At 64.6% G+C, this 57,161-nt stretch carries 51 protein-coding genes (1 of these 51 running past the window's edge); 35 read left to right on the forward strand and 16 right to left on the reverse strand.

Annotated features, from left to right (window positions below):
- The first annotated feature begins 618 nt into the window (after positions 1-618).
- From algD to EPK82_RS22535, 3 genes are read left to right on the forward strand one after another with little or no spacing between them, the layout of a single operon-like run.
- On the forward strand, positions 619-1,929 hold the full coding sequence (gene algD / locus EPK82_RS22525) for a GDP-mannose 6-dehydrogenase (RefSeq protein ID WP_037047397.1): 1,311 nt from the start codon (positions 619-621) through the stop codon (positions 1,927-1,929).
- A 48-nt stretch (positions 1,930-1,977) separates the two neighbouring features.
- Complete coding sequence (alg8, locus tag EPK82_RS22530) at positions 1,978-3,459, forward strand: mannuronan synthase (RefSeq protein WP_047587947.1); 1,482 nt, start codon at positions 1,978-1,980, stop codon at positions 3,457-3,459.
- 26 nt (positions 3,460-3,485) lie between these two features.
- Positions 3,486-4,649 carry an alginate biosynthesis protein Alg44 gene (locus tag EPK82_RS22535; RefSeq protein WP_047587949.1) on the forward strand — a complete coding sequence of 388 codons (1,164 nt, stop codon included), beginning with the start codon at positions 3,486-3,488 and terminating at the stop codon, positions 4,647-4,649.
- A gap of 75 nt (positions 4,650-4,724) precedes the next feature.
- Here EPK82_RS22535 and EPK82_RS24840 read toward each other — a convergent pair whose 3' ends face one another.
- Positions 4,725-4,934, reverse strand: a complete 210-nt coding sequence (locus EPK82_RS24840; RefSeq protein ID WP_167494395.1) for a hypothetical protein — start codon at positions 4,932-4,934, stop codon at positions 4,725-4,727.
- Between EPK82_RS24840 and algK the strand changes: the two genes are divergently transcribed.
- From algK to EPK82_RS22600, 13 genes are all read left to right on the forward strand, one after another.
- Positions 4,927-6,303, forward strand: a complete 1,377-nt coding sequence (gene algK, locus EPK82_RS22540; protein WP_134678102.1) for an alginate biosynthesis TPR repeat lipoprotein AlgK — start codon at positions 4,927-4,929, stop codon at positions 6,301-6,303. The genes EPK82_RS24840 and algK overlap by 8 nt on opposite strands.
- Before the next feature lie 14 nt (positions 6,304-6,317).
- Positions 6,318-7,763, forward strand: a complete 1,446-nt coding sequence (locus tag EPK82_RS22545; RefSeq protein WP_134678144.1) for an alginate export family protein — start codon at positions 6,318-6,320, stop codon at positions 7,761-7,763.
- An 11-nt stretch (positions 7,764-7,774) separates the two neighbouring features.
- Positions 7,775-9,307: a mannuronan 5-epimerase AlgG gene (gene algG, locus EPK82_RS22550; protein WP_134678103.1), complete on the forward strand. Its 1,533-nt coding sequence runs from the start codon at positions 7,775-7,777 to the stop codon at positions 9,305-9,307.
- 11 nt (positions 9,308-9,318) lie between these two features.
- Positions 9,319-10,749 (forward strand): alginate O-acetyltransferase, encoded by a 1,431-nt coding sequence (locus EPK82_RS22555; protein WP_134678104.1) that lies wholly within the window; start codon positions 9,319-9,321, stop codon positions 10,747-10,749.
- Between the two features lie 10 nt (positions 10,750-10,759).
- On the forward strand, positions 10,760-11,833 hold the full coding sequence (locus tag EPK82_RS22560; RefSeq protein ID WP_134678105.1) for a mannuronate-specific alginate lyase: 1,074 nt from the start codon (positions 10,760-10,762) through the stop codon (positions 11,831-11,833).
- A 128-nt stretch (positions 11,834-11,961) separates the two neighbouring features.
- Positions 11,962-13,413 (forward strand): MBOAT family O-acyltransferase, encoded by a 1,452-nt coding sequence (locus EPK82_RS22565; protein WP_134678106.1) that lies wholly within the window; start codon positions 11,962-11,964, stop codon positions 13,411-13,413.
- Positions 13,414-13,426: 13 nt separating this feature from the next.
- Positions 13,427-14,560 carry an alginate O-acetyltransferase gene (locus EPK82_RS22570; protein WP_134678107.1) on the forward strand — a complete coding sequence of 378 codons (1,134 nt, stop codon included), beginning with the start codon at positions 13,427-13,429 and terminating at the stop codon, positions 14,558-14,560.
- Positions 14,561-14,585: 25 nt separating this feature from the next.
- Positions 14,586-15,236, forward strand: coding sequence for an alginate O-acetyltransferase AlgF (locus tag EPK82_RS22575; RefSeq protein ID WP_134678108.1), 651 nt, complete (start codon positions 14,586-14,588; stop codon positions 15,234-15,236).
- A 102-nt stretch (positions 15,237-15,338) separates the two neighbouring features.
- On the forward strand, positions 15,339-16,769 hold the full coding sequence (locus tag EPK82_RS22580; protein WP_134678109.1) for a mannose-1-phosphate guanylyltransferase/mannose-6-phosphate isomerase: 1,431 nt from the start codon (positions 15,339-15,341) through the stop codon (positions 16,767-16,769).
- A gap of 124 nt (positions 16,770-16,893) precedes the next feature.
- The gene (locus EPK82_RS22585) at positions 16,894-17,358 is read left to right on the forward strand and encodes a hypothetical protein (RefSeq protein ID WP_037046803.1); all 465 of its coding nucleotides are present in this window, start codon (positions 16,894-16,896) and stop codon (positions 17,356-17,358) included.
- An 89-nt stretch (positions 17,359-17,447) separates the two neighbouring features.
- Entirely contained in the window at positions 17,448-18,278 is an 831-nt protein-coding gene (locus EPK82_RS22590) for an SDR family oxidoreductase (RefSeq protein ID WP_134678110.1), read from the forward strand.
- A complete protein-coding gene (locus tag EPK82_RS22595) occupies positions 18,275-18,646 on the forward strand; it encodes a hypothetical protein (RefSeq protein WP_037046790.1) in 372 nt (123 codons plus the stop codon). Before EPK82_RS22590 ends, EPK82_RS22595 begins: the two co-directional genes overlap by 4 nt.
- Before the next feature lie 18 nt (positions 18,647-18,664).
- Positions 18,665-19,846: an AAA family ATPase gene (locus EPK82_RS22600; RefSeq protein WP_134678111.1), complete on the forward strand. Its 1,182-nt coding sequence runs from the start codon at positions 18,665-18,667 to the stop codon at positions 19,844-19,846.
- Between the two features lie 108 nt (positions 19,847-19,954).
- On the opposite strand, the gene trxB is transcribed toward EPK82_RS22600, so the two are convergent.
- Positions 19,955-20,902, reverse strand: a complete 948-nt coding sequence (gene trxB / locus EPK82_RS22605) for a thioredoxin-disulfide reductase (protein WP_037046785.1) — start codon at positions 20,900-20,902, stop codon at positions 19,955-19,957.
- Between the two features lie 240 nt (positions 20,903-21,142).
- Here trxB and EPK82_RS22610 point away from each other — a divergent pair, with 240 nt between their 5' ends.
- Positions 21,143-23,110 carry a sensor domain-containing diguanylate cyclase gene (locus EPK82_RS22610; protein WP_134678112.1) on the forward strand — a complete coding sequence of 656 codons (1,968 nt, stop codon included), beginning with the start codon at positions 21,143-21,145 and terminating at the stop codon, positions 23,108-23,110.
- Between the two features lie 64 nt (positions 23,111-23,174).
- Entirely contained in the window at positions 23,175-23,939 is a 765-nt protein-coding gene (gene cysZ / locus EPK82_RS22615) for a sulfate transporter CysZ (RefSeq protein WP_037046781.1), read from the forward strand.
- Here cysZ and EPK82_RS22620 read toward each other — a convergent pair.
- A complete protein-coding gene (locus EPK82_RS22620) occupies positions 23,913-25,022 on the reverse strand; it encodes a sterol desaturase/SRPBCC family protein (RefSeq protein WP_134678113.1) in 1,110 nt (369 codons plus the stop codon). The genes cysZ and EPK82_RS22620 overlap by 27 nt on opposite strands.
- A 79-nt stretch (positions 25,023-25,101) precedes the next feature.
- Here EPK82_RS22620 and bsrA point away from each other — a divergent pair, with 79 nt between their 5' ends.
- Entirely contained in the window at positions 25,102-26,004 is a 903-nt protein-coding gene (gene bsrA / locus EPK82_RS22625; RefSeq protein ID WP_134678114.1) for a LysR family transcriptional regulator BsrA, read from the forward strand.
- Between the two features lie 34 nt (positions 26,005-26,038).
- Entirely contained in the window at positions 26,039-27,265 is a 1,227-nt protein-coding gene (locus tag EPK82_RS22630; protein WP_167494396.1) for a glycosyltransferase family 4 protein, read from the forward strand.
- 282 nt (positions 27,266-27,547) lie between these two features.
- On the opposite strand, the gene EPK82_RS22635 is transcribed toward EPK82_RS22630, so the two are convergent.
- The 4 genes from EPK82_RS22635 to rluD all read right to left on the reverse strand — a co-directional run bounded on the left by EPK82_RS22635 (position 27,548) and on the right by rluD (position 31,276).
- A complete protein-coding gene (locus EPK82_RS22635) occupies positions 27,548-28,657 on the reverse strand; it encodes an NADH:flavin oxidoreductase (RefSeq protein ID WP_134678116.1) in 1,110 nt (369 codons plus the stop codon).
- Positions 28,658-28,684: 27 nt separating this feature from the next.
- Positions 28,685-29,275, reverse strand: coding sequence for a TetR/AcrR family transcriptional regulator (locus EPK82_RS22640; RefSeq protein WP_231499282.1), 591 nt, complete (start codon positions 29,273-29,275; stop codon positions 28,685-28,687).
- Positions 29,276-29,573: 298 nt separating this feature from the next.
- Entirely contained in the window at positions 29,574-30,305 is a 732-nt protein-coding gene (gene pgeF / locus EPK82_RS22645; RefSeq protein WP_134678117.1) for a peptidoglycan editing factor PgeF, read from the reverse strand.
- Positions 30,302-31,276 (reverse strand): 23S rRNA pseudouridine(1911/1915/1917) synthase RluD, encoded by a 975-nt coding sequence (gene rluD, locus EPK82_RS22650; RefSeq protein WP_047590232.1) that lies wholly within the window; start codon positions 31,274-31,276, stop codon positions 30,302-30,304. The genes pgeF and rluD overlap by 4 nt, the downstream gene beginning before the upstream one ends.
- A 272-nt stretch (positions 31,277-31,548) precedes the next feature.
- Between rluD and EPK82_RS22655 the strand changes: the two genes are divergently transcribed.
- The 4 genes from EPK82_RS22655 (at position 31,549) to EPK82_RS22670 (ending at position 35,841) form a co-directional block, all read left to right on the forward strand.
- On the forward strand, positions 31,549-32,541 hold the full coding sequence (locus tag EPK82_RS22655) for an outer membrane protein assembly factor BamD (protein WP_134678118.1): 993 nt from the start codon (positions 31,549-31,551) through the stop codon (positions 32,539-32,541).
- Between the two features lie 138 nt (positions 32,542-32,679).
- Positions 32,680-32,916, forward strand: a complete 237-nt coding sequence (locus EPK82_RS22660) for a PP0621 family protein (RefSeq protein WP_037046756.1) — start codon at positions 32,680-32,682, stop codon at positions 32,914-32,916.
- 7 nt (positions 32,917-32,923) lie between these two features.
- Positions 32,924-34,498, forward strand: a complete 1,575-nt coding sequence (locus EPK82_RS22665; protein ID WP_134678119.1) for a sensor histidine kinase — start codon at positions 32,924-32,926, stop codon at positions 34,496-34,498.
- Positions 34,499-34,500: 2 nt separating this feature from the next.
- Positions 34,501-35,841, forward strand: coding sequence for a sigma-54-dependent transcriptional regulator (locus EPK82_RS22670; RefSeq protein ID WP_134678120.1), 1,341 nt, complete (start codon positions 34,501-34,503; stop codon positions 35,839-35,841).
- A gap of 36 nt (positions 35,842-35,877) precedes the next feature.
- On the opposite strand, the gene thiO is transcribed toward EPK82_RS22670, so the two are convergent.
- Complete coding sequence (gene thiO, locus EPK82_RS22675) at positions 35,878-36,978, reverse strand: glycine oxidase ThiO (protein WP_134678121.1); 1,101 nt, start codon at positions 36,976-36,978, stop codon at positions 35,878-35,880.
- A 105-nt stretch (positions 36,979-37,083) separates the two neighbouring features.
- On the opposite strand from thiO, the gene EPK82_RS22680 reads away from it, so the two are divergent.
- The 7 genes from EPK82_RS22680 (at position 37,084) to EPK82_RS22710 (ending at position 44,371) form a co-directional block, all read left to right on the forward strand.
- Positions 37,084-37,605: a GspH/FimT family pseudopilin gene (locus tag EPK82_RS22680; protein WP_134678122.1), complete on the forward strand. Its 522-nt coding sequence runs from the start codon at positions 37,084-37,086 to the stop codon at positions 37,603-37,605.
- Positions 37,606-37,701: 96 nt separating this feature from the next.
- Positions 37,702-38,172: a GspH/FimT family pseudopilin gene (locus EPK82_RS22685; RefSeq protein ID WP_134678123.1), complete on the forward strand. Its 471-nt coding sequence runs from the start codon at positions 37,702-37,704 to the stop codon at positions 38,170-38,172.
- Complete coding sequence (pilV, locus tag EPK82_RS22690) at positions 38,172-38,633, forward strand: type IV pilus modification protein PilV (protein ID WP_134678124.1); 462 nt, start codon at positions 38,172-38,174, stop codon at positions 38,631-38,633. The genes EPK82_RS22685 and pilV overlap by 1 nt, the downstream gene beginning before the upstream one ends.
- Positions 38,630-39,664: a PilW family protein gene (locus tag EPK82_RS22695; protein ID WP_134678145.1), complete on the forward strand. Its 1,035-nt coding sequence runs from the start codon at positions 38,630-38,632 to the stop codon at positions 39,662-39,664. The genes pilV and EPK82_RS22695 overlap by 4 nt, the downstream gene beginning before the upstream one ends.
- Positions 39,661-40,140, forward strand: a complete 480-nt coding sequence (locus EPK82_RS22700; RefSeq protein ID WP_134678125.1) for a pilus assembly PilX family protein — start codon at positions 39,661-39,663, stop codon at positions 40,138-40,140. Before EPK82_RS22695 ends, EPK82_RS22700 begins: the two co-directional genes overlap by 4 nt.
- Before the next feature lie 38 nt (positions 40,141-40,178).
- On the forward strand, positions 40,179-43,919 hold the full coding sequence (locus EPK82_RS25070) for a pilus assembly protein (protein WP_244230090.1): 3,741 nt from the start codon (positions 40,179-40,181) through the stop codon (positions 43,917-43,919).
- Entirely contained in the window at positions 43,919-44,371 is a 453-nt protein-coding gene (locus EPK82_RS22710; protein ID WP_134678126.1) for a type IV pilin protein, read from the forward strand. Before EPK82_RS25070 ends, EPK82_RS22710 begins: the two co-directional genes overlap by 1 nt.
- A 56-nt stretch (positions 44,372-44,427) precedes the next feature.
- Here the strand turns inward: EPK82_RS22710 and ispH are convergent, their stop codons facing one another.
- From ispH to murJ, 6 genes are all read right to left on the reverse strand, one after another.
- Complete coding sequence (ispH, locus tag EPK82_RS22715; protein ID WP_134678127.1) at positions 44,428-45,372, reverse strand: 4-hydroxy-3-methylbut-2-enyl diphosphate reductase; 945 nt, start codon at positions 45,370-45,372, stop codon at positions 44,428-44,430.
- A gap of 139 nt (positions 45,373-45,511) precedes the next feature.
- Positions 45,512-45,949, reverse strand: coding sequence for an FKBP-type peptidyl-prolyl cis-trans isomerase (locus tag EPK82_RS22720; RefSeq protein ID WP_134678128.1), 438 nt, complete (start codon positions 45,947-45,949; stop codon positions 45,512-45,514).
- Positions 45,946-46,455 (reverse strand): signal peptidase II, encoded by a 510-nt coding sequence (gene lspA / locus EPK82_RS22725; protein WP_037046727.1) that lies wholly within the window; start codon positions 46,453-46,455, stop codon positions 45,946-45,948. Before lspA ends, EPK82_RS22720 begins: the two co-directional genes overlap by 4 nt.
- On the reverse strand, positions 46,448-49,282 hold the full coding sequence (ileS, locus tag EPK82_RS22730; RefSeq protein WP_134678129.1) for an isoleucine--tRNA ligase: 2,835 nt from the start codon (positions 49,280-49,282) through the stop codon (positions 46,448-46,450). Before ileS ends, lspA begins: the two co-directional genes overlap by 8 nt.
- The gene (gene ribF / locus EPK82_RS22735) at positions 49,279-50,229 is read right to left on the reverse strand and encodes a bifunctional riboflavin kinase/FAD synthetase (RefSeq protein WP_037046723.1); all 951 of its coding nucleotides are present in this window, start codon (positions 50,227-50,229) and stop codon (positions 49,279-49,281) included. The genes ileS and ribF overlap by 4 nt, the downstream gene beginning before the upstream one ends.
- A gap of 61 nt (positions 50,230-50,290) precedes the next feature.
- The gene (murJ, locus tag EPK82_RS22740) at positions 50,291-51,826 is read right to left on the reverse strand and encodes a murein biosynthesis integral membrane protein MurJ (protein WP_037046721.1); all 1,536 of its coding nucleotides are present in this window, start codon (positions 51,824-51,826) and stop codon (positions 50,291-50,293) included.
- 190 nt (positions 51,827-52,016) lie between these two features.
- Here murJ and rpsT point away from each other — a divergent pair, with 190 nt between their 5' ends.
- Entirely contained in the window at positions 52,017-52,295 is a 279-nt protein-coding gene (gene rpsT, locus EPK82_RS22745; RefSeq protein WP_003243036.1) for a 30S ribosomal protein S20, read from the forward strand.
- A gap of 122 nt (positions 52,296-52,417) precedes the next feature.
- Here rpsT and EPK82_RS22750 read toward each other — a convergent pair whose 3' ends face one another.
- A complete protein-coding gene (locus EPK82_RS22750) occupies positions 52,418-52,705 on the reverse strand; it encodes a PA4642 family protein (RefSeq protein ID WP_037046718.1) in 288 nt (95 codons plus the stop codon).
- 172 nt (positions 52,706-52,877) lie between these two features.
- Here EPK82_RS22750 and dauA point away from each other — a divergent pair, with 172 nt between their 5' ends.
- Positions 52,878-54,608: a C4-dicarboxylic acid transporter DauA gene (dauA, locus tag EPK82_RS22755; RefSeq protein WP_134678130.1), complete on the forward strand. Its 1,731-nt coding sequence runs from the start codon at positions 52,878-52,880 to the stop codon at positions 54,606-54,608.
- Positions 54,609-54,632: 24 nt separating this feature from the next.
- Here dauA and EPK82_RS22760 read toward each other — a convergent pair whose 3' ends face one another.
- Positions 54,633-55,190 carry a hypoxanthine-guanine phosphoribosyltransferase gene (locus EPK82_RS22760; RefSeq protein ID WP_037046713.1) on the reverse strand — a complete coding sequence of 186 codons (558 nt, stop codon included), beginning with the start codon at positions 55,188-55,190 and terminating at the stop codon, positions 54,633-54,635.
- A 239-nt stretch (positions 55,191-55,429) separates the two neighbouring features.
- Between EPK82_RS22760 and upp the strand changes: the two genes are divergently transcribed.
- On the forward strand, positions 55,430-56,068 hold the full coding sequence (gene upp, locus EPK82_RS22765; protein WP_037046710.1) for a uracil phosphoribosyltransferase: 639 nt from the start codon (positions 55,430-55,432) through the stop codon (positions 56,066-56,068).
- Position 56,069: 1 nt separating this feature from the next.
- On the forward strand, positions 56,070-57,161 hold the 5' portion of the coding sequence (locus EPK82_RS22770; RefSeq protein WP_037046707.1) for a uracil-xanthine permease family protein. The gene runs 171 nt beyond the window's last position; only the first 1,092 of its 1,263 coding nucleotides appear in the window; it begins with the start codon at positions 56,070-56,072; the stop codon falls past the right edge of the window.

The following is a 57,161-nucleotide window of genomic DNA, read 5'->3' on the forward strand; positions in this document are numbered from 1 at the left end:
CCGCCATATCCCCGCCCCGATTCCCGCACGCGGCAAAGATTCCCCGGCACGGCGTTGCGCATGCAGAAACCGGCTTGGCATCACAGTTTCAGCTCATCCCAACTTTCCAGCGAACTTATCGCGCCGTTTAGTTATCGGATAGTTTCGAATTAATTAAATCGCGATGTGCCATCATGCATTTTGCAAACTTGCCACTATATTGCGATCAATTAGCCGTTCAGCTCCGGTTCAGCATCAGGACGAACGGTAGGAACTATCGGAAAGCGCCACGACTCATACAGCCCGTAACACATTTCAATACATAACTTTCTTTGTCACTGAACCTGCCTGATTGCGAATTAACTTTCGCCGGACAGATTCGCCCAAACGAAAGTTCCTGTATTCAACAGGGAGATTCACGAACCCGCCAAAGTACTGAAACAGAGGCCTCCCGCGAGGCACAAGCGACAACATCAAAGGGCCACTCTCTTATAAAGGCCCGTACTTGGCACCACTTCCGGTGCCCCACTCTACTTATGCCTGAATGAACTTGCCGCTGTAATGAACAGCAAGTTCACGGACGCGTTTTGGCCATAAGGCCAGTATTTGAAACTGCATCATACGGACGAGGTGAATACCATGCGAATCAGTATCTTCGGTTTGGGTTATGTAGGGGCCGTGTGTGCCGGCTGTTTGTCGGCTCGCGGCCATGACGTGATTGGCGTGGATATTTCCGCGCACAAGATCGACCTGATCAACAACGGCAAATCGCCCATCGTCGAACCGGGCCTGGAAGAACTGCTGCAACAGGGTCTGCGTCAGGGCCGCCTGCGCGGCACCACCGATGTCGCTGCAGCCGTACTGGAAAGCGATGTGTCGTTCATCTGCGTCGGCACGCCGAGCAAGAAGAACGGCGACCTGGAGCTGAACTACATCGAAGGCGTGTGCCGCGAGATCGGCATGGCCATGCGCGACAAGGGCGAGCGCCACACCGTGGTGGTACGCAGCACCGTACTGCCGGGCACCGCGAAGAACGTGGTGCTGCCGATCCTCGAGGACTGCTCGGGCAAGAAGGCCGGCGTCGACTTCGGCCTGGCGGTGAACCCCGAGTTCCTCCGCGAGAGCACCGCGATCAAGGACTACGACTTCCCGCCGATGACCGTCATCGGCGAGCTGGACCGCGCCTCCGGCGACCTGCTGGAAAGCATCTACAGCGAGCTGGACGCACCGGTCATCCGCAAGGACATCGAAGTCGCCGAGATGATCAAGTACACCTGCAACGTCTGGCACGCCGCCAAGGTCACCTTCGCCAACGAGATCGGCAACATCGCCAAGGCCGTCGGCGTCGATGGTCGCGAGGTGATGGACGTGGTCTGCCAGGACCACAAGCTCAACCTCTCTCGCTACTACATGAAGCCCGGCTTCGCCTTCGGCGGCTCCTGCCTGCCCAAGGATGTGCGCGCCCTGAACTACCGGGCCGGCAGCCTGGACGTGGAGGCGCCGCTGATCGGCTCGCTGATGCGCAGCAACGCCGCCCAGGTGCAGAAGGCCTTCGACATCATCTCCAGTCATGACTCGCGCAAGGTCGCCCTGCTCGGCCTGAGCTTCAAGGCCGGCACCGATGACCTGCGCGAAAGCCCGCAGGTGGAGCTGGCGGAAATGCTCATCGGCAAGGGCTTCGACCTGAGCATCTACGACCGCAACGTCGAGTACGCCCGCGTTCACGGCGCCAACAAGGACTACATCGAGTCGAAGATCCCGCACGTCTCCTCGCTGCTCAACAGCGACCTGGAAGACGTGGTGGCGAAGGCCGACATCATCGTCCTGGGCAACAGCGACGAGCGCTTCGCCAAACTGGCCGAGCAGGCGCCGAGCGGCAAGCGCGTGATCGACCTGGTGGGCTTCATGCCCCACGCCAGCAATGGCGTGGCCGAAGGGATCTGCTGGTAAGGGCCTGGCGTGCCCGCGTGCCAGGCACGCGGGCACCGAGAGACACATATGGACAAGCTCAAGAACGGCCTCAACGAAGCCAGCGGCTGGCTGCTCTATCTCAGCCTGCTGATGCTCCTGGCCCTGGCGTTGCCACGCACGGTGTTCGACCCCGAATCGCGGGACTTCCTCCTGCTCATCGGCATCGTCGGCATCTGGCGCTACTCCATGGGCGCCATGCACTTCGTGCGCGGCTGCCTGTTCCTCTATCTGGTCTACCCCTGGTATCGCCGCAAGGTGCTCAAGCTGGGCAAGGCGGCGGACCCTTCACATGTCTTCCTGATGGTCACCAGCTTTCGCATCGACGCGCTGACCACCGCCATGGTCTACCGCTCGGTGATTCGCGAAGCCATCGACTGCGGCTACCCGACCACCGTGGTGTGCTCGATCGTCGAGCTCTCCGACGAGCTGCTGATCAAGAACCTCTGGGCGCAGGCCGAGCCCCCCGAGCACGTCAAGCTGGACATCGTGCGCATCCCCGGCACCGGCAAGCGTGATGGCCTGGCCCACGGTTTCCGCGCCATCTCCCGGCAGATGCCGGACGAGCATGCGGTCGCGGCGGTGATCGACGGCGATACCGTGCTCGACCCGGGCGTGGTCAGGAAGTGCGTGCCCTGGTTCAAGCTGTTCCCCAACGTCGGCGGCCTGACCACCAACGAGTTCTGCGAGGTGCGCGGCAGCTACCTGATGAGCGAATGGCACAAGCTGCGCTTCGCCCAACGCCACCTCAACATGTGCTCGATGGCACTCTCCAAGCGCGTGCTGACCATGACCGGCCGCATGTCGGTATTCCGCGCCAGCGTGGTGACCAACCCCGAGTTCATCACCGACGTCGAGAGCGATCACCTGGAGCACTGGCGCCTGGGGCGTTTCCGCTTCCTCACCGGCGACGACAAATCCAGCTGGTTCAGCCTGATGCGCCTGGGCTACGACACCTTCTACGTGCCCGACGCCAGCATCAACACGGTCGAGCACCCGCCGGAGAAGAGCTTCATCAAGGCCAGCCGCAAGCTGATGTTCCGCTGGTACGGCAACAACCTGCGGCAGAACTCGCGCGCCCTGCGCCTGGGTGTGAAGCGCCTCGGCGCCTTCACCAGCCTGGTGCTGTTCGATCAGCGGGTATCGATGTGGACCTGCATCCTCGGCCTGTGCGTGGCGCTCATCGCCAGCATCAAGTACAGCCTGATGTACCTGCTGATCTACCTGCTGTGGATCGGCAGCACGCGCCTGATCCTGACCCTGCTGCTGATGCTCTCCGGGCATCGCATCGGCCCGGCCTACCCGGTCCTTCTCTATTACAACCAGATCGTCGGTGCGCTGGTGAAGATCTACGTGTTCTTCCGCCTCGACCAGCAGTCCTGGACCCGTCAACCGACCAAGTTGAACCGTGGCCTGTCCAGCTTCGCCAGCTGGTTCAACAGCTGGTCGTCACGCGCCATGACCTTCTCTGCCGCCTCCGTCTTCATCGCCGCGCTGCTGGCGCTGGTGTGACCGTACTCGAATAGGAATTAGCCACCATGAACTCTGTCGCCAATCTCAACGTCGTCCATGAGTCCGAAGCCCAGCGCCAGCACGCCCGCGTCAAGCTGCCCGGGCGCCTGCGCTACAGCAATGCCCAGCGCGAGCGCATCGACGCGCGCCTGCAGGATGTCTCCGCGGGTGGTTTCAGCTTCACCAGCGAGAACGCCACGCACAAGGTCGGCGACTTCCATCGCGGCCAGCTGCAGTTCCAGCTCGACAGCCTGGTCCTGGGCCTGGACATCGAGTTCCAGGTCACCTCGGTGCAGCCCGAGCACAACCGCGTCGGCTGCCAGTTCCATGGCCTCGGCGCCCGCGAGACGGCCGCCCTGCGCCACCTGATCAGCGCCCACCTGGCCGGCGAGCTGGTCAATGTCGGCGAAGTGCTGCACATTCTCCAGCGCGACAACTTCACCAAGGCGCGCAAGAACGGCTCCGGCAGCGGTATGGGCGTGTTCGGCCGTCTGCGTGCGGTCACCTTCAGTGGCGCCATCTTCCTCATCGGCCTGGCCGCCTTCGGCTACATCGGCAAGTCGATCTACGGCCTGTACTTCGTCACCCATGCCCAGTCGGCGCAGATCAGCCTGCCGGCGCTGCAGGTGACCATGCCGCGCGAGGGCAGCGTGCAGAGCCTGGCCCAGCCTGACGGGATGATCGAGAAAGGCGCGCCGATCGCCACCTTCACCACCAGCATGCTGGAGATGCTCAAGGGCCACCTGGGCGACGACCAGCTCGAGCCGAGCCAGATCGAGGCGCTGTTCGCCCGCGAGATGCAGGGCACCCTGACCAGCCCGTGCAACTGCAAGATCGCCCGTCAGCTGGTCGCGGACGGCCAGTTCGCCAGCAAGGGCGACGTGATCTTCGAGCTGGTGCCGCAGGATGGCGTGGCCACTGTCAGCGCCAGCTTTCCCTACCGCCACCTGGAGCAGGCCCGCCCGGGCACGCCGGTGACCTTCAAGGTCGCGGGTGAAGAACAGTCGCGGCGCGGCGAGATCGTCAGCAGCAGCCTGCACGACGGCGGCCTGAGCTCGGACATCCGCGTGGTGATCAAGCCGCAGGACACCCTGCCCGCCAGCCTCGCCGGACAGCCGGTGGACGTGGTCATCGACCGTGGTCCGTCGCTGAGCTGGCTGGTCGATCGCGCCGTCGCCGCAGGTCGATAGGGTCTGTTGAAGTTTATTCGCGGCCGCGCCGGAGCCAGTTTTTGCGCGGAGCAAGGCATGAGGAGAGAAGTTTGGTTATTCCAAATGAACGACGAATAACGCAGCACCGCGCAAAAACTGGCCCGGCCCTTCCGGGTTGCGCGGCAAATGTCGCCAGGCTGCGTTGCGGAGCTTGGCAAGGGAACGACCATTACCGGCGCTCCACGCCTTGCCTGGCGACATTTGGCGCAGCAACGCGACGCGCGATGAAACATCAACAGCCCCTACGGAGATCGCCGTGAGCATGCCACTTCTTCGCCCCGCCCTGCTCGGTTTGGCCGTCGGCGCCACGCTGGCCGGTTGCGCCGGCCTGCCGGACGAGCGCCTGGCCCGTGAAGCCCTGCACAGCGGCGACCAGCAGACTGCCGAATGGCATTTCCGTCAACTCGCCGAGATGGGCTACAGCGACGCGCAGATCGGTCTGGCCGATATCTACGCGGCCGGCGGCCAGGACCAGGATCTGGATCAGGCCGAGCGCATCTACCGCCAGGCCCTGGACGGTTCGCCTCGGGCCAAGGCACGCCTCGGCAAGCTGCTGGCACGCAAGCCCGGCAGCAGCCTGGCCGAGCGCCAGGAAGCCGCCGAGCTGCTGGAAAGCGCCAGCCGCGCCGGCGAGCCGAGCGCGCTGCTGCCGCTGACCGAACTCTACCTGTTCTACCCACAGGACTTTCCCGCCATGAACATCGCGCAACGTATCCAAGACTGGCGCCAGGAAGGCCGGCCGCAGGCCGAGCTGGCGCAGATTCTCCTGTACCGCACCGATGGCACCTACGACCAGCACCTGGGCGAGATCGAACGCATCTGCCAGGCCCGCCTGGCCAGCAACGACGCCTGCTATGTGGAACTGGCGACTGTGTACCAGAAGCAGAATCGCGAAGACGACCGCGAAGCGCTGCTCGAGCAACTGCTGGCCGGCTACCGCACGGGCACTGTCTCGCCCAACCAGGTCGAGTCCGTGGCCCAGGTGCTCAGCGATGCCGAGCTCGGCCAGCCGCAGCCGCAACGTGCCCAGGACCTGCTCGAAACGATCGCCCCGGACTACCCGGCGGCCTGGGTCAGCCTGGCGCGTCTGCTCTACGACTACCCGGCGCAGGGCGATACCGAGACCCTGCTCGGCTACCTGGACAAGGGCCGCGAAGCCGCCGTGCCGCGCGCCGAGCTGTTGCTGGGGCGCCTGTACTACGAAGGCAAGCTGCTGCCGAAAGAACCGCACAAGGCCGAGCAGCACCTGCGCAAGGCCGCGCCCAGCGAGCCCAGCGCCAACTACTACCTGGGACAGCTCTACCTGCGTGGCTACCTCGGCGAGGTCTACGCCCAGCAGGCCCTGGACCACCTGCTCAGCGCCGCCCGCGCCGGCCAGCTCAGCGCCGATTTCGCCCTGGCGCAGATGTTCAGCCAGGGCCGTGGCGTCAAGCCCAACCCGGTCAACGCCTACGTCTTCAGCCAGCTGGCCCTGCCGCGCAACACGCCGCCGACCTTCGAGCTGGCGCACGCGGTGGCCGAGAGCCTGACCCCGGCGCAACTGGCCGAGGGCCAGCGCCTGCTGCGCGAGGAGCGCGATGCACGCGGCATCGTCCTGCAGCAACAGGCCGCCCTGCAGGTCAGCCAGCCATGAACAAGGATGCCCGCATGCAGCTAAACCGTATCGTCAGTCAACTGGGACTGGGCGCCAGCCTGCTGGCAGCCAGCACCGCCCCAGTCTGGGCGGCGGATGCAACGAAGAACTTCGGCCTGGACGTGAAGATCACCGCGCAATCGGAAGACGACCGCGACCTGGGTACCCGCAGTGGTGGTGACGTCAACGGCCTCGGCCTCGACGTTCGGCCCTGGGTCTACGGCGAGCGTGGCAACTGGAGCGCCTTCGCCATGGGCCAGGCGGTGACCGCCACCGATACCATCGAGACCGACCCGTTGCAGGACGATGGCGAAACCAGCGAGCAAGGCAACGACGCACGTCAGCCGGACAAGAGCTACCTGGCGCTGCGCGAATTCTGGGTCGACTACGCCGGCCTCACCGCGTACCCCGGCGAGCACCTGCGCGTCGGGCGCCAGCGCCTGCGCAGTGACGAAGGCAGCTGGTGGGACACCAATATCGAGGCCGTCAACTGGCGCTTCGACACCACCCTGCTGCAAGCCACCGTCGGTGTCGCCGAGCGCTTCTCCGACTACCGCACCGACCTCGACGACCTGGCGCCCGAAGACGAGGATCGCCAGCACGTCTTCGCCGGCCTCGACTACCAGTGGACGCCCGGCCATCGCATCGGCGCCAAGCTGCACCACAGCCGCGACGACGGCCACCTGGCCAACCCCGGCGAGCGCATCGACGAGCTGAGCAAGCGCTACACCGGCGACCTCACCTGGTTCGGCGTGCACGCCGACGGCGGCTTCTTCGAGCGCAACTCGCGCAACCGCCTCAACTACTGGGCGCAGTTGACCTGGCTGCAGGGCGACACCGACCAGCTGCAACAGCAGGTGGTCGGCGACGAGCGCCTGGCCACCGGCTCGCGCAGCCAGGACGTCGACGCCTGGGCAATCGACCTGGGCCTGCGCTACAGCCTCGATGACAACTGGAAGGTCGGCGCTGCCTACGCCCGTGGCAGCGGCGGTGGCGATGACGATACCTCGCACCAGTTCATGCAGACCGGCCTGCAGAGCAACCGTGCCAACTTCACCGGCGTCGAATCGCGCCTGCACCGCTACGGCGAGGCCTTCCGCGGCGAGCTCTCCAACCTGCAGGTGGCCAGTGCATTCAGCTCCTTGCAGCTGGGCGAGGACTACGACGCCAGCGTCGTCTACCACCGTTTCTGGCGCGTCGATGACGATCAGGACGTCGGTGACAGCGGCATCACCGCGCCGCTGCAAGCCGGCGAGAAAGACATCGGCCAGGAAGTCGACCTGGTGCTGACCCGCTACTTCAAGCAGGGCCTGCTGCCGGCCGCCGTGGCCGAACAGCTGGACGAACGCTCGGCACTGGTACGTCTGCGCGCCGGCGTGTTCCTGCCCGGCGATGCCTATGGCAGCGGCACCGACTCGGTGATGCACCGCGCCTTCGTCGACTTCATCTGGCGCTTCTGAGGGATCGGACCATGCAACCCAACGGCTTAGCCCTACCCCTGCTGCTCGGCGCGCTGTGCCTCGGCGTGCCGCTGGCCCAGGCCAACCCGCAGCACCACCAGTTCGACTACCGCGTGCGCAGCGCTCCGGCCGAGGAGCTGCACATGGAAACGCCCAAGCTGCCGGACCTGTCCGGCTACACCAAGGACGCCGTGCTGGCGAAGATTCCGCGCGGGCACAAGGGCAAGGTGGTGGTGCGGCGCATGCTGCGCCAGGACGCACTGAAGGACTTCACCGGGGGCAACGAGCGCCTGCGCGAATGGATCGAGCGCCAGCAAGGCATGCCCCACGCGATCTTCATCGAAGGCGGCCTGGTCACCGCCCAGGACCTGGCCGAGGCACTGCCCGACAGCCAGTTCGCCGAGCAGGCACCGGGCGTGTACATCGCCCGCCTGCCCATCGTCGTCGCCGCGGGCGCCGCGCTGCACGTCGGCAAGGAAACCCGCGAGTTGCGCCTGTCGCAGGAACGCGGCGCGTTTCTGGTCAACGACGGCCTGATGTTCCTCACCGACACCCGCGTCACCGCCTGGCGCGAGGTGGACAACGGCCCGGCGACCTTCCGCGAGGCCAAGGAGTTTCGCCCCTTCCTGGTGTCCTGGGGCGGCAGCGAGCTGTACATCGCCAGCAGCGTGCTGACCAGCCTGGGCTACGACAACTCCAAGTCCTACGGCGTGTCGATCACCCAGTACACGCCGAACATGCACGAGCGCCTGCAGCGTGCAGAGCCGACCGGCTGGCTGATCGACTCGGAGTTCGTCGACCACTGGTACGGCTTCTACTGCTACGAAGCGCAGAACGTGGTGATCAAGGGCAACACCTACCGCGACAACATCGTCTACGGCATCGACCCGCACGACCGCTCGCACGGCCTGATCATCGCCGAGAACACCGTGTTCGGTACCAAGAAGAAGCACGGCATCATCATCTCGCGCGAGGTCAACGACAGCTGGATCATCAACAACGAGAGCTACGACAACAAGCTCTCCGGGGTGGTGATCGACCGCAGCAGCGTGCGCAACCTGATCGCCTACAACCGCGTGCACGGCAACCATTCCGACGGCATCACGCTGTACGAGAGCGGCGACAACCTGCTGTGGGGCAACCAGGTGCTGCGCAACCGGCGCCACGGCATCCGCATTCGCAACAGCGAGAACATCCGCCTCTACGACAACCTGTCGGCGATGAACCAGCTGACCGGCGTGTACGGCCACATCAAGGACCTGAGCAACACCGACCGCGACCTTGAGCTGGACCCGTTCGACACCAAGATCTCGATGATCATCGTCGGCGGCACCCTGGCCGGCAACGGCTCCAGCCCGATCAACATCGACTCGCCGCTTTCCGTCGAGATGTACCGCGTGAAGATGCTCGCGCCGAGCAAGGCCAGCGGCATCCAGCTGGCCGGGATTCTCGGCGAGAAGCAGGACGAGATTCTCGACCTCATGGTGCGCCAGCGCCTGCCCGTGCTGATCGACCCGATCGAGCCCGAGAAACTGACCAATTGATGAGGCCAAAGATGACACCATCGCCCTTCAAACTCCTCTCCCTGAGCATGGCCTGCGCCCTGGCCAGTACGGCGCTGCAAGCCGAAGAGCGGCAGGCGCCGCAGTATCAGGTCGAGGACTGCTGCTCGCTGTGCCCGGCAGCGCACGACGCCAGCCGCTACACCAGCAACTACATGAAGAACTTCGTCACCCTGCTCGATGCCGACGAAGGCTGGCTGTTCCGTAGCGTGGAAGACCTGCGCACCGAGTTCGGCACCAGCGAGGTCGGCTATCGCCGCCTCAAGGAACTGCGCGACGGCCTCAAGCAGCGCGGCGTCGAGCTGGTGGTGGTCTACCAACCGACCCGTGGCCTGGTCAATCGCGACAAGCTGCGCCCCGCCGACTACCAGCGCTTCGACTACGACAAGGCCCTGCGCAACTACCGCCAGGCCCTCAACCGTTTCGAGCAGTTGGGGATCTGGGTCCCCGACCTGAGCGGGCTCACCGACGAACACAGCGAGCAGGACTTCTACTTCCGCCGCGACCAGCACTGGACCCCCTATGGCGCCGAGCGCACTGCGCGCCTGGTGGCCGAAACGATCAAGCGCATTCCCGGCTTCGAGGACATCCCACGCAAGGAATTCGTCACCCAGCGCGTCGGCCTGATGGGCAAGACCGGCACCATGCAGAACGTCGCCAGCCAGCTGTGCGGCACCGGCTACGCGGTGCAGTACGTCGACCAGTTCATCACCGAACCCAAGGACGCCAGCGATGGCGACGCCCTGTTCGGCGACGAGAGCAGCCCGAGGATCACCCTGGTCGGTACCAGCCACAGCGGCAAGAACTACAACTTTGGTGGCTTCCTCGAGGAGTACCTGGGCACCGACGTGCTCAACGCCGCCTTTCCGGGCGGTGGCCTGGAAGGCGCGATGCTCGAATACCTGGGCAGCGAGTCGTTCCAGAACGACCCGCCGCAGATTCTCATCTGGGAGTTCTCGCCGCTGTACGACCTGGCCTCGGACAAGATCCACCGTCAGCTGATGGCCACCCTGAACAACGGCTGCGCAGGCCAGACCGAGCTGCTCAGCAGCGAGAAGCGCCTGCATCCCGGCAGCAACGAGGTGCTGGTCAACGGCCAGAACAAGCTGCTGACCCTGGCCGGCAATCGCCACCAGCTCGACCTGCGCTTCAGCGATCCGTCGGTCAAGCGCGTCGACGCCACCATCTGGTACCTCAACGGCCGCCGCGAGCAGATCAAGCTGGAGAAGCCCAACACCGTCGATACCGACGGACGTTTCGCCGTCGAACTGCGTGACGAGCCGGGCTGGGGCGACGAGAACTTCTTCGCCCTGGAAATCGAGAAACCCGCAGACAGCGACGACGACCTGAAAGTCCAGGCCAGCCTGTGTCAGCGCCCGACTGGCGCCGCCCAGCAGGTTGCCCGGCACGGCGCGGACGACTGAGGAGGCCACCATGCCCATGCGACTAGCCCCACTCACGCTCATGAGCCTGCTGCTCAGCGCCCCGGCCTTCGCCGCGCTGCAACCGCCGCCCGGCTACCACGCCGCCGTCGGCCAGCGCGGCGGCGAAGCGCCCAGCTGCCAGGCCGTGCCCCGTCCCTATACCGGCGACCTGCAGTTCACCAGCAAGTACGAAGGCTCGAACAGCGCGCGCGCCACGCTCAACCGCAAGGCCGAGAAAAACTTCCGCGAGCAGACCGCGAACATCACCCGTCTGGAGAAGGAAGCCGGACGGATGATCACCTACTACATGCGCACCGGCCAGCAGGGCCACCTGGACTGCGCCGTCGAGTGGCTCGACCAGTGGGCCAGCGCCGATGCCCTGGAGTCCGAGCAGTTCAACCACACCGGCAAGTCGATGCGCAAATGGGCGCTGGGCAGCCTCGCCGGCGCCTGGCTGCGCCTGAAGTTCTCCGAGTCGCAGCCGCTGGCGGCCTACCCGCAGCAGAGCGCGCGCATCGAGGCCTGGTTCACCCGCCTGGCCGAGCACACGGTGCGTGAATGGAGCGGCCTGCCGCTGCGCAAGATCAACAACCACAGCTACTGGGCCGCCTGGTCGGTGATGGCGGTGGCCGTCATCGCCGATCGTCGCGACCTGTTCGACTGGTCGGTGGAGCAGTTCCGCGTCGCCGCCGGCCAGGTCGATGCCGACGGCTACCTGGCCAACGAGATGCGTCGCAGCCAGCGCGCCCTGGCGTACCACAACTACGCCCTGCCGCCGCTGGCGATGATCGCCGCGTTCGCCCAGGCCAACGATGTCGACCTGCGCGACGCCAATCACGGCGCCCTGCAACGCCTGGCCGAACGGGTGCTGCAAGGTGCCCGCGACCCCGCTGCCTTTGCCCGCCGCAGCGGCGCCGAGCAGGACATGGCGGAGCTGCACAAGGACTACAAGTACGCCTGGCTGGCGCCTTACTGCAGCCTCTATGCCTGTGACGAGCAGACCCGCGAGCTGAACCAGGAGCGGGGGCCGTTCAACAGCTTCCGCCTCGGCGGCGAGGTGACGCAGGTGTTCGAAAAACCCTAGAGGCGGCTTGCCGGCGATGCTTTCAGAAGCCGATCGCCGGCAAGCCGGCTCCTACACGTAGCAAAACAAACCCTCCGCTCGCGGGGGGAAAGGGGGGCGCTGCCCCGGCTGTTCACGGAGAAGCACGGATGGTCTTTTCATCCAACGTATTTCTGTTCCTGTTCCTGCCGATCTTCCTCGGCCTGTACTACCTGTGCCCGAACCGCGGGCGCAACCTGCTGATCCTGATCGGCAGCTACACCTTCTACGCCTGGTGGCGGGTGGACTTCCTCCTGCTGTTCGCCGCCGTGACGCTGTGGAACTACCTCTTCGGCCTGCGTATCCAGGCGCATGCCGGCACCCAGGCAGCGCGCCGCTGGGTGGCCGTGGGGGTGATCGGCAACCTGGCCACCCTGGGCTATTTCAAGTACGCCAACTTCGGCGTGGCCAACATCAATGCCCTGCTGGAAGCCGCCGGCATGCAGCCGTTCGTGCTGACCCAGGTGATCCTGCCGATCGGTATTTCCTTCTACATCTTCCAGTCGATCAGCTACCTGATCGACGTGTACCGCAAGGACACCGAACCCACGCGCAACCTGATCAACTTCGCCGCGTTCATCGCCCTGTTCCCGCAGCTGATCGCCGGCCCCGTGCTGCGCTACAAGGACCTGGCTGACCAGTTCACCGACCGCACGCACAGCCTGGACAAGTTCTCCGAAGGCGCCACGCGCTTCATGCAGGGCTTCGTCAAGAAGGTATTCATCGCCGACAGCCTGGCACCGCTGGTCGACCACTGCTTCGCGCTGGACAACCCGACCACCGGCGAGGCCTGGCTGGGCATGGTCGCCTACACCGCGCAGCTGTACTTCGACTTCTCCGGCTACAGCGACATGGCCATCGGCCTGGGCCTGATGATGGGCTTCCGCTTCATGGAAAACTTCAACCAGCCCTACATCAGCCAGTCGATCACCGAATTCTGGCGACGCTGGCACATCAGCCTGTCCACCTGGCTGCGCGACTACCTGTACGTACCGCTGGGGGGCAACCGCCACGGCACCTTCAACACCTACCGCAACCTGTTCCTGACCATGCTGCTGGGCGGTTTCTGGCATGGCGCGAACTGGACCTTCCTGATCTGGGGCGCCTGGCACGGCACCTGGCTGGCCATCGAGCGCGCACTGGGCGTGAAGGCCGCGGCCACCCAGTTCAACCTGTTCAAGTGGGCCTTCACCCTGCTGCTGGTGATGCTCGGCTGGGTGATCTTCCGCGCCGAGAACCTCGAGGTCGCCGGGCGCATGTACGCCGCCCTGTTCGCCTTCGACGACTGGCACCTGAGCGAGCTGACCCTGGCGCGCATCACCGGCCTGCAGATGAGCACGCTGCTCCTGGCCTGGGTGGTGATCGCCCTGTGCGGCGCCCGGCAGTTCCTCGCCGGTCGTCGCCACGCGCCGGGGATGACCCTGGCCGGCGCCGGCGCTGCCCTGCAGGCCGTGGACATGCGCACGGTCGCCCTGCGTGGCGCGCTGCTCCTGCTGTTCTGCGCCTCGCTGCTCAAGCTCTCGGCGCAGAGCTACTCCCCCTTCCTCTACTTCCAGTTCTGAACGGAGGCCGATGATGAACCGCCCCATCAAGACGCTCTACGTCGTACTGTTCAGCCTGCTCCTGCTGCCCGTCAGCCTGCTCGCGCTGGCCAACCTCGCCGACTACCGCATGCCGGCCAAGTCCAGCGTGCTGGATGGCGGCCTGGCCAAGAGCATCGAGCAGCACTACGACGAGCAGTTCCCCCTGAAGCAGGCTGGCATCAACCTGTGGGCAGCGCTGGAGTACCTGGCCTTCGGCGAAGGGCGCAGCGGCCTGGTGATCGGTGACGGCGGCTGGCTGTACTCGGACGAGGAGTTCGACCCGGTGCCCGACGCCCAGCGCCAGATGCGCGACAACCTGGCGCTGATCCGGGGCGTGCAGCGCCAGCTGGAACAACGCGACATCCACCTGGTGCTGGCCATCCTCCCGGCCAAGACCCGCCTGTATCCGGAACACACCGGCGAGCACCACCCGAGTGCCCTGCAGACCAGCCTCTACCCGCGCTTCCACCGTGCGGTGCGCAACGCCGGAATCGCCGCGCCCGACCTGCTCGGCCCGCTGCTGGCCGGCAAGGGCAAGGCGCAGATGTTCCTGCGTACCGATACCCACTGGACGCCTCAGGGCGCCGATGTCACCGCACGCGCCCTGAGCGACGTGGTGCGCAGCGCGGTGCAGCTGCGTGGCGACCCCCAGCGGTTCGTGACCGAGACCGTCGAGACCCGCGCGCACCAGGGCGACCTGACCCGCTTCCTGCCCCTGGCGCCGCTGTTCGAAAGCCTGTTGCCGCGAGCCGATCAGCTGCAACAGCGCGAAACCCACAGCACCCAGGCCGGCAGCGACGACCTGTTCGCCGACAGCGACATGCCGGTGGCCCTGGTCGGCACCAGCTACAGCGCCAACCCGGCCTGGAACTTCGCCGGCGCGCTGCGCCAGCACCTGCAGCGTGACCTCGGCAACTACGCCGAGGAAGGCGAAGGCCCGCTGGTGCCGATGCTCAAGTACCTGCAGAGCGAGGAATTCGCGGACAACCCGCCGCAGCTGGTGATCTGGGAGTTCCCCGAGCGCTACCTGCCGATGACCAGCGATTTCACCGATTTCGACCCGCAATGGCTCGCCGCCCTCAAGGCGGGCGGCGAGCGCCAGGGGCTGGCTGCGGCCAGTCACTGATTCATCCCCCAAGGAGGACTATCCAATGACCAAACCAACCACCCTGCGCCGCTTCACCCTGGGTACCTGCGCGCTGGCCCTCGGCCTCGGCATGCTGCAGGCACACGCCGCCGATGACGGTGCGCTCTACGGGCCCAAGGCGCCCAAGGGCTCGGCCTTCGTCCGTGCGTACAACGCCAGCAGCGCCGAACTCGATGTCAGCGTCGGCCAGACCCAGCTCAAGCAGATCTCGCCGCTGGGTTCCAGCGACTTCAAGTTCCTCCCGGCGGGCAGCTACCAGGCTCAGGTCGGCACTGCGCAGATGCCGGTGCAGCTGCAACCCGAGCACTACTACACCCTGGTCAGCCAGAGTGGCGCCAAGCCGCGCCTGGTCGAGGAGCCGCCCTTCAGCAGCCGGCAGAAAGCCATGCTGCGCGTGCAGAACCTCAGCGACAGCACCCTCAGCCTGAAGACCGCCGACGGCAAGACCGCCGTGGTCGCCGACGTCGCACCCGATGGCCGTGGCGACCGCGAGATCAACCCGGTGAAGGTCGGCCTGGCGCTGTTCGAGGGCGAGCGCAAGGTCGCCGACCTCAAGCCGGTCACGCTGGAGCGCGGCGAGGTGGTCAGCCTGTTCGTCACCGGCGGCCAGGGCAAGTTGTCGCCGGTCTGGGTCAAGCGCCCCATCGATGGCTGAGGCCATCCACGGCTTCTGCAGAACAAGGAAAACGGCGGGTACACGTCGCACCGACACGACACGGGCAAACCACTTGATCAATCGTTCAGGAGAGACACAACCATGACCCCTATCATCCTTTCCGGTGGCAGCGGCTCGCGACTCTGGCCTCTTTCGCGCAAGCTGTACCCCAAGCAGTTCCTCGCCCTGACCGGTGAGCAGACGCTGTTCCAGCAAACCCTGCAGCGCCTGTCCATCGAAGGCATGCAGCCTCCGGTACTGGTGTCCAACCAGGAACACCGCTTCATCGTCCAGGAGCAGCTGGAGCAGATCGGCCAGCAGGCGCAATTGCTGCTGCTCGAACCCTTCGGCCGCAACACCGCGCCGGCCGTGGCCATGGCAGCCCTGCAACTGCTGGCCGAAGGTCGCGACGAGCTGATGCTGGTGCTGCCGGCCGACCATGTGCTGGATGACCAGCAAGCCTTCCGCCAGGCGCTGGCGCTGGCCACCGTGGCCGCCGAGAAAGGCGAGATGGTGCTGTTCGGCGTACCGGCCAACCGCCCGGAGACCGGCTACGGCTACATCCTCGGCGAGACCGACGGCGAGCTGCCGGACGGCGTCGCACGGGTCTCCAGCTTCGTCGAGAAACCCGACGCCAAGCGGGCCTCCGAGTACGTCGAGAGCGGCAACTACTACTGGAACAGCGGCATGTTCCTGTTCCGCGCCAGCCGCTTCCTGGAAGAGCTCAAGCAGCATGACGTGGATATCTACGACACCTGCCTGCTGGCCCTGGAGCGCAGCCAGCGCGAGGGCGAGCAGATCGCCATCGACCCGGCCACCTTCGCCTGCTGCCCGGACAACTCCATCGACTACGCGGTAATGGAAAAGACCGATCACGCCTGCGTGGTGCCGCTGTCGGCAGGCTGGAACGACGTCGGCAGCTGGTCGTCGATCTGGGAAGTGCACGACAAGGACGCCGCCGGCAACGTGGTCAGCGGCGACGTGCTGCTGGAAGACAGCCGCAACTGCCTGGTGCACGGCAACGGCAAGCTGGTGTCGGTGCTCGGCCTGGACGACATCGTCGTGGTGGAGACCAAGGACGCCACGATGGTGGCGCACAAGGACCGCGTGCAGGACGTCAAGAAGCTGGTCGGCAAGCTCGACGCGCAAGGCCGCAGCGAAACCCAGAACCACTGTGCCGTCTACCGCCCCTGGGGCTCGTACGACTCGGTGGACATGGGCGGTCGCTTCCAGGTCAAGCACATCACCGTCAAGCCGGGGGCGCAGCTGTCGCTGCAGATGCACCACCACCGCGCCGAACACTGGATCGTGGTATCCGGCACGGCCCGCGTGACCTGCGACGACCGCGAGTTCCTGCTCACCGAGAACCAGTCCACCTATATCCCGATGACCTCGGTGCATCGCCTGTCCAACCCGGGCAAGATCCCGCTGGAGATCATCGAGGTGCAGTCCGGCACCTACCTGGGCGAAGACGACATCGAGCGCCTGGAGGATGTCTACGGCCGCAGCGACGCGGTGGCGGCACATGGCTAGGTAAGCGCCCCACGCAGGAGCCGGCCTGCCGGCTCCTGCGCACATCCCCGGTAACGCCTCGGCGGTTACCCGTGCGACGACAGCTTGTGTACGATGAGCACAGACTTCAATCAGGGCTGTTCTCATGCTGTTCGGTGTCGCACTCGTCATTACCTGGCTGATCCTGCTGATCCGCTATCCGGGCAAGGCCTTGCCGGTTTCCATGGCGGCGCTGCTCGGGCTCGGCCTGGTCGCCACCTGGGTGCTCTGGCAGGAAAGCCGCGACGAGCGCTACCTCGCCCACCTCGAACTGCGCCTGAACTACGACCCGCAGCGCTGCCCCGCCGACCGCCCGCTGGCCATCGCACTCAGGAACGGCAGCGATGCCGCCCTGCTCGAGCTGCGCTGGGAGGTCGCCGCCTACCGCCCCGGCAACGCCACCAACCTGGCCCAACGCCTGTACGAGTCGCCACGCTACAGCGGCCCGGGTGAACTGCTGCCGGGCGCCAGCTGGAACGACTGCCTGCCCGTGCCCGATCTGCGCAGCGGTTATCGCCCGTCCACGCTGGAATTTCGCGCCGAGCGCCTGCAGGGCAAGTTCGTCCCATGAACGCAGAAACACCGGCAGCGGACGTTGGCCATGACTGCAGCCGTGGCTGCTAAGCTGCAGCCCCATTCGCGTCTCAGGGAGTCCCGCGCATGCCTCAACCCAGCGTCCTCATCACCGGCTGCTCCAGCGGCATCGGCCGCGCCCTGGCCGATGCGTTCAAGGCCGGCGGCTATGCCGTCTGGGCCACGGCGCGCAAGGCGTCCGACCTGGCCGAACTGCAACAGGCCGGCTTTCATGCGGTAGCACTCGACGTCAACGATGGAGAGGCCCTGCAGCAGTTGGCCGAGCGCCTGGGCGAGGAGATCGGCGGCCTCGACGTCCTGATCAACAACGCCGGCTATGGCGCCATGGGCCCGCTGCTCGACGGTGGCGTGGACGCGATGCGCCAGCAGTTCGAGACCAACGTGTTCGCCATCGTCGGCGTCACCCGTGCGTTCTTCCCCCTGTTGCGCCGCAGTCGTGGCCTGGTGGTGAACATCGGCAGCGTGTCGGCCATCCTGGTCACCCCTTTCGCCGGCGCCTACTGCGCCTCCAAGGCGGCGGTGCATGCCCTGAGCGATGCGCTGCGCATGGAACTGGCGCCCTTCGCCATCGAGGTGATGGAAGTGCAGCCCGGCGCCATCGCCTCCAGTTTCGGCGCCAGCGCCAGCCAGCAGGCCGAAGCCCTGATTCGCGAGGATTCGCCCTGGTGGCCATTGCGCGAGGGCATTCGCGCACGCGCCAGGGCCTCGCAGGACAACCCGACTCCGGCCAGCGATTTTGCCGCGCACCTGTTCGCCGCCGTCCAGCGCGACAAGCGCCCGCGCCTGCTGCGCCTGGGCAACGGCAGCCGCGCCTTGCCCCTGCTCGCCGCGCTGTTGCCGCGCGCGCTGCTGCAACGGGTTCTGAGCAAACGCTTCGGCCTGGCCAAGGCGCTATGAGCGAGCCCCTGCACCTGCGCTACTACGCCGCTGCCGGCGTGATCACGGCTGTGCTGCTCAACCTGCTGCTGCGCACCTTCGTGCGCCTCGGCGGGATGATCACCACCCTGCTGATTGCCGCCGCCATCGCCGCCGGCCTGGCGCTGGTATTCCACTGGCGCCAGGGGCGTGCGCCCAGCAACGCGGAGCGCTGGCGCTTCACGGCGCTCTATGGCGGCGTACTGGGGCTGCTCTACCTGGGTCTGCTGGGCATGATGTACCTGCAGGACACGCCCAGCCCCATGGGCCTGTTTCTCTTCAGCCTGCACTACCTGTGCTACCCGCTGCTGGCCTGGTGGGCCTTTGCGCCGCGCCATGGCCGCCGCTAACCCGTCAGGACGACATTCATGCTGCACACCCTCGCCGTTGCCAATTACCGCTCGATCAACCGCCTGATCCTGCCGCTGGGGCGGCTCAACCTGATCACGGGCGCCAATGGCAGCGGCAAGTCCAACCTGTATCGCGCTCTGCGCCTGCTGGCGGAGACCGCGCAAGGCGGCGTGGTCAACGCCCTGGCCCGTGAAGGTGGCCTGGAGTCGAGTTTCTGGGCCGGGCCGGAGAAGGTGTCCCGGCGCATGCGCAATGGCGAGGTAGCCGTGCAGGGTGGCCCGCGACAGGGCGCCATGCGCCTGCGCCTGGGGTTCGTCGGGGATGATTTCGGCTACAGCATCGCCCTGGGCCTTCCCGAGTCGAACTCGGGTGAGGATCGCACCACGCCCAGCGCCTTCGCCCTCGACCCGGAGATCAAGCGCGAGTGCATCTGGGCCGGCGCCAGCTACCGACCGGCGTCGCTGCTGGTGGATCGCGCCGGCCCCATGGTGCGCATGCGTGAGGGACGCAGCTGGGAGGTACTGGCCCAGCACCTCCCGAACTACGACAGCCTGTTCGATCAGATCGGCAACGACCCCGGTTGCCCGGAAGTCTTCCAGCTCCGGGAAACCATACGCCGCTGGCGCTTCTACGATCATTTCCGCAGCGACGCCGACGCGCCGGCACGGCAGCCACAGCTGGGCACCCGCACGCCGGTGCTGCATCACGATGGCCGCGACCTGGCCGCAGCCCTGCAGACCATCCGCGAGATCGGTGACCCCGCCGCTCTGGACGCCGCCATCGACGACGCCTTCCCCGGCAGCCGCCTGCGCATCGACTTCCAGGCCGGCGGGCGCTTCGTCGTCGAGCTGCACCAGGAGGGCCTGCTGCGCCCGCTGGGAGCCGCCGAACTGTCCGACGGCACGTTGCGCTACCTGCTGCTGGTCGCCGCCCTGCTCACGCCACGGCCACCCTCGCTGATGGTGCTCAACGAGCCGGAAACCAGCCTGCACCCGGACCTGCTGCCTGCGCTCGGGCGCCTGATCATCGCCGCCTCGCGGCAGACCCAGGTATGGGTCGTGTCCCACGCCAGCCGCTTGATCGCCACACTCAGGGAAAGCCCCGAATGCAACATCCTGGAGCTGGACAAACAGCTCGGCCAGACCTGCATCCGCGGCCAGGGCATGCTGGACGAGCCGCCATGGCACTGGCCGGACTGAGCAGCCCGAGCGCAGCCCCGCAGGAGCTTGTCGGCCGGTGATCAGCCACTGCTGCGCAGCGCCGGCAAGCCGGCGCCTGCGACGACCGCGAGCAACGCGGTCAAGGCCTCAGAGCCCGTCGAGATAGCGTTCCACGTCCAGCGCGGCCATGCAGCCGGCACCGGCCGAGGTGATCGCCTGGCGATAGACCGAGTCGGCCACGTCACCAGCGGCGAACACGCCGGCGACGCTGGTCGCGGTGGCATTGCCCGCACGACCGCCGTCGACCACCAGGTAGCCATCCTGCAAGGCCAGCTGGCCGTCGAACAGGCCGGTATTGGGGGTATGCCCGATGGCCACGAACAGACCGTCCACACTCAGCTCGCGGTACGCGCCGCCGTATTGCTTCAGGCGCACGCCGGTGACGCCACTGGCATCGCCCAGCACCTCGTCGACCTCGGCATTGAGCTGCAACTCGATCTTGCCCTCGGCAATGCGCGCACGCAGCTTGTCCTGGAGGATTTTCTCCGCCCGGAAGGTATCGCGGCGGTGGATGAGCGTCACCTTGCTGGCGATGTTGGCCAGGTACAGCGCTTCCTCGACGGCCGTGTTACCACCACCGACCACCGCCACCTCGCGACCGCGATAGAAGAAGCCGTCGCAGGTGGCGCAGGCCGACACGCCGCGCCCCATGAAGGCCTCCTCGCTGGGCAGGCCCAGGTAACGCGCACTGGCGCCCGTGGCGATGATCAGCGCGTCGCAGCTGTAGGTAGCGCTGTCGCCCACCAGGGTGAAGGGCTTGCCAGCCAGATCCACGGCATTGATATGGTCGAAGACGATCTCGGTCTCGAACCGCTCGGCATGCTCCTGCATGCGCTGCATCAGGGCCGGGCCGGTCAGCCCGTGGGGGTCGCCAGGCCAGTTGTCCACTTCGGTGGTGGTGGTCAGCTGCCCACCCGCCTGGATGCCGGTGATCAGCAACGGCTTGAGATTGGCCCGCGCGGCGTACACGGCGGCGCTGTAACCGGCCGGACCGGAACCCAGGATGATGACGCGGGCGTGACGAACGCTGGACATCGCTAACTCCTCGCCGACCCGTCGCGCCGGCTGCAATAAAAAGGGGACTTTCGAAGCGCTAGGGGAAGGCTTGTGAAGAGTGAAAGCCCCGCGAAAGTGAAGGTGCGGCCCAGACTATCGGGCAGCCTGAACGGGCGGAAATACCTATCGCCAATGCCCCGGATAGAGAGGCGCTATCGTTCATGCACGGCCCCGGAGCCTCACTATACTGAGGCTGTAGCGACGAGGACGAAAACCCCGATGAGCCTGCGCAAACGCCTGTTTTCACTCTTTGCGCCGCTGCTGGTAGTGACCCTTCTGATCGTCCAGCTCCTGTCGGACCACCTGCTGCTGCGCCGTTTCGACCAGCAGGACGAACAGAACCTCCAGGACGCGGCCAGCAAGGCACAACAGATCCTGTTCGACCACATCGAGCAGGCCGCGCAGCTGCTGCGCAGTTACAGCTGGTGGGACCAGAGCTACGCGGTCGCCCAGGCGCGCAGCCCGGTGGAACGCTACCTGGAGGAAGACCTCGACGACACCGAACTGGACAACTACGACTTCGACTTCATGGTCATGTTCGATGCCCAGGGACGCCTGCTGCTGGAGCGCTGGGGCACGTTCGACACCCGCGAACTGCTGGTGCTGGGTCCGGGCGGCGAACCGAGCCGTGAAGACCTGCGCAACGACGTGTACGCACGCAGCGCGGCGACAGGCATCCTCGACGCCAAGGGCGATCCGCGCTTCACCACGGCGCAGTTCCTGCTGGTCCATGGCGTGCCCACCCTGCTGCTGAGCAGTGCCGTCACCGACAGCGACGGCACTGCGCCGGCGGCCGGCGCCTTTATCGCCGGACGCTTCTTCACCACGTCGCGCATGACCTCACTGGCGCACCAGTTCGTCGGCCAGGTCGCCTTCATCCCCGCCGTGGCCGACACGACGGGCTGGCAGCCCAGGCACGAGGCACCCCTCGGCGCCGAAGTCAGCCCCCGCGAGCTGCTGTCCGACAAACGGCAGAGCATCCTGCTGCAGCTCGACAACCCGTGGCAGGCACCCGAGCTGGCCCTGCGCATCACCACCGAGCGCAGCAACTACAACGGTGCGCACGACGCCTTGCACTTCTTCCTGGCGATCAGCTTCGTCATCGTTCTCGGTGCTGCCCTGGTTGTCTACATGGGCCTGGAGTTCTGGCTGCTCAGGCGCCTGGAGGTGCTCAACCGGGAGATCGACGGTATCGGCGAGCAGACCCGGCTGCCGAAGCTGGCGGACCTCGGCAGGGATGAGCTGGGGCAGCTGGGCAGCGCCCTCAACAGCATGCTCGAGCGCCTGGAGCAGAGCGAACAACGTGACCGCGCCATTCTCGAGTCGATCCAGGACGGCTACTTCGAGGTGGACGAACACGGCCAGGTCCAGCGCATCAACGGCGCCATGGTGAAGATTCTCGGCTACAGCAGCGAGGAACTGCTGGGCCGCCCCTTCACCCAGCTGCTGCTGCGTGGCCATACGGCAACGGCCCTGCAGTACTTCCAGAACGCCCGCGATGACAGCAGCCTGCGCACCCTCTGCACGCCGATGCGGCGTCACGACGGCACCCTCGGTGACTTCGAGGCGCGCCTGTCGGTGATACAGGACACCGACGGCACCTTCCGTGGGTATCGCGGCATCCTCCGCGATGTCAGTGCCCAGGCCTCGCAGCGGCGCAAGCTGCACACCCTGGCCTATCACGACACCCTGACCGGGCTGGGCAATCGCAAGGCCTTTCTCGAACACCTGCCGCAGCAGATCGCCGAGGCCCAGAGCCAGGGCAAGCAACTGGCGCTGTTCTTCATCGACCTGGATCACTTCAAGCAGGTCAACGACCGTTTCGGCCATGATGCCGGCGACGAGCTGCTGCGCGCCATTGCCCTGCGCCTGCAGCACACCCTGCGCCAGCCGGACCAGCTCTACCGCCTCGGCGGCGACGAGTTCACCCTGCTGGTCTCCAACGCCAGCGCCGAAACCGCACGGATCGTCGGTGAGCGCCTGATCGCCGCGCTGCGCAAACCCTTCGACATCGCCGGTACATGCATCGACTTCGTGACCCTGAGCATCGGCATCGCCCTGTGCCCGCTCGATGGCCAGGACGCGGTCACGCTGACCAAGGCGGCCGACAGCGCGATGTACCTGGCCAAGCGCCAACGCAGCCACATCGTGATCGGGCCGGCGACGCAAGGCACCCCGCAAGAGTGACTGAACTTTCACCCGCGCGCTGAAATCGGTATGGTCGCGCCCATTGACCACTCCGGAGTCTTCCATGCCCGCCGCCCCCGTACTGTCCGGCCCGCAATACCTGCGTGAAGGACTGAAACTCATCCTCAGCCCCGGCCTGCGCCTGTTCGTGCTGCTGCCGCTGGCGGTGAACCTGCTCCTGTTCGCCACGCTGATCGGCTTCGCCGTGCAGCAGTTCAGCGGCTGGGTCGACACCTTCATGCCCAACCTGCCGAGCTGGCTGAGCTTTCTGCAGTACATCCTCTGGCCACTGTTCGTGGTACTGGTGCTGCTGATGGTGTTCTTCACCTTCACCATGCTGGCCAACATCATCGCGGCGCCGTTCAACGGTTTCCTCGCGGAGAAGGTGGAGGTGGTCGCCCGTGGCCAGGACCACTTCCCGCCGTTCAGCTGGGCCGAACTGGCGGCGATGGTGCCGCGCACCATGGGCCGCGAGATGCGCAAGCTGGGCTACTTCCTGCCGCGTGCCATCGGCCTGCTGATCCTCAGCTTCATCCCCCTGGTCAACCTCGTGGCCGCACCGCTGTGGCTGCTGTTCGGTGTGTGGATGATGGCGATCCAGTACATCGACTACCCCGCCGACAACAACAAGATGAGCTGGCAGGACATGCTCGCCTGGCTGCGCGAGAAGCGCTGGCAGAGCCTGAGCTTCGGCGGCATCACCTACGCCGCGCTGCTGGTGCCGGGGCTGAACATCCTGATGATGCCGGCCGCCGTGGCCGGCGCGACGCTGTTCTGGGTACGCGAGCGCGGCGAGCAGGCATCAGCGGCTGGCCAGGACCTCACGTAATGCCTGCATGGAGGCCTGCGACTCGCGCTCGATGCGGCGGCGCATGAACAGGCCGTTGAGCAGTCGCATCGGCCAGCCCTCGAAACCGTACTCGAGGGTGCGCACGAACTCGCAGCCCCCTTGCTCCTCCACGCAGGCGTAGGTCAGCAGCAGGTGCAGGCCATGTTCGCCACGGGCACTGGCCTGCCAGCACCGGCCCGGCTGATGGTCGAGCACGTCCCAGCGCAGGTGCCCGGCGCGCCCACCCGCGTGGATGTCTTCCTCGAATCGCTCACCGGCGAGCAACGCGCCCTCGCGACCGTAGATGCGCAGTGACGACGGGTGCCAGTCCGGCCAGTGAACCGGCGCGGCGGCGTAGCCCAGTACCTGCTCGGCGGGTAACGCGACACGGATGCGATGCTGCTGGCGGTTCTGCTGGTGAATCGCCTCGGGCTCCCAGTGCAGGGTGCCGTAGAGCCAGTCCATCAGCGGATGGACGATGCCGAAGTTGCGCGCATGCATCAGCTCGCGACGGTGGTGCAGCGCATGCAGGCGGCGCATCTGGCGAATCCACGGCAGGCGCGAGAGCGGGTGCTCGGCGGGCAGGTGCTCGCAGGCATGCACCACTTCGTAGCTCATGTAACCCAGCAGCATGCTGCCGGCGAACAAGGCGGCGAGATTGCCATCGAGCCGGGACAGCAGCCACCAGAGCGCGAACAGGGGCAGGCTGTAGAGCACGATCAGCCAGGCCGGGAACAGAATCACGCGCCAGTCGCGCGCGGTCTCGTAGGGCATCAGCGTCTCGACGAAGAAGCTGTGGTGGTCGCCCGTGTGGCGCTTGTAGAAGAGTCTGCCGAAGCGCGTTCGGTTGTGGCCGAGGCGCCTGTGCACCAGGTACTCGCCCCAGCTGAAGAACACCAGCGTCGCGGGTATCAGCAGCCACTGCCAGGGCGCCACGGCCTCCAGCGAGCGCCACAGCAGGCCGATGCAGAGCAGGCCGTACGCCAGCACGAACGCGGCATGCAGCCAGGGGCTGTACAGCGGATGGATGGCAGCCCGGTAGTCGCTGCGAAAAGCCTGGGCATTGTCGTTGTTGTAGGCCATGGCGCTCTCCTGTGGATTGACAACAGTCTAGGCCCGGCCAAATCATTCGAATAATGGATATTCTGAAAGAGCATTATCCTTGATAACGAATTTGCGCCAGCTCGACCTCAACCTGCTGCTGGTCTTCGACGCGCTGATGCAGGAAGGCAACCTGACCCGTGCCGCCCTGCGTCTGCACCTGAGCCAGTCGACCGTGAGCAATGCCCTCGCCCGCCTGCGCCGGCAGCTGGGCGAAGAGCTGTTCCAGCGCACCGCCCGCGGCATGACGCCGACAGCGCGTGCCCTGGCGCTCTATCCGCCGGTCCGCCAGGCGTTGCACCTGTTGCAGTCCGGCCTCGGTCCGGCGGAGCCCTTCGCTACCGATGCGCCGCATGTCTTCAATCTGTCGCTCAACGACTACGCCCAGGCGGCGCTACTGCCGACGCTGCAAGCGCACCTGGCGGACGTCGCGCCGCAGGTGGAGCTGGTGGCACAGGGCGACGATGCCGACAGCATGCTCGCGCGCCTGGAGAGCGGCACCCTGGACCTGGCCATCGACTACCTGCACCTCGACTCGCCCGACCTGCAGTACGCCCCGTTGCGCGAGGAGACGCTGGTAGTGATCGGCCGCAAGGACCACCCGGCATTCATCGGCGGCCTCAGCCTCGCGGACTACCAGCAGGCCCGCCATGCGATCGTCACGCCACGCGCCGGACGCGGCTCGCCGCTGGAGATCGTGCTCGGCTCCGCCAGGGTCAGACGCCAGGCTGCCCTGCACCTGCCCAACTACCTGCCGATTCCCGCCATCGTCGCCCAGACCGACCTGCTTGGCACGGTGCCGGAGCGCCTGGCCGCCAGCTTCGCGCCGATCTTCGGCTTGCAGGTCGCGCCCCTGCCGCTGGATATGCCTGCGGTGCAGATCAGCCTGATCTGGCATCGCCATCGCCAGCACGACCCGGCGCACATCTGGCTGCGCGACCAGCTGCACGGCCTGCGCCTCTGACACACAAGCGTCATCCGAGCGTCATGTTCACTACATGACCCGCGCAGAGACTGCGTACATGAACGCACCGTCCCTGCACATCGCGCTGATCAGCGAAACCTTCCCGCCGGAGATCAACGGCGTCGCCAACACCCTCGGGCGCCTGGTCGATGGCCTGCGCGGCCTTGGCCATCGCGTGCAGCTGATACGTCCGCGCCAGGAGGCCGATCAGGCCACGACGGCCGACGCCGACCTGCTGCTCACGCGCGGCTGGCCGCTGCCGGGCTATCCCGGCCTGCAATGGGGCCAGTCCTCGCTGCACAAGCTGCTGCGGCGCTGGAAACGCCAGCGCCCGGACGTGCTCTACATCGCCACCGAAGGTCCGCTGGGGCTCTCCGCGCTGCGCGCGGCCAGGCGCCTGGCGATCCCGGTGGTCAGTGGCTTCCACACCAATTTCCAGCAATACACCGGTCACTACGGCGTCGGCCTGCTGACCCGGGCGATGACCAACTACCTGCGCTGGTTCCACAACCGCACACAGATGACCCTGGTGCCGAGTGTCGGCCAGAAGGTCGAGCTGGAACGCCGCGACTTCGAGCGCCTGGCGCTGCTCGCCCGCGGGGTCGACAGCCAGCTGTTTCACCCGGGGCGGCGCTGCGATGCGCTGCGCGAAAGCTGGGGCCTGGGGCCGGACGACCTGGCGGTGCTGCATGTCGGTCGCCTGGCGGCGGAGAAGAACCTGGGGCTGCTGGTGAAGGCCTTTCAGGCGCTGCGACTCAAGCACCCGCACAGGCACATGCGCCTGATCCTGGTCGGCGACGGGCCACTGCGCGCCAGCCTCCAGGCACAACTGCCGGATGCCCTGTTCTGCGGCCTGCAACGCGGCGAGACGCTGGCGAAGCACTACGCCTGTGGCGACCTGTTCCTGTTTCCCAGCCTCTCGGAAACCTTCGGCAACGTGGTACTGGAAGCCCTCGCCTCGAGCCTGGCCGTGGTGGCATTCGATCAGGCCGCAGCCGCCCAGCACATCCATCACGGGCACAACGGCATGCTCGCGCGTCCCGCCGACGAGGCCGGCTTCTGCGACGCAGCCTGCGAACTGCTGGAGGACGCCGAGACCCTACGCGGCATGCGCCTGAATGCCCGCCGGCATGCCAGCCATCTCAGCTGGGAGGGCATCGTGGCACTGTTCGAACAGCATCTGCGCAACGCCATGCAGCCACGGGCGGAAATCAGCGTGAATACGCAACTGGCTCCTGGGGCAGGCGACAACCGCCCGTGAGGGCAACGGGCGGATCGCACGTCGCCCGCCTGCAGACGCAAAAAAGCCCCGATGTGCCGCAATGCTGTTTACACCAGAAGTGGTCAGACGCGATCAGTCCCCTCGCCCCCTTGGGGAGAGAGGAAAACTGGCAGTTCTGCGGCATCTTCAGCCCTCTCCCCCAGCCCCTCTCCCATAAATGGGAGAGGGGAGCCAAACGCGTGCAACCTTAGATGAACAGCATTACCGACGTGCCGGGGCCGAAAACTGGGCGTCGGATCACGACGCCCAGTTCACAGGGGCTCAGACCAGGGTGGTCAGCGCATCCCGGCTGAATGGCAGGATGTCCTGCTCACGCCCTTCGCGGACCTTCAGCGCCCAGTCCGGGTCGACCAGCAGCGCGCGGCCCACGGCCACCAGGTCGAATTCCTCCTTGCTCAGGCGCTCGAGCAGGTTCTCGATGCTGGCCGGCTCGGCGACCTTGTCGGTCTTGACCATGAACTGCAGGAACTCGCCGTCCAGGCCGACGCTGCCGACGGTGATGGTCGGTTTGCCGGTGAGCTTGCGCGTCCAGCCGGCCAGGTTGAGGTCGCTGCCCGCGAACTCCGGCTCCCAGAAACGACGGGTCGAGCAATGGAAGATGTCCACGCCAGCCTCGGACAACGGCTTGAGGAAGGCCTCCAGTTCTTCCGGGGTCTGCACCAGGCGTGCGCTGTAGTCCTGCTGCTTCCACTGCGAGAAACGCAGGATGATCGGGAAGTCCGGGCCGACCGCCGCACGGACCGCCTGAATCAGCTCGATGGCGAAACGCGAGCGCGCGGCCAGGTCGCCGCCGTACTGATCGCTACGCTGGTTGCTGCCTTCCCAGAAGAACTGGTCGATCAGGTAACCATGGGCACCATGGATCTCCACACCGTCCATGCCGATGGCCTTGGCATCGCGCGCGGCCTGGGCGAAGGCGGCGATCACCTCGTCGATATCGGCCTGGGTCATGCCGTGCACGACCACCTGGCCGTCCTTGACCTTCTCCATCGGACCATAGCCGGGAACGGCGGCATCCGGCTCGGTGCCCAGGCGGCGCACATTACCGACGTGCCAGAGCTGCGGGACGATCTTGCCGCCCTCGGCATGCACCGCGTCGACGACCTGTTTCCAGCCGGCCAGGGCATCTTCACCGTAGAAACGCGGCACGTTCGGGTAGCCATTGGCGGCCTGGTGGCCGACGGTGGTGCCTTCGGTGACGATCAGGCCCACGCCCGCCGCCGCGCGGCGACGGTAGTACTCGATGACCTTGGCGTTGGGCACGCCGCCCGGCGAGAAGGAGCGGGTCATCGGCGCCATGACCACACGGGTCGGTAGCTCGAGGTTTCCGAGACGGAACGGGGCGAACAGGGCTTGAACGGGAGCGCTCATGATCTTTCCTCTGCGATTTGACGGTTATCAGGCCTGCAGCAAGCGCTCCAGGCGGGTGACGAAAGCTTCCAGCGGTTGCAGGCTGTGCCTGACCTTGAGGCGCGCGAGCACGCCCTGCCAGGCATCGCTGATGAAGGTGGCGAGATTGCCGCAGTCCTCGTCGGCCGGCAGTTCACCGGCGGCCTGCGCCTGTTCCAGGCAGCCGCGCAGGATGTCCACCGAAGCCTGCTGGATGGCCGCGACCTCGGCGCCGATGGCCGGCAACATCTCGCTCATCTCGAAACTCAGGCTGCCGATGAAGCAGTGATACTGCGGCGTGTCCTGGCGCGCGAAATGCGCCAGCAGCTCACGGTAATAGCCGAGGATGCGCGCACGCGGGCTCAGTGACGGGTCACTCAGCGCCTGGGCGTAGCGCTGCAGACGCGGGCGGTAGATGAACGCCAGCGCCTGCAGGGCGAAGTCTTCCTTGCTGGCGAAATAGTGATAGAAGCTGCCCTTGGGAATGCCGGCAGCCTGGACGATCTCCAGCACACCGGTACCGTGATAGCCGCGACGGGTCATCACCGCCGAGCCCTTGCTCAGGATCAGGTCACGCTTGTCGAGTCGAATGCTGTTCATGGCGCCGAGCATATGACCGGTCGTCTCGCCCGGCCCAGCACTATTGATGATGGTGATCAAGGGCTAGAACGAAAGCCTGCCTGGACAGCCTTTTCGAACCCGATACCACGCTGGACCGATGGGGCGTATCCACTAGCGACGAAGTAATGACAAACCTGCAGGAGCGGCTTCAGCCGCGAAATGCATCGCGGCTGAAGCCGCTCCTACGGTCCGCACAGACCGCTCTGCCAGTTTTTTTCCGGATGAGACTGGACGAACGCTGTTCTGCTGGACCGACAAGGCGCGATCCACCCTGCGCTCAGGGCTGCAGCCAGATCAGCGAGGCGAAACGCCCGGTGCGGGCGCTGCGGCGATAGGAATAGAAACGCGCGTCGTTGTAGGTGCACAGCCCGCCACCGAACACCGCGTTGACGCCAATGGCCGCCAGACGGATGCGCGCCAGCTGATAGATGTCGGCCATGAACTTCCCGGCGTTGGCACCGGGCACGAAGGCAGCGGCCGCCGCGCCATGCTGCTGCACGAAGGCGTCGCGCACTTCGCCACCGACCTCGAAGGCCGCCGGACCGATGGCCGGACCGAGCCACACCAGCAACTCCTGCGGTGCGACGTTCAGCGCCTGCACGGTTGCCTCGAGCACGCCGCCTGCCAGCCCGCGCCAGCCGGCATGGGCCGCGGCAACCCGGCTACCGGCGCGGTCGCAGAACAGCGCCGGCAGGCAGTCGGCGGTCATCGCCGTACAGGCGATACCAGGTTGTTCGGTCCAGTTGCCATCGGCTTCGATGACCCTTGTCGGGTCCGCCTCGGCCACGACGATGCCATGCACCTGGCGCAGCCAGGCCGGTTGGCAACCCAGGGTTGCGAGCAGATGGCGCCGATTGGCCAGCACCGCAGCCGGGTCGTCATCGACATGATCACCGAGGTTCAGGCTGTCGAACGGCGCCTGGCTGAAACCGCCATTGCGGGTGGTGACACAGGCCCGCACGCTGGCGGGCGCCGGCCAGTCCGGGCGCAGCCAGTCGTGGGCCGTCACCCGACGAACGCCTCGCGGTCCTGGCGCAGCAGGGTCAGCAGCCAGACCAGGTCATCCGGCAGCGCCGACTCCCACTTCATGCGCTTGCCCGTTGCCGGGTGATCCAGTTCGAGAAAGCGCGCATGCAGGGCCTGGCGGGGAAATTCCTTGAGGCTCTGCACCAGGCTCGGGCTGGCCGCCGGCGGGATGCGGAAACGCCCGGCATAGACCGGGTCGCCCACCAGCGGATAGCCGACGTGGCTCATGTGCACACGAATCTGGTGGGTGCGCCCGGTTTCCAGCTTGACCCGCACATGGGTGTGCGAACGGTAACGCTCCAGCACCCGATAGTGGGTGATCGCCGGCTTGCCGCCGTCGGTCACCGCCATGCGCTGGCGCTGGCTGGAACTGCGCCCGATGGGGGCATCGATGGTGCCACCCGCGGTGATCACACCCACGCTGATGCACTCGTAGATACGGCTGACGGTACGCTTCTGCAGTTGCTCCACCAGGTTGGTCTGCGCCTGCAGCGTCTTGGCCACCACCATCAGCCCGGTGGTGTCCTTGTCCAGACGATGGACAATGCCGGCGCGCGGCACATTGACGATGTCCGGCACGTGATGCAGCAGGGCATTGAGCAAGGTGCCATCGGCATGCCCGGCGGCCGGATGCACCACCAGCCCTGCTGGCTTGTCGATCACCAGCAGGTGCTCGTCCTCGTAGACGATATCCAGCTCGATATCCTGAGCCACCCACTCGCCCTGCGCTTCCTGCTCGGCATCGAGCACCAGGCTCGAGCCCGCATGCACGGTGTCACGCGGACGCGCCACGGCGCCATCGACGGTCAGGCGTCCTTCCTTGATCCAGGTGGAAAGGCGCGAGCGCGAGTACTCGCCAAACAGCTGCGCGGCCACCTGGTCGAGGCGTTGGCCGCCCTGTTCGAAAGGGACGACGGCCTGGAGTTGGATCAGTTGCTTGTCTATAGAGGTCATCTTCAGAAACCGTTCAAAAATCTGCTGCGCGTCTGCCCTGCTGCGTTGAAAACAGGCTCGGATGCTCATTTACGGCGCGTAAACTCCGCGTCCTCGCCTTGCATTGCTCCAGCTCGCGAAACGTTGAACAGGCTCTTGGGCAACGGCGGGAGCCTGGCCTTTGGTTTCGGCGACAGGCTTGTGGTTAAATACGGCGTCTTTGCCCCAGGGTTTTCCGGGGGCGTTCATCATAACAGGACGGCCGCGCGGCCGTCACAGGGACGCAAGCCGCCATGCAAGTGAAACACCTGCTGCTGATCGCCATCCTCGCCCTTACCGCCGCCTGCTCTTCCAAGCAGCCGGAGGTCGATGAAAACCTCAGCGAGGTGGAGCTGTACCAGCAGGCCCAGGCCGACCTGGACAACCGCAGCTACACCCAGGCCACGGCCAAACTGAAGGCGCTGGAATCGCGCTATCCGTTCGGCCGCTACGCCGAGCAGGCCCAGCTCGAGCTGATCTACGCCTACTACAAGAATGCCGAACCGGAAGCGGCCAAGTCGGCGGCCGAGCGCTTCATTCGCCTGCACCCGCAGCATGCCAACGTCGACTACGCCTACTACCTCAAGGGGCTGGCTTCGTTCGACCAGGACCGCGGCCTGCTGGCGCGCTTCCTGCCGCTGGACATGACCAAGCGTGACCCCGGCGCCGCGCGCGACTCCTACAACGAGTTCGCCCAGCTCACCAGCCGCTACCCGACCAGCCGCTATGCCCCGGACGCCAAGCAGCGCATGATCTACCTGCGCAACCTGCTGGCCGCCTACGAAGTGCACGTCGCCCACTACTACCTGACCCGTCAGGCCTACGTCGCCGCCGCCAACCGTGGTCGCTACGTGGTGGAAAACTTCCAGGAAACCCCGTCGGTCGGCGATGGCCTGGCGATCATGACCGAGGCGTACCAGCGCCTGTCCCTGGACGACCTGGCCGCCAGCAGCCTGGAAACCCTCAAGCTCAACTACCCGGATCATCCGAGCCTGGAAAGCGGCGAATTCGTGCCGCTTGAAGAAGAGTCCGACAACCGTTCCTGGCTGGCCAAGGCGACCCTCGGCCTGATCGAAACCGACACGCCACTGCCGCCGGGCGAAACCCGTGCGAGCCAGGACGTCATCCGCCAGTATGAAGAAGCCGAACAGCAGATTCCGAGCGAACTGCAGCAGGATGCCAAGACCGGCGAGACCGAGAAGAAGCGCTCGTTCTGGAGCTACCTGACCTTCGGCCTGTTCGACTGACCGACAGGTCATGCGATAAGGGAGGCCATGGCCTCCCTTTTTATTGCCTGGAAACAGCTCACAGGCTACTCCCCTGCCACTGTGCCGATGCCATCAGCTTGGCTAAACTGGCGGCTTTGAACGGATAAAGAGCACGATATGGGCCTGTTTCGCCTGCTGTTCTGGGTCGCCATCATCTTCGCCGGGATCTGGATCTGGCGTCGCTTCATCAGCAACGCCAGGAAACCCAGGTCCCGTGAGGACGCGGCAGCGCCCATGGTGCGCTGCGCCCACTGCGGGGTGCACATTCCCAAGACTCAGGCGCTGAGCCAGGACCAGCAGTGGTACTGCAGCCAGGGCCACCTCGAACAAGGCCCTCGTACCGGTGATCGCTGAGGCAGGCATGCAGGATGGAGCCCAGGGGCGACGCATCCTCCGGCTCTATCATTTCTATCGTCTGATCATCGGCCTGGCACTGGTTCTGCTGATCTCCAGCAACCTCGACGAACAACTGCTGGATGTCGTGCACATCGGCCTGTTTCGCACCGGCAGCTGGGCCTACCTGATCCTGAACATTTTCATCGCAGTGCTGGTGCAGAAGCCCAAGCACCTGGCGCAGCTGTTCAGCCTGGCCCTGGTCGACGTGATCTTCCTCTCCGGCCTCTTCTACGCGGCCGGGGGCACGCCGAGCGGCATCGGCAACCTGCTGGTGGTCGCGGTGGCGATCGCCAACATCCTGCTGCGCGGGCGCATCGGCCTGCTGATTGCCGCCGTCGCCGCCATGGCGCTGATCTACCTGACCTTCTACCTGAGCCTCAGCCGCCCCGTTGCCGTCGCCCAATACGTCCAGGCCGGCGCGCTGGGTGCGCTGTGCTTCGCCGGTGCACTCTTCATCCAGGGCATCACCCGTCGCCTGCAGTTGAGCGAGACCCTCGCCGAGCAGCGCGCAGCCGACGTGGCCAACCTGGAGGAGCTCAACGAGCAGATCATCCAGCGCATGCGCACCGGCATCCTGGTCCTGGACACCCAGCACCGGGTGCTGCTGGCCAACCAGGGCGCGACGCAGTTGCTCGGACGCGGCGAACTCAGCGGCAAGATCATCGACCCGCACTGCCCCGAACTGCTCAAGCGCCTGCAACAGTGGCTGCACAACCCGAGCATGCGCCCGGACAGCCTGCAGGCACAGGTCGACGGCCCGGTGCTGCAGCCCAGCTTCATCTCCCTGCAACGCGGCGAGCAGCAGCACACCCTGGTGTTTCTCGACGATATCTCGCAGATCGCCCAGCAGGCGCAGCAGCTCAAGCTGGCCTCGCTCGGCCGTCTGACGGCAGGCATCGCCCACGAGATACGCAACCCGCTCGGCGCCATCAGCCACGCCGCGCAGTTGCTGCAGGAGTCGGAAGACCTGCAAGGCCCGGATCAGCGCCTGGCGCAGATCATCCAGGATCATTCCAAACGCATGAACCTGGTGATCGAGAACGTGCTGCAACTGTCGCGCCGGCGCCAGGCCGAACCGCAGTTGCTTGACCTGAAGTACTGGCTGCACCGCTTCGCCAGCGAGTTCCGCAGCTCGGCGCCAAGCGACCGACAGATCCACCTGGAGACCCGGGGCGGCAGCCTGCAGACGCGCATGGACCCTCACCAGCTGACCCAGGTACTGACCAATCTGGTGCAGAACGGCCTGCGCTATAGTGCTCAGCAGCACCGCCTCGGCCAGGTCTGGCTGCAGCTGTTCCGCGACGAGAAGAGCGACCTGCCGGTGCTCGAAGTGCTCGACGATGGCCCCGGCGTCTCTGCGGAGCAGGAGCAGCACATCTTCGAGCCGTTCTTCACCACCGAGAACAAGGGAACCGGGCTCGGCCTGTATATTTCCCGTGAACTGTGCCAGAGCAATCAGGCCCGCCTCGACTACAAACCTCGCGAGGGTGGCGGCAGCTGCTTCCGCATCACCTTCGCCCACCCGCGCAAACTGAGCTGACCATGACCCGCCAGAGAGCCCTGATCGTCGACGACGAACCCGATATCCGCGAACTGCTGGAAATCACCCTCGGACGGATGAAGCTGGACACCCGTAGCGCGCGCAACGTCAAGGAGGCGCGCGAGTGGCTGGCGCGCGAGCCCTTCGACCTGTGCCTCACCGACATGCGCCTGCCGGATGGCACCGGCCTCGATCTGGTGCAGCACATCCAGCAGCGCCACCCGCAGGTACCGGTGGCGATGATCACCGCCTACGGCAGCCTGGACACGGCAATCAACGCCCTCAAGGCCGGCGCCTTCGACTTCGTCACCAAGCCGGTCGACCTCGCCCGCCTGCGCGAGCTGGTCGCCGCCGCGCTGCGCATCCGCTCCCCGGAAGGTGACGAGGCGCCGGTCGACAGCCGCCTGCTGGGCGACTCGCCACCGATGAAGTCGCTACGCAAACAGATTCAGAAACTCTCGCGCAGCCAGGCGCCAGTTTATATCAGTGGCGAATCCGGCAGCGGCAAGGAGCTTGTCGCGCGCCTGATCCATGAACAGGGGCCGCGCATGGAGCACCCCTTCGTGCCGGTCAACTGTGGCGCGATCCCTTCGGAGTTGATGGAAAGCGAATTCTTCGGCCACAAGAAAGGCAGCTTCACCGGCGCCATCGAAGACAAGCAGGGCCTGTTCCAGGCCGCCAATGGCGGCACGCTGTTCCTCGACGAAGTAGCGGACCTGCCGCTGCCGATGCAAGTCAAGCTGCTGCGCGCGATTCAGGAAAAGGCCGTGCGCGCGGTCGGCGGCCAACAGGAAGTGGTGGTCGACGTACGCATCCTCTGCGCCACCCACAAGGACCTGGCCGCCGAAGTCGCCGCCGGGCGCTTCCGCCAGGATCTCTACTACCGTCTCAACGTCATCGAGCTGCGCGTGCCGTCCCTGCGCGAGCGCCGCGAGGATATCGCACAACTGGCCGAGGTCATGCTCGCGCGCCTGGCGGAGGGCTCCGGACTGGCCGCAGCCAAGCTGCAACCCGATGCGCTGGAGAAGCTCAAGAACTATCGTTTTCCCGGTAACGTGCGCGAACTGGAGAACATGCTCGAGCGCGCCTACACACTGTGCGAAGACGACCAGATCAGGCCGTCCGACCTGCGCCTGGCCGACGCCAGTGCCCCCACTGGCGAAGTCGGCGAAGCCTGCCTCGCGCAGATCGACAACCTCGAGGACTACCTCGAGGAAATCGAGCGCAAGCTGATCATGCAGGCCCTGGAGGAAACCCGCTGGAACCGCACGGCAGCGGCGGAGCGCCTGGGCCTGACCTTCCGCTCGATGCGCTACCGCCTGAAGAAGCTGGGTATCGACTGACGAGACGGGCCTGCGTTGTCATGCAGGCCCTTTCATCTACTGCAGGCGCGCGGCAGGCGCATAAGGCGCCGGATCGATGATCGGTTCGCGACCGAGCATCAGGTCGGCCAGCAACTGACAGGACGCCGGCGCCAGCACCAGCCCGTTGCGGAAATGCCCGCAGTTGAGCCACAACCCGGGGTGCGAGGCCAGTTCGCCGATGAACGGGATGCCTTCCGGCGAGCCCGGTCGCAACCCCGCCCAATGCCCGACCACCTCGGCATCCCTGAGCGCAGGCAGCAGCTCCTCGGCGGAGGCCTTGAGGCTTTCCAGCGCGTCAGCGGTCGGCGTCTTGTCGAAACCTGCGTACTCGAGCGTGCTACCGACCAGGACGTGCCCGTCGCGCCGCGGGATCGCATAACGCCCCCTGGCCAGCACCATGCTCGGCAGAAAACTCTCGGCGCACTTGTAGAGGATCATCTGCCCTTTCACCGGCTCGACCGGCAAGCGCAGACCCAGCGTCGCGAGCAGCTCGCCACTCCAGGCACCGGCAGCGAGCACCACTCGTTCGGCACGCACCTCACCCTCAGCGGTGGTCACCCCGCGCACGCGTCCGCCTTCGTGCACGAAGCCGCTCACCGGACAATGCTCGCGCACCTCCACGTTGGGCATTGCCGCCAGGGCTGCGCGCAGCGCCTTGACCAGCCGGGGGTTCCGCACGTTGGCCACACCCGACATATGAATGGCGCGGGAGAACCCCGGCCCCAGCACCGGCACCTGTCGGTACGCCTGATCGATGTCCAGCGACAGCAGAGGACGTCCCTGACGCCCGGCCCACGCCAGCGCCTCGGTCTCGTCATCCATGTCCAGCCAGTACAGACCCGTGACATGCACCTCGGGGTCGATCCCCGTTTCATCCAGCAAGCGCTGTCCGAACCCCGGATAGAAGTCCTGCGACCAGTGCGCCAACGCCGTGACCGCGGCACTGTAGCGCCAGGGGTAAAGCGGCGAAACGATCCCGCCACCGGCCCAGGAGGATTCCGACCCGACCTGCGAGGCCGCCTCACACAGAACCACCCGGGCTCCCTCCGACGCCAGGTTGCAGGCACTCAGCAAACCGATCACCCCGCCACCGACAACAACTACATCAGCCCCCACTGCGCCCCCTTATACCGAACGACGATTTGACAATACCCAGCCTTGCTGTAGAACCGATGAGAGGCCAGGAAGGCCCCAGATCATTTGTGCAAAAGGATACTTGCCATGCTCTGTCTACAACGCGCCCAAACCCTGCCCGAGTTGCTCATCACTCTAAGCGTTCTCGCCGGCGTGCTCGGCTTAATCACCCCTGCACTCAGCACTATGCTACAGAACAGCAGGCATACCAGTGAAATCAACCAGCTCCACAGCAGCATCAACTACGCCAGAGCGATGGCCATCCGCACAGGCACGATGGTCAGCATCTGTTCTGGCGACGACAGATGCGCAGGCACTCGCCGCTGGCGAGGAAAACTATTGATATTCGTTGACGCGAACCAAAGCGGAACGCTTGACGGAGATGAACAGCTGTTGAAGGTCATGGATATCGATCCACGTCACAGCTGGGACTGGGCAAACTTCCGCCAGCGCACCTACCTGAGCCTTCGCCCCAACGGCATGACTCACAGCCTCAATGGCACCTTCACACTCTGCGACGGAGATCTCGCGATTCGCGGTATCGTGATCAACATCACAGGCAGGGCAAAGGCCAGCGAGCGGGCCGATCCAGATAGATGCCGGGATTAGCCGTTCGCTCTGACGAAGTGACCAAATATCCCTGCGGGCTTCATCTTGGACGAAAGCCCTGCAATGCTCTACTGGTCGATAATTCCAGGACCGGTCATGCACTATTCCAGAGCTTTCACCCTGATAGAACTGATGGTCACTCTCGCCGTATTGGCGGTGGTCATCAGTCTCGCTGCACCGTCATTCAGCAATATGCTTCAGGAGAATCGCCTCTCCGCGCTGACCAATGATCTTCAGGGCGCATTGCAGCTTGCTCGGTCCGAGGCCGTGAAACGTCGCGCCAACATCACCATTTGCCGCAGCAATGCCGATCAAGACAAGTGCGAGAATGGCACGAACTGGGCCGGCGGCTGGCTGATGATGGCCGGCAATGAAGTCCTCAAGATCTGGGACCCCGTTCAGGGTGTCGTCGTTACCGGCCCCAATACCGGCATCATCTTCCGTAGTAATGGCATGGCCTCAGCACAGAACTGGACAGTGACCCACTCAGCCTGCTCGGGCCAACAGAAGCGCACGCTTTCCGTCAGCGCCACCGGAAGCACGACCCTAACGAAAGGCAGCTGCTAATGACCCCATTCACAGTTCCGCGTCAAAACGGTGCCACGTTGATCGAGGTGCTGATCGCTATCGTCGTACTCTCGATCGGTTTGCTCGGCCTGGCCGGTTTGCAGGTCACCAGCGTCCAGAGCAACCACAGCGCCTACCAACGGTCACAGGCAACCTTGCTGGCTTACGACCTGGCTGACCGCATGCGCGCCAACCGCACCGAGGCCCTGACCAACGCCTACTTGGTCGACTTCCCGACCTCCTCCAGCAGCAACGCTGTCACCGGTACTCGTGGAGAAAAGGATAAAGCCGAATGGCTCAACAACCTTGCCCTCAAACTGCCAGAGGGCACAGGCAAGGTAGAAAAAGACGGTTCGATCGTCATCATCCACGTCCGCTGGAATGACGACCGTGGGCGCATCGCAAAAAGTAACGCTGCAGCAGGCTCTCCCCAGCTCTTTACCTACCGGACAGAAATATGACTCGTACATTCCAACGCAGCCAGTCCGGACTCTCGCTGGTCGAGCTGATGATCGCCATCACCCTCAGCCTACTTCTGATCGCAGGCGTACTGCAGATATTCCTGTCCAGCAAACAAACCTACAGCACCAACAACGCACTCTCCCGCGTCCAGGAAAGCGGAAGATTTGCGATGGACTTTTTAACCTATGACATTCGCAATGCGGGCTACAAAGGGCAATGCATGGGCGAGCCCAACAACATGCTGGACACCTCAGACAACCTTTTCGACTTGAATGATCCTATACAAGGCTGGAACAACTCAGCCCCCTCTCATCTTAGCGGGCAAAGCGTAGTGGCCAATACGGATGTCCTGCTATTGAAACTTGCGACTGGCTTGGGCGACTTTATTGCGGATGGAGGAAATACCACAGGACAGCCGAATCTGGATGTAGACCAGGCAAAAAGTGGCTCCAATGGCACGGGCATTCCTGCTGGCACCATCACGCTCGTTTCCGACGCGTTGGGCTGCGACATATTCCAGAACACGGCCGACAACAGTGCCAATGTCTTGCAGCAGAGCGGCGGCAATGTAACGCCGGGAAACAAGAACCCTCCTGGCGGCCCAAACAAAGAATACTGGAGCCATGCTTACACCGGTGAAATGGAAATATTGACGCTTCAAAATGCCATCTACTACATACAAAACAACAATGGCCGGCCACCTTCGTTAGCCCGTAGGCGCCTGCAAGTTTCCGGCACCACTTCCGGCTTTATTGCCGAGGAACTGGTGGAAGGGGTCCAAGACATGCAGATAACCTACGGCATTGCAGGCATAGACAAGCAAGTCACCAACTATGTGGATGCCAGCGCAGTGACCAACTGGGACAATGTGGCATCAGTGCGCATTGAACTCCTGGTCGTGAGCGCTGACACCAATGTCGTACCCGAGAATCAGGTTGTCGCCTTCAACGGCTCTAACGTCACAGTATCCAACCGCCGCCTTGCTCAAGTCTTTTCTACAACGATCGGCATCCGGAATCGTCTGCCATGAACCCAACATCACATATCAGCCTTCCGAAAAGCGAACGCGGCGCCGTATTGATCGTCGCCCTGATCATGCTGTTGCTGCTCACGATCATTGGCCTGAGCAGCATGCGCGGCACCGCCCTGCAAGAGAACATGGCCAGCAACATGCGAGACAGCAACCTGTCACTGCAGGCCTCGGAAGCTGCCTTGCGCAAAGGCGAAGAGGCGGTAACCAAGAAGTTTCTAGACGGCACGCTGAACACCTTGGAAACCGCAGATGTTACAGCCACCTATAGCAACTTCCCCGGCACCAGCAAAGACCCTGAATACAAGATCACTTTGCTGGCAAAGATCAGAACCAGCACCGAAGCAGGTGCGCCTATCGATGACGAAGGCGCAATGGTTCGCGTTGAGTCCGATGGTTACGGACTCAACGTAAACGACAGCAGCGCCCCCACGTCACAGACCCAACTCCGCTCCACCTTTTTGGTCGAGCAGTAAACATTTGCGACTCGACTAATGCTACCGGAGTGCAAGACATGATTTCTCGCCAATCGACCTTTGACACACTGAAAGCCAGTTCAAGCTTTCTTTTGACACTTTGCATAGCAATAACCAGCACATACTCGCATGCCGATATTTCGCAGAAGCCCCTGCTGCTTGGTGGCGGCAGCGTGCCTGGCAACCTGGCATTGGTGCCGTCCGTGGAATGGCCAACGATCCTCAGCATGGCCAACCTTGGCGACTACTCCACCACGACAAAATTCACAGGCTACTTTGACTCCGACAAGTGCTATCGGTACTCGCACGACTCCGCCAATAGCGACCGTCGCAACAGTCACTTCTACCCGGTATCCAAGACCAGCACGCGCAACTGCAGTGGCAGCGACTGGAGCGGCAACTATCTGAATTGGGCGGCGACTCAAACAATCGACCCGTTCCGCAGCGCCCTGACGGGGGGGTATCGTGTTAGAGATACACCCACCGAAACGTGGCTAGAGAAAGCACGCCACACAGGGCAGAACGGCACCGGCAATCGAAGCATCTCGGGGTCGAGCACTGTACAGAATGCCGGCCCCGCCAACTGGAGCAGCCTGAACACCCGAGTTTCGGGGCTGGGCAACCGACTGCGCTTCACAAACAGCGGGAACTGGAGCGGGACTATCTATGATTACAACCCTTCAGACAGCATCCGTAGTGACAGGGTCTACGAGGTCTATGTTCGAGTAAAGGTTTGCGATCCAAACGTTGGGCTTGAGAGCAATTGCGAACGCTACTCTCAAGGTTACAAGCCCGAGGGGCTGATCCAGCAGTATTCGGATCAGATTCGCTACAGTGTGTTTGGTTACCTGAATGATTCGTCGATTTACCGTGACGGTGGCGTACTGCGCGCGCAGCAAAAGTTCGTTGGTCCGAACACCCGTACGCCAGGTGTATCAGGAACACAAGTCAACGCTGCGAAAGAGTGGGACGAAGTAACGGGGGTGATGATTCGCAACCCTGACACAGCGTCTGCCTCCGCGACAAACGCAGACATCCTCGATAGCGGGGTCATGAACTACCTCAACAAGTTTGGGCAAATGACCACCGCGAATCACAAGAGCATCGACCCGGTCAGCGAGTTGGTCTACACGTCCCTGCGTTATTTTAAAAATCAAGGAAATGTGGCCGCGTACTCGGACATATCCGGTAACGCCAGTACACGATACACCCTTGCTGATGGCTTTCCGGTCATTACCAACTGGAACGACCCGATTCAATATGCCTGCCAGAAAAACGTCATGCTGGGCATTGGCGACGTCAACACCCACAGAGACAAGAACCTTCCCGGCAACACGAACATGCAAGACGAGCCGGCAACACCGGCCGAGGTGAGCAGTGATTCGACCATCAACGTCGTCACCGCCACGCAAAAGGTTGCCGCACTTGAAGGCATAACAATCAACACACCATTTACTGGGCGGAGTAACTCCGCATACATTGTAGGCCTTGCCTACGATGCCAACACCCGTGACCTGCGCCCCGACGTGGCAGGAAAGCAAACGGTCTCCAGTTACTGGGTGGACGTTCGGGAAAATGAAGCCCTGGCAGGCAGAACGAGCAACCAGTATTGGCTGGCCGCCAAGTATGGTGGCTTCAAAGTCCCCGACGACTTCGGCGACCCCTACGCTCGGACCGCCCCGCTAGAAACCGACTGGTGGCGCACCACCACCGATATGCTGGCAACCAACTACCCTCGCCCCGACAACTTCTTTGTCGCAAGCGACGCCGCCAACATGGTAGAAAGCCTGCGAAAGGCCTTTGCTCAGATATCCAAAGAAGTAGAAAGTACAACCGCCTCTCTGGCCACCAACTCCACACGCTTGGAAACGGATACTGCCGTTTTCCAATCGCGCCTGAGTAACACTTTCTGGAGCGGAGACCTCCTGGCCCGGCGAGTTGGCACTGATGGCGTTGTAGAAAGCACTGAAGCCTGGCGCGCGGCTCAGAAGCTTGATAATGCCAGCGTTGCCTCTCGCAAAGTGTTTACAGTCACGCCCGCCACGACAACGGGTAGCTCTAATGAACAGATCGCTACCAATGGCGTGAACTTCGACTGGAGCAGTATTGCAAGCTCTCAAAGGGCACTGCTGCAAAGGACCTCAGAGGCCACCTCCACTACCGCCGAGGCTCGCCTGAATTACCTCCGTGGAGATCGTACCAATGAAATCAGTAGCACCAACCGGACCCTGCCATTCCGCCAGCGCGGCAGCCGTTTAGGCGACATTATCAACTCCGACCCCCAGTTCATTCACAACCAGGATTTCGGATACTCTCGTCTTGCCTGGAATAATGGTGCTGTGGGAAGCGCCTACACCAGTTTCCGCTCCACGAACGCCTATAAGAATCGTACGCCCATGCTAATAGTGGGGGCGAATGACGGCATGCTGCACGGCTTCGATGCGCGGGTCGGCACCACGGCAGCTACTAACGGCGGCGATGAGCTTTTCGCCTATGTCCCCAACAGCGTATTCGGCAACCTCATAGAGTTGACTGATCCGGCATACTCACACCGTTACTATGTAGACGGAACTCCACGCGTTTCCGACGTATGGATCAGTGGCTCCTGGAAGACCATGGTAGTTGGCACCACTGGCGCAGGTGGCAAGAGTGTTTTCGCCCTGGATGTCACCAACCCGAGCAGCATGAGCAGCAACAGTGTGATGTGGGAGTTCAGCCATCCCGATATGGGCTACACCATGGGCCAGCCCGCGTTGGTCGCCCTGCCCAATGAGAAATTCGGCGTTATTGTCAGCAGCGGCTATCACGACAACGCGCCTCAGGATGGCAAAGTCTGGATTCTGGATGCGGCGGACGGCAGCATCATTCGCCAGATCACACTACCGACAACTGGCAACCTGGGCTCCCCTCTTGCATCAGACACTGACTACAACCAGGTAGCCGATCGTGTCTATGTAGCCGACACGCTGGGTAATGTGTGGCGGATTGACCTTTCGGGTAGCAACCCATCCAGTTGGGGCATTCCGAGCAGCCTCGGCAACGACCCTCTGTTCGTAGCGAAAGATGGCAATGGGGACCGGCAAGCCATTACTGCACCGCTGTCATCGGCGTTCAGCGACAAGAATGAGCACATGGTGTTCTTCGGAACCGGGAGTTTCTACCGCTCTGGCGATAACGAAATACCCACCAACCCCAAAGTCGACAGTTTCTACGGCATCATTGACAGAGGCACGGCCATCGACGGTCGCAGCACGCTGCTGAAGCAGTCCGTGATCAAAGAGGACACGGTGAATGGCAATCGGGTCCGAGCCATTACAAACAACTCGATAAGCACGCAGAACGGTTGGTATCTCGATCTGGGCTGGCTGGAGGGGGCAGGGGCTACAGGCGCCAAAGGCGAGCGTGTGATCGCCAAAGCGACACTGCGCACTGACCGCGTGATATTCACCACCATGACACCTTCGGCCGACCCCTGCGCCTTCGGAGGCACGAGTTTCATCATGGCGATGAGCCTGTCCAGCGGCTCACGCTTGAACTATGTCTATTTCGATACGAGCGGAGACGGCAAGCTGGACAATGACGATACCTACAGTGCCGGTAACGAAAACATCCCCTGGTCGGGCATTTCTGACACCGATGACGGCGTTGTCAAAGGCGTAACGCCACTTTACAAATGGCTATGCTTCGCTGGCTCCAGCGGCGCCACGCCGCAATGCATTCCTGTTGCAGGGTCACAGCGTTTTGGTCGCCACTCATGGCGTGAAGTGAGGAACAACTGATGTTTGGAAAACGTACGTGCGCCACCAGTCTGGGTCGCAAGGCTTCGGGTTTCACCCTGATCGAACTGATGATCGTGGTGGCGGTCATCGGGATCATTGCCGCCGTTGCCTACCCGTCCTACCAGGCTCACGTTCGCAAGACCAAGCGGGCCGATGCTCAAGCCGCTCTGATGGAGCTGTCACAGTTCATGGAGCGGTTCTACACCGCCAACGGCAGATACTTGAAAGCAGACAACAGTGCGCCGGACCTGCCCTTCACCGAGGCCCCGAAAGATGGTGGCGGCACCTATGATCTAGCGTTTGCTGCAAGCAACCCGAAAGCAAACAGCTACATACTCCAGGCGACTCCAAAAGGCTCCATGGCAAATGACAGCTGTGGGACATTGACCCTCAGCAACACAGGCGCAAAGGGACAAACTAGCGGCACCCTTGCCGACTGCTGGCGACGTTAAGGCATGAAAAAGGTCGGCTATGCCGACCTTTTTCCTATCCTGACAGGCACAAGCAGTTACAACGCCTTCACCCTCAACTCCTTCGGCATGGAGAACGTCACGTTCTCCGGCCGCCCTTCCAGTTCGCACTCCCCTTCTGCGCCCCAGGCGCGGAGTTGTTCCACCACGCCGCGCACCAGGACTTCCGGGGCGGAGGCACCGGCGGTGATACCTACACCTGCGGCACCCTCAAACCACTCGGACTTGAGATCTTCGGCGCCGTCGATGAGGTAGGCCGGCGTGCCCATGCGCTCGGCCAGTTCGCGCAGGCGATTGGAGTTGGAGCTGTTCGGGCTGCCGACCACCAGCAGCACATCGCACTCGCTGGCGAGCTGCTTGACCGCGTCCTGGCGGTTCTGCGTGGCATAGCAGATGTCGTCCTTGCGCGGCCCGCCAATGGCAGGGAACCTGGCGCGCAGGGCGTCGATCACCTTGCTGGTATCGTCCATCGACAAGGTGGTCTGGGTCACGAACGCCAGGTTCTGTGGGTCGCGTACCTGCAATTCGGCGACGTCCGCCTCGTCCTCCACCAGGTAGATGGCGCCACCGTTGCTGGCGTCATACTGGCCCATGGTGCCCTCGACTTCCGGGTGGCCTTCGTGGCCGATGAGGATGCACTCGCGACCTTCACGGCTGTAGCGCACCACCTCCATGTGCACCTTGGTCACCAGCGGGCAGGTGGCGTCGAATACCTTGAGACCACGGTTCGCCGCCTCGTCGCGCACCGCCTTGGAAACACCGTGCGCACTGAAGATGACGATGACATCGTCCGGCACCTGATCCAGCTCCTCGACGAACACCGCGCCACGGGCGCGCAGGTCCTCGACCACGAACTTGTTGTGCACCACTTCATGGCGCACGTAGATCGGCGGACCGAATACCTCCAGGGCACGGTTGACGATCTCGATGGCGCGGTCGACACCGGCGCAGAAGCCACGGGGATTGGCGAGTTTGATATACATGCAAGGCATCTCGGCGTTGATCGAGAGTCGAAACGACGCAATCGCGTCGATCCCGGAAGGTACAGCCTGCGCGGGATAAGCCCAGGCTGCAAGAAGAGCGTCGCGGCTGAAGCCGCTCCCGCGGGAGCGGCAAGGCGGGCTAGAGCGCTTTGACCTCGATGATTTCCACATCGAACTGCAGCACCTTGCCGGCCAGCGGGTGGTTGAAGTCGATGGTCACCTGAGCGTCGTCGAAGGCTTTGACCACACCCGGCAGTTCGGTATTGGCGGCGTCGTTGAAGATCACCAGCAAGCCCTCGGACAACTCCATGCCCTCAAACTGGCTGCGCGGCATGACCTGCACGTTCTGCGGGTTGGGCTGGCCGAAGCCCTGCTCCGGCTGGACCTGCACACTGCGCTTGTCGCCGGCCTTGAAGCCGTACAGCGCCTGCTCGAAGCCCGGCAACAGGTTGCCATCGCCGACCTTGAAGGTGGCCGGCTGCTTGTCGAACGTGCTGTCGACCACATCGCCGTTTTCCAGCTTGAGGGCGAAATGCAGGGTGACCTCGCGATCCGGGCCGATGCGTACATCGCTCATTGCGCTGCCTCCTTCGCGGACTTGTCGCTCTTGAACATATCCAGTGCCAGCAGGATGGCGCCGAGGGTGATGAAGGTGTCGGCCAGGTTGAAGGCCGGGAAGAACCAGCGGTTCTGCCAGTGCACCAGGATGAAATCGACCACATGACCGAGCACGACGCGGTCGTACAGGTTACCCAGCGCACCGCCCAGGACCATGGCCAGCGCCACGGCGAGTAGGGTTTCGTGGCGCTTGAGACGCTTGACCCAGACCACCAGCACGACGCTGACCACGATGGCGATGGCGGCGAAGAACCAGCGCTGCCAGCCGTCGGCATCCGCCAGGAAGCTGAATGCCGCGCCGGTGTTGTAGGCCAGGGTCCAGTCGAAGTAGTCAGGGATGACCTGAATACGCTGGTACATGCTCAGGCTGCCTTCGAAGAAGTCCTTGCTGACCCGGTCGACGACCAGGATCAGCACGCTCAGCAGCAGCCAGGGCAAGTGCCCGAAACGCGAAGACTCAGGCATGCTTGCGCACCTCGCCGTCACCCTCGATGTTGCTCACGCAGCGGCTGCACAGTTCCGGATGCGCGGCGTGGCTGCCGACGTCGGCGCGCAGGTGCCAGCAGCGACCGCACTTGGCATGCGCGGATTTGACGATCTTCAGCTTCAGGCCCGGCACCTCGGTGCTGACGGCATCGGCCGGCGCATCCGCCAGTGGCGCGGTGGTGGCAGCGGAGGTGATCAGCGCGAAGCGCAGCTCGTCACCGAGCTTGGCCAGATCGCCGCTCAGGGCGTCGTCGCTGAACAGGGTGACCTCAGCCTGCAGGCTGGCGCCGATGGTCTTGCTCGCACGCATGGCCTCCAGTTCCTTGTTGACCGCGCCCTTGACGTCCATCACGCGCTGCCAATAGGCCTGATCCAACTCGAAGCCTTGCGGCAGACGCGCCAGGTTCTCGTACCAGGTGGCCAGCATCACCGACTCGGCGCGCTCGCCCGGCAGGAACTGCCAGATTTCCTCGGCGGTGAACGCCAGGATCGGCGCCACCCAGCGCACCAGCGCCTCGCAGATGTGGAACAGCGCGCTCTGGCAGGAGCGACGCGCCACGCTGTCGGCCGCCGTGGTGTACTGGCGGTCCTTGATGATGTCCAGGTAGAAGCCGCCCAGCTCCTGCACGCAGAAGTTGTGCACCTTGGAGTAGACGTTCCAGAAGCGGTACTCGCCGTAGGCCTCGGTCAGCTCGTCCTGCAGGCGCGCGGTGGCGTCCACCGCCCAGCGGTCGAGGTCGAGCATCTGCTCGGGTTGCAGCAGGTCCCTGGCCGGGTCGAAACCGTTGAGGTTGGCCAGCATGAAGCGCGCGGTGTTGCGGATGCGGCGGTAGGCATCGGCACTGCGCTGCAGGATCTGGTCGGAAACGGCCATCTCGCCGGAGTAGTCGGTCGATGCTACCCACAGGCGCAGGATGTCGGCGCCCATGCTGTCGATCACCTTTTGCGGCGCGACCACGTTGCCGAGCGACTTGGACTGCTTGCGGCCCTGCTCGTCGACGGTGAAGCCGTGGGTCAGCAGCTCCTTGTACGGCGCGTGGCCGTCGATGGCGCAGCCGGTCAGCAGGGAGGAATGGAACCAGCCGCGGTGCTGGTCGGAACCTTCCAGATAGAGGTCGGCCACCGGACCGCTGCGGTGCGCCAGGTCGGCGTGGGAGCCGCGCAGCACGTGCCAGTGGGTGGTGCCGGAGTCGAACCACACGTCCAGGGTGTCGCGGCTCTTGTCGTACTGCTCGGCCTCGGCGCCCAGCAGCTCGGCGGCGTCGAGCTTGAACCAGGCTTCGATGCCCTCCTGCTCGACGCGCCCCGCCACCTCTTCCATCAGTTCGACGGTGCGCGGGTGCAGCTCGCCGCTCTCCTTGTGGGTGAAGAACGGGATCGGCACGCCCCAGTTGCGCTGACGCGAGATGCACCAGTCCGGGCGACCGGCGATCATGCTGTGCAGACGCGCCTGGCCCCAGGCCGGGACGAATTTGGTTTGTTCGATGGCCGCCAGCGAGCGCTCACGCAGGGTGCCGCCCTCTTTCGGCTGGCTGTCCATGCCGACGAACCACTGCGCGGTGGCGCGGTAGATCAACGGCGTCTTGTGGCGCCAGCAGTGCATGTAGCTGTGGCTGATGGTGGCGTGCTTGAGCAGCGCACCGGCTTCTTCGAGCTTGCTGACGATGGCCGGGTTGGCCTTCCAGATGAACTGGCCGCCGAAGAACGGCAGCGACTCGGCGTACACGCCGTTGCTCTGCACCGGGTTGAGGATGTCATCGTTGCTCATGCCGTACGCCTTGCAGGTACGGAAGTCGTCCTCGCCGTAGGCGGGTGCGGAGTGAACGATACCGGTACCGGCGCCCAGCTCGACGTAGTCGGCCAGGTACACCGGCGACAGACGCTCGTACAGCGGGTGGTGGAAGTTGATCAGGTCCAGCGCCGCGCCCGGCGCGGTGGCCACCACCTCGCCCTGCAGGTCGTAGCGCTGCTGGCAGCTTTCCACCATCTCTTCGGCCAGCAGCAGCAGGCGGTCACCGACGTCGACCAGGGCGTAGGTGAATTCCGGATGCACGTTCAGCGCCTGGTTGGCCGGGATGGTCCAGGGCGTAGTGGTCCAGATGACGATGGCGGCCGGCTTGCTCAGGCTGGCCAGACCGAAGGCGGCGGCCAGCTTGTCGGCATCGGCGACCGGGAAGGCGACGTCGATGGCTTCGGACTTCTTGTCCATGTACTCGACTTCGGCCTCGGCCAGCGCCGAGCCACAGTCGAAGCAGAAGTTGACCGGCTTGAGGCCCTTGAACACGAAACCGTTCTTGACCATCTCGGCCAGGGCACGGATCTCGCCGGCCTCATTGGCGAAGTTCATGGTCAGGTAGGGGTTGTCCCAGTCACCCAGCACGCCAAGGCGGACGAAACCGGCCTTCTGCTCTTCCACCTGTTCGGCGGCATAGGCACGGCAGCGCTCGCGGGTCAGGTCGGCCGGCTGGTTCTTGCCGAAGGTGGTCTCGACCTTGTGCTCGATCGGCAGGCCGTGGCAGTCCCAGCCCGGCACGTAGGGCGCGTCGAAGCCGGCCATGGTCTTGGAACGGGTGATGATGTCCTTGAGGATCTTGTTCAGCGCGTGGCCGATGTGAATGCTACCGTTGGCGTAGGGGGGGCCGTCGTGCAGGATGAACTTCGGACGCCCCTCACCCGCCTTGCGCAGCTTCTCGTACAGGCCAATATCAATCCAGCGCTGCAGGGTCTGCGGCTCGCGTTGCGGCAGGCCAGCCTTCATCGGGAAGGGGGTGTCGGGCAGGTTCAGCGTGGCTTTGTAATCGGTCATGTCGGACTCTTCATCAGCGGGTGGCTCTGCCAATATTCACGGGCAGTTGCAATATCGGCGGCAATTGCCGCCTTCAAAGCCTCCAGCGAGGCGAAACGCTGCTCATCACGCAGCTTGTGGTGGAAAGCCACCGAGAGGCGCCGGCCATACAGATCGCCGGCAAAATCCAGAAGGTGTACTTCCAGATGGGCGCTGCCGTCACCGGCAACGCTGGGGCGCACGCCAATATTGGCGACGCCTGGTTGAATCACGCCATCGACGTCACAGCTCACCAGATAGACGCCGGTCAGCGGCACCTTGCGCCGCTTGAGCTGGATATTGGCAGTGGGGGCATTCAGCTGGCGACCGAGCTTCTGCCCGTGCAGCACCCGCCCGACGATGCGAAACGGCCGCCCCAGCAGGGCTTCGGCCAGTTCGAAATCACCATCGGCCAGCGCCTGGCGCACGCGTGTGCTGCTGACCCGGCCACCGCGCACCTCGACCGTGGTCGAGGCATCGACGCTGAAGCCATGACGCTGGCCAGCCGCCTTGAGAAATTCGAAATCGCCGGCCCGGTCGCAACCGAAGCGGAAATCATCGCCGATCTCCAGGTCCCTGACCTTGAGCCCGTCAACCAGCACGCGCTGCACGAACTCGGCTGCCGACAACTCCCGCAGCCGGCGATTGAAGGCCAGGCACAGCACCATGTCGACGCCTTCCGCAGCCAGCAGGGCAAGTTTGTCACGCAGGCGGGTCAGGCGCGCCGGAGCGGTATCCGGGCCGAAGAATTCTCGCGGCTGCGGCTCGAAGATCACCACGCAACTGGGCACGGCCAACTCCGCGGCACGCTCGCGCAGGCGCGCCAGAATGGCCTGGTGCCCACGATGAACGCCGTCGAAATTACCGATGGTGACCACACAGCCCCGCGCCTGGGACTGCAGGTTATGAAGACCTCGAACCAGCTGCATAGCACGCTTCTTGTTCACAAAGTGGCCGATTATACGCACAGCACGCCATGCACAACAGGCGTCAAAGCGCCCGTCGGGCAAAGTCGCGCAGACGGAATCCCAGCAGCAGCAACATGCCGAAGTAGGTGATCAGGCCGGCAACCACCAGCCCCGCGAGGCGCAACAGGCGCAGCGGCATCTCGCCATCGGCCCAGGCCGGCATGACCTGCAGCAAGCCCAGCAACACCGCGACCATGGCCACCACAGCCAGCACCAGCTTGAGCAGGAACAGGCCCCAACCGGGCAACGGGCGGAAGATGTCGGCGCGGCGCAGCTGCCAGTACAGCAGGCCGGCGTTGAGGCAGGCTGCCAGGCTGATCGCCAGCGCCAGGCCGGCGTGCGCCAGCGGGCCGACCAGCGCCAGGTTCATCAGCTGGGTGAAGAGCAGCGTCACCACGGCGATCTTCACCGGCGTCTTGATGTTCTGCTGCGCGTAGAAGCCGGGCGCGAGAATCTTCACCAGGATGATGCCGAGCAGCCCGATGGAATAGGCGATCAGCGCCTGCTGGGTCATCAGCGCATCGGTGGCGCTGAATTTGCCGTACTGGAACAGCGACACGGTCAACGGCTCGGCCAGCACCGCCAGCGCGAGCGCACTGGGCAGCACCAGCAGGAAGCACAGGCGCAGGCCCCAATCGAGCAGGCGCCGGTACTCCTCACGGTCGCGACTGGCGTAGGTCTTGGACAGCGCCGGCAGGAGGATGGTCCCCAGCGCCACGCCCAGCACCCCGGAGGGCAGCTCCATCAGGCGATCGGCGTAGTACATCCAGGACACCGAGCCGGCCACCAGGAACGAGGCGAAGATGGTGTTGATGATCAGCGAGATCTGGCTCACCGAGACGCCGAAGATCGCCGGCCCCATCTGCTTCAGCACCCGCCACACGCCGAGGTCGGAGAAATTCAGCCGCGGCAGGACCAGCATGCCGATCCGTTTCAGGTGCGGAAGCTGCCAGACCAGTTGCGCCACGCCGCCAGCCAGCACCGCCCAGCCGAGTGCCATGATCGGCGGGTCGAAATAGGGGGTCAGAAACAGCGCGAAGACGATCATGCTGACGTTGAGCAGGGTCGGCACGAAGGCCGGCACCGAGAAGCGGTTCCAAGTATTGAGGATGGCGCCGGCCAGCGAGGACAGGGAAATCAGCAATATATAAGGAAAGGTCACCCGCAACAGATCGACGGTCAGCCCGAAGCGCTCGCCATCCTCGGCGAAGCCCGGCGCCGAGGCCCAGACGATCCAGGGGGCGGCCAGTACACCGATGGCGGTCACCAGCGCCAGCACCAGCGTCAGCAGGCCGGAGACATAGGCGACGAAGGTGCGCGTGGCCTCCTCGCCCTGCTGCATCTTGTACTCCGCCAGAATGGGTACGAAGGCCTGGGAGAACGCGCCCTCGGCGAAGATGCGACGCAGCAGGTTGGGCAGCTTGAAGGCCACGACGAAGGCGTCCGACGCCACCCCGGCACCGAAGGTGCGGGCGATGATGGTGTCACGCACGAAGCCCAGCACGCGGGAAACCATGGTCAGAGAGCTGACGGCGGCCAGGGATTTGAGCAGATTCATGAAGGTCAGGGCTTTTCCGAACGGCGGCGAACGTGGACAATCCGCCGCTCGCAAAAGCGTCGAGTGTAGCGAGCCACCGCTGGTCAGGCCAGCGGCGAAAAGCACCCGCGGACTTGACAGCCGATAGTCATGTCGGCATGATTCGCGGCCTTAATTTGTGTAAACCCCCCAGTTTTCGAGGAGCTTGACGGTGGCCAACTCACCTTCTGCCAAAAAACGCGCCAAACAGGCTGAGAAGCGCCGTAGCCATAACGCCAGCCTGCGCTCGATGGTCCGTACCTACATCAAGAACGTGGTCAAGGCTATTGCTGCCAAGGATCTCGAGCTTGCCAAGACCGCTTACACCGCAGCCGTTCCGGTCATCGACCGCATGGCTGACAAAGGCATCATCCACAAGAACAAAGCCGCTCGTCACAAGAGCCGCCTGAACGCGCACATCAAGGCGCTGGGCGAAGCTGCTGCCGCCTGATCGCGACAGGTTCTTGAAAAACCGGCCCCTGTGGCCGGTTTTTTATTGCCCCGGATCCCTGCTCCGCAGGCCATAAAAAATGCCCGCGCTCCCAGGGAGGCGGGCATTTTTCTGCAAGGTCCTCAGCCGCGCGCGGCCTTGATCACCTCGATGTAAGGCTCGGCATTGCGCTGGTCCTGGATCAGCGCAACGAAGTCGTTGCCCTGCGCATCCGTCGCGGCGAGATCATGGCCGGCGGCCACGAAGAAGCCCACGAAGCGCTCGAAGTCATCGACACGCAGGCCACGGTAGGCCTTGACCAGCTTGTGCAGCGACGGCGGCGTGGCGTCCGCCGGCTCCACCGCAAGGAACAGCTTGATCGAGTCATCGCTGATTTCTTCGCCAATCACCTGCTTCTTGTCTTTACGCATCGCCTGCTCCCGCCAGCATTACAGAGGGCCGGCAGTGTACCGCCGAGCCGGGCGCCGCTCAACGCGCAGCCGGACACGCTAACACCGGCACGACTGCCGCAACAGCCGACCTAGGTCATACCGCGCACGGCATCCTGGCTCCTATAATGCGCCAAGCCACCCTGGAGCCAGCATGTCACGTCAATCGTTACCGCTGTTCGCCGCCTGGCGTCAGACCCGACGCGCCGGTTATTCGTGGAAGGCCCTGCGTGGCGACCTGAGCGCCGGCCTGACGGTCGGCATCATCGCCATTCCCCTGGCCATGGCGCTAGCCATCGCCGTGGGTGTGGCACCCCAGCACGGCCTCTACACCGTCCTGATCGCGGCGCCGCTGATCGCCCTGTGCGGTGGCTCGCGCTTCAACATCTGCGGCCCCACGGCCGCCTTCGTGGTGATCCTCCTGCCGATCACCCAGCAGTACGGCCTGGGCGGCCTGCTGCTGTGCACGATGCTCGCCGGAGCCATTCTGATCGCCCTGGGACTGCTGCGCGCCGGACGCCTGATCGAGTTCGTGCCCTACCCGGTGACACTGGGCTTTACCGCCGGCATCGGTATCGTCATCGCCATCCTGCAGATCAAGGACCTGTTCGGCCTGCACCTGGCCAGCACACCCCATCACCTGCTGGAACAGCTGAAGCTGCTGGCGCAGGCCCTGCCCGGCCTGCAACCGGGCGACAGCCTGGTCGGCGCAGCGGCCCTGGCAACGCTGCTGATCTGGCCGCGCCTGGTGCCGAAGGTCCCGGCGCACCTGGTCGCCCTGGCGCTTGGCGCACTGCTGGCCATCGCCCTGGAACAGCTCGGGCTGCCCGTGGCGACACTCGGCGAGCGCTTCAGCTATCAGCTCGATGGCGTCGAATACCCCGGCATCCCGCCGTTCCTGCCGGACCTGGCCCTGCCCTGGAACCTGCCCGGCGCCGACGGCCAACCCCTGACGCTGTCCTTCGAACTGATCCGCCAGCTACTGGCCCCGGCATTCGCCATCGCCATGCTGGGCGCCATCGAATCGCTGCTCTGCGCCGTGGTCGCCGACGGCATGACCGGCAGCAAGCACGACCCCAATGCCGAACTGATCGGCCAGGGGCTGGGCAACCTGGCCGCGCCCTTCTTCGGCGGCATCACCGCCACTGCCGCCATCGCCCGCACCGCTGCCAACGTGCGCGCCGGTGCCTTCTCGCCACTGGCCGCCCTGGTGCATGCCGGTGTGGTGCTGGCGGCGATCCTGCTGCTGGCACCGCTGTTCAGCTACCTGCCGATGGCGGCGCTGGCGGCGTTGCTGCTGATGGTGGCGTGGAACATGAGCGAGCCGCAGCATGTCCTGCACACCCTGCGCATCGCGCCGCGCAGCGATGTGCTGGTGCTGCTCGTCTGCCTGGTGCTGACGGTGCTGTTCGACATGGTGCTGGCCGTGGGCGTCGGCCTGCTGCTGGCCGCCGGGCTGTTCATCAAGCGCATGAGCGAACTGACCGACACCGCGAGCCTCAACCGTCAGCAGCGCCAGGCCCTGCAGGACCTGCCCGAGCACGTACTGGCGTACGCCATCCGTGGCCCGCTGTTCTTCGGTGCGGCGGAAAAGGCGCTGAGCGTGCTGCGCCGCTTCACGCCGGGGGTGCGCATCGTGATCGTCGACATCACCGCCGTACCGCTGCTGGACATGACAGCCCTGGCCGCACTGGACAACGTCCTGCGCGACTATCGCCAACAGAACGTGGCGCTGATCCTCAGCGGCGCGACGGCTCAGGTGCGCCTGCAGCTGCGGCGCGCCGGGGTGCTGCGCCGCGAAGGCGAACTGGCCTACGTGCGCGACCTGGCACAGGCGCGTGCGAAGGCGTTGCGCTGGTTGGGGGAAAAACCTCAGGAAGCCTAGACACGCCCAAGGCGGGGCAGCGGCTTACAGGCCCTTGACCGCGAAGATGCCGGCAGCGTTGCGCCAGTAACCCTTGTAGTCCATGCCGTAGCCGAAGATGTAGCGGTCGATGCACTGCAGGCCGACGTAGTTGGCCTTCAGGTCCGGGCGCGCCTTGCGGTCATGCTCCTTGTCGATCAACACGGCCGTGTGCACGGCACGGGCACCGGCATGGTGGCAGAAGTCGATGATGGCGCCGAGGGTATGCCCCTCGTCGAGGATGTCGTCGATGATCAGCACGTCGCGGTCGATGAACGAGACTTCCGGCTTGGCCTTCCAGAACAGTTCGCCACCGCTGGTTTCATTGCGGTAACGGGTCGCGTGCAGGTAGGACGCCTCGAGCGGGAAGTTCAGCTTGGGCAGCAGCTTGCCGGAGAAGATCAGCCCGCCGTTCATCACGCAGAACACCACCGGGTTGCTCTCGGCCAGTTCGGCATTGATCTGACCGGCGACCTTGTCGATGGCCGCTTCGACCTGGGCGTCGGTGAACAGGCAGTCGGCTTCCGCCATGACTTGGCGGATGTGCGCGAGATCGGCGGACATGATGGCGTTCTCTCTTGATCGGGCTGATGAATGGCGCTGAACAGCCTGAAAGCTGATCGAGTCGTCAAATAAAAGCGGGCAAAGGTACAGGCCTGGACAGCGCTTGCCAAGTCTCGCCTGACCAGCGTAGCCCATGCAGGACGCCGTGTGCCGTGACCCGCAAGTCACCCACCACTTGGCACGAGCAATGCTTTAATCTAACGCGATTTTTCCCAGAGCCCCGTTGGAGATCCCAGCCCATGCCCACTCGCGAGATCCGCCATCCGCTGATCCGTCACAAGATCGGCCTGATGCGCCGCGCCGATATCAGCACCAAGAATTTCCGTGAGCTGGCCCAGGAAGTGGGCGCCCTGCTGACCTACGAGGCGACCAACGACCTGCCGCTGGAAGCCTACGAGATCGAAGGCTGGGCGGGCGCCGTGCAGGTCGAGAAGATCGCCGGCAAGAAGATCACCGTCGTGCCGATCCTGCGCGCCGGCATCGGCATGCTCGACGGCGTGCTCAGCCTGATTCCCGGTGCCAAGGTCAGTGCCGTGGGCGTGGCGCGCAACGAGCAGACGCTCGAGGCGCACACCTACCTGGAGAAGCTCGCACCGGAGATCGACTCGCGCCTGGCCCTGATCATCGACCCGATGCTGGCCACCGGCGGCTCCATGGTCGCCACCATCGACCTGCTGAAGAAAGCCGGCTGCAAGGACATCCGCGCCATGGTCCTGGTCGCTGCCCCCGAGGGCATCGAAGCGGTCGAGAAGGCGCATCCCGATGTGACCATCTTCACCGCCTCCATCGACCAGTGCCTGAACGAGCACGGCTACATCATCCCGGGCCTGGGCGATGCGGGCGACAAGATCTTCGGCACCAAGCAGAAGGACGCCTGACATGTCGCAGACGGAATTCAACGATCCGCTGTGGCGCCAGGGCATCTCCGGCGCACAGATGCTCTTCGTGGCTTTCGGCGCGCTGGTGCTGATGCCGCTGATCACCGGCATGGACCCCAACGTCGCGCTGTTCACCGCCGGCATCGGCACCCTGCTGTTCCAGCTGGTGACCAAACGCCAGGTGCCGGTGTTCCTCGCCTCCAGCTTCGCCTTCATCGCACCGATCCTGGCCGCCAAGGGCGAGTTCGGCCTGCCGGCCGTGATGGGCGGGATCATCGCTGCGGGCCTGGTCTACATCCTACTGTCGGTGGTGGTCAAACTGCGCGGCCCGAGCTTCATCGACCGCCTGCTGCCGCCGGTGGTGATCGCACCGGTGATCATATCCATCGGCCTGGCGCTGTCGCCGGTCGCGGTGAACATGGCCATGGGCAAGGCCGGTGACGGCAGCGTGGAACTGGTGCCGTACCAGACCGCCATGCTGATCTCGATGCCGGCGCTGATCACCACCGTGCTGGTCGCCGTGCTCGGCCGTGGCATCTTCCGCCTGGTACCGATTCTCGCCGGCATCGCCGTCGGCTGCTCGATTGCCGCCCTGCTCGGCGTGATCGACAGCAGCGCCGTGAGCCAGGCCGCCTGGATCGCCATGCCCAACTTCATCGCGCCGGAGCTGCACTGGGGCGCCATCCTGTACATGGTGCCGGTCGCGCTGGCACCGGCCATCGAGCACATCGGCGGCGTGGTGGCGATCGGTAACGTCACCGGCAAGAACTTCGTGAAGAAGCCCGGCCTGCACCGCACCCTGCTCGGCGACGGCCTGGCCACCTCGGCCGCCGGCCTGTTCGGCGGCCCGCCCAACACCACCTACGCCGAAGTGACCGGCGCGGTGATGCTGACCAAGAGCTACAACCCGAAGATCATGACCTGGGCCGCCGTGTTCGCCATCGCCCTGGCCTTCATCGGCAAGTTCGGCGTGGCCCTGCAGAGCATTCCGGTGCCGGTGATGGGCGGCATCCTCTGCCTGCTGTTCGGCTCCATCGCGGTGGTAGGCCTGAACACCCTGATCCGCCATCAGGTCGACCTGTCCGAAGCACGC

This window comes from Ectopseudomonas khazarica (genome assembly GCF_004521985.1).
GTDB classification, from domain to species: domain Bacteria; phylum Pseudomonadota; class Gammaproteobacteria; order Pseudomonadales; family Pseudomonadaceae; genus Aquipseudomonas; species Aquipseudomonas khazarica.

What these genes read in the sequence shown, in the direction of transcription:
- EPK82_RS22640 (WP_231499282.1), bottom strand. Translation starts at nt 29,275, where the DNA reads ATGAACAGCATTCGACTCGACAAGCGTGACCTGATCCTGAGCAAGGGC.
- murJ (WP_037046721.1), bottom strand. Translation starts at nt 51,826, where the DNA reads ATGAATCTGCTCAAATCCCTGGCCGCCGTCAGCTCTCTGACCATGGTT.
- EPK82_RS22750 (WP_037046718.1), bottom strand. Translation starts at nt 52,705, where the DNA reads ATGCGTAAAGACAAGAAGCAGGTGATTGGCGAAGAAATCAGCGATGAC.
- pilV (WP_134678124.1), top strand. Translation starts at nt 38,172, where the DNA reads ATGACCCCATTCACAGTTCCGCGTCAAAACGGTGCCACGTTGATCGAG.
- EPK82_RS22620 (WP_134678113.1), bottom strand. Translation starts at nt 25,022, where the DNA reads ATGGCCTACAACAACGACAATGCCCAGGCTTTTCGCAGCGACTACCGG.
- EPK82_RS22545 (WP_134678144.1), top strand. Translation starts at nt 6,318, where the DNA reads ATGCAGCTAAACCGTATCGTCAGTCAACTGGGACTGGGCGCCAGCCTG.
- EPK82_RS25070 (WP_244230090.1), top strand. Translation starts at nt 40,179, where the DNA reads ATGATTTCTCGCCAATCGACCTTTGACACACTGAAAGCCAGTTCAAGC.
- ispH (WP_134678127.1), bottom strand. Translation starts at nt 45,372, where the DNA reads ATGTATATCAAACTCGCCAATCCCCGTGGCTTCTGCGCCGGTGTCGAC.
- EPK82_RS22680 (WP_134678122.1), top strand. Translation starts at nt 37,084, where the DNA reads ATGCTCTGTCTACAACGCGCCCAAACCCTGCCCGAGTTGCTCATCACT.
- EPK82_RS22665 (WP_134678119.1), top strand. Translation starts at nt 32,924, where the DNA reads ATGCAGGATGGAGCCCAGGGGCGACGCATCCTCCGGCTCTATCATTTC.
- EPK82_RS22535 (WP_047587949.1), top strand. Translation starts at nt 3,486, where the DNA reads ATGAACTCTGTCGCCAATCTCAACGTCGTCCATGAGTCCGAAGCCCAG.
- EPK82_RS22610 (WP_134678112.1), top strand. Translation starts at nt 21,143, where the DNA reads ATGAGCCTGCGCAAACGCCTGTTTTCACTCTTTGCGCCGCTGCTGGTA.
- EPK82_RS22555 (WP_134678104.1), top strand. Translation starts at nt 9,319, where the DNA reads ATGACACCATCGCCCTTCAAACTCCTCTCCCTGAGCATGGCCTGCGCC.
- EPK82_RS22720 (WP_134678128.1), bottom strand. Translation starts at nt 45,949, where the DNA reads ATGAGCGATGTACGCATCGGCCCGGATCGCGAGGTCACCCTGCATTTC.
- EPK82_RS22560 (WP_134678105.1), top strand. Translation starts at nt 10,760, where the DNA reads ATGCCCATGCGACTAGCCCCACTCACGCTCATGAGCCTGCTGCTCAGC.
- EPK82_RS22595 (WP_037046790.1), top strand. Translation starts at nt 18,275, where the DNA reads ATGAGCGAGCCCCTGCACCTGCGCTACTACGCCGCTGCCGGCGTGATC.
- EPK82_RS22570 (WP_134678107.1), top strand. Translation starts at nt 13,427, where the DNA reads ATGAACCGCCCCATCAAGACGCTCTACGTCGTACTGTTCAGCCTGCTC.
- EPK82_RS22660 (WP_037046756.1), top strand. Translation starts at nt 32,680, where the DNA reads ATGGGCCTGTTTCGCCTGCTGTTCTGGGTCGCCATCATCTTCGCCGGG.
- upp (WP_037046710.1), top strand. Translation starts at nt 55,430, where the DNA reads ATGCCCACTCGCGAGATCCGCCATCCGCTGATCCGTCACAAGATCGGC.
- dauA (WP_134678130.1), top strand. Translation starts at nt 52,878, where the DNA reads ATGTCACGTCAATCGTTACCGCTGTTCGCCGCCTGGCGTCAGACCCGA.
- EPK82_RS22565 (WP_134678106.1), top strand. Translation starts at nt 11,962, where the DNA reads ATGGTCTTTTCATCCAACGTATTTCTGTTCCTGTTCCTGCCGATCTTC.
- EPK82_RS22630 (WP_167494396.1), top strand. Translation starts at nt 26,039, where the DNA reads ATGACCCGCGCAGAGACTGCGTACATGAACGCACCGTCCCTGCACATC.
- alg8 (WP_047587947.1), top strand. Translation starts at nt 1,978, where the DNA reads ATGGACAAGCTCAAGAACGGCCTCAACGAAGCCAGCGGCTGGCTGCTC.
- EPK82_RS22710 (WP_134678126.1), top strand. Translation starts at nt 43,919, where the DNA reads ATGTTTGGAAAACGTACGTGCGCCACCAGTCTGGGTCGCAAGGCTTCG.
- EPK82_RS22585 (WP_037046803.1), top strand. Translation starts at nt 16,894, where the DNA reads ATGCTGTTCGGTGTCGCACTCGTCATTACCTGGCTGATCCTGCTGATC.
- EPK82_RS22590 (WP_134678110.1), top strand. Translation starts at nt 17,448, where the DNA reads ATGCCTCAACCCAGCGTCCTCATCACCGGCTGCTCCAGCGGCATCGGC.
- algD (WP_037047397.1), top strand. Translation starts at nt 619, where the DNA reads ATGCGAATCAGTATCTTCGGTTTGGGTTATGTAGGGGCCGTGTGTGCC.
- EPK82_RS22760 (WP_037046713.1), bottom strand. Translation starts at nt 55,190, where the DNA reads ATGTCCGCCGATCTCGCGCACATCCGCCAAGTCATGGCGGAAGCCGAC.
- EPK82_RS22575 (WP_134678108.1), top strand. Translation starts at nt 14,586, where the DNA reads ATGACCAAACCAACCACCCTGCGCCGCTTCACCCTGGGTACCTGCGCG.
- EPK82_RS22600 (WP_134678111.1), top strand. Translation starts at nt 18,665, where the DNA reads ATGCTGCACACCCTCGCCGTTGCCAATTACCGCTCGATCAACCGCCTG.
- EPK82_RS22700 (WP_134678125.1), top strand. Translation starts at nt 39,661, where the DNA reads ATGAACCCAACATCACATATCAGCCTTCCGAAAAGCGAACGCGGCGCC.
- EPK82_RS22695 (WP_134678145.1), top strand. Translation starts at nt 38,630, where the DNA reads ATGACTCGTACATTCCAACGCAGCCAGTCCGGACTCTCGCTGGTCGAG.
- trxB (WP_037046785.1), bottom strand. Translation starts at nt 20,902, where the DNA reads ATGTCCAGCGTTCGTCACGCCCGCGTCATCATCCTGGGTTCCGGTCCG.
- EPK82_RS22580 (WP_134678109.1), top strand. Translation starts at nt 15,339, where the DNA reads ATGACCCCTATCATCCTTTCCGGTGGCAGCGGCTCGCGACTCTGGCCT.
- lspA (WP_037046727.1), bottom strand. Translation starts at nt 46,455, where the DNA reads ATGCCTGAGTCTTCGCGTTTCGGGCACTTGCCCTGGCTGCTGCTGAGC.
- EPK82_RS22655 (WP_134678118.1), top strand. Translation starts at nt 31,549, where the DNA reads ATGCAAGTGAAACACCTGCTGCTGATCGCCATCCTCGCCCTTACCGCC.
- EPK82_RS22670 (WP_134678120.1), top strand. Translation starts at nt 34,501, where the DNA reads ATGACCCGCCAGAGAGCCCTGATCGTCGACGACGAACCCGATATCCGC.
- ileS (WP_134678129.1), bottom strand. Translation starts at nt 49,282, where the DNA reads ATGACCGATTACAAAGCCACGCTGAACCTGCCCGACACCCCCTTCCCG.
- ribF (WP_037046723.1), bottom strand. Translation starts at nt 50,229, where the DNA reads ATGCAGCTGGTTCGAGGTCTTCATAACCTGCAGTCCCAGGCGCGGGGC.
- EPK82_RS24840 (WP_167494395.1), bottom strand. Translation starts at nt 4,934, where the DNA reads ATGCTCACGGCGATCTCCGTAGGGGCTGTTGATGTTTCATCGCGCGTC.
- algG (WP_134678103.1), top strand. Translation starts at nt 7,775, where the DNA reads ATGCAACCCAACGGCTTAGCCCTACCCCTGCTGCTCGGCGCGCTGTGC.
- rluD (WP_047590232.1), bottom strand. Translation starts at nt 31,276, where the DNA reads ATGACCTCTATAGACAAGCAACTGATCCAACTCCAGGCCGTCGTCCCT.
- cysZ (WP_037046781.1), top strand. Translation starts at nt 23,175, where the DNA reads ATGCCCGCCGCCCCCGTACTGTCCGGCCCGCAATACCTGCGTGAAGGA.
- EPK82_RS22635 (WP_134678116.1), bottom strand. Translation starts at nt 28,657, where the DNA reads ATGAGCGCTCCCGTTCAAGCCCTGTTCGCCCCGTTCCGTCTCGGAAAC.
- EPK82_RS22685 (WP_134678123.1), top strand. Translation starts at nt 37,702, where the DNA reads ATGCACTATTCCAGAGCTTTCACCCTGATAGAACTGATGGTCACTCTC.